63 protein-coding genes (2 of these 63 running past the window's edge) are annotated in these 54333 nt (G+C 74.7%); 32 read left to right on the forward strand and 31 right to left on the reverse strand.

Features of this window, described 5'->3' with window-relative positions; translation table 11 throughout:
* Positions 1–336, forward strand: partial view of a VOC family protein gene (locus tag AB0H37_RS24035; RefSeq protein ID WP_360615275.1) — the 3' portion only. The gene continues 90 nt to the left of window position 1, outside the view; 336 of the gene's 426 nt are visible here — the last part of the coding sequence; its start codon lies off the left edge, out of view; the stop codon is at positions 334–336.
* Between the two features lie 44 nt (positions 337–380).
* Here the strand turns inward: AB0H37_RS24035 and AB0H37_RS24040 are convergent, their stop codons facing one another.
* The gene (locus AB0H37_RS24040; RefSeq protein WP_360615277.1) at positions 381–2687 is read right to left on the reverse strand and encodes an excinuclease ABC subunit UvrA; all 2307 of its coding nucleotides are present in this window, start codon (positions 2685–2687) and stop codon (positions 381–383) included.
* A 79-nt stretch (positions 2688–2766) separates the two neighbouring features.
* On the opposite strand from AB0H37_RS24040, the gene AB0H37_RS24045 reads away from it, so the two are divergent.
* On the forward strand, positions 2767–3576 hold the full coding sequence (locus AB0H37_RS24045; RefSeq protein WP_179834999.1) for a TetR/AcrR family transcriptional regulator: 810 nt from the start codon (positions 2767–2769) through the stop codon (positions 3574–3576).
* A 3-nt stretch (positions 3577–3579) separates the two neighbouring features.
* Here the strand turns inward: AB0H37_RS24045 and AB0H37_RS24050 are convergent, their stop codons facing one another.
* Positions 3580–4077 carry a nuclear transport factor 2 family protein gene (locus AB0H37_RS24050; RefSeq protein WP_360615279.1) on the reverse strand — a complete coding sequence of 166 codons (498 nt, stop codon included), beginning with the start codon at positions 4075–4077 and terminating at the stop codon, positions 3580–3582.
* Between the two features lie 121 nt (positions 4078–4198).
* Between AB0H37_RS24050 and AB0H37_RS24055 the strand changes: the two genes are divergently transcribed.
* Positions 4199–5020, forward strand: coding sequence for a LysR substrate-binding domain-containing protein (locus AB0H37_RS24055; RefSeq protein ID WP_179835000.1), 822 nt, complete (start codon positions 4199–4201; stop codon positions 5018–5020).
* An 82-nt stretch (positions 5021–5102) separates the two neighbouring features.
* Positions 5103–5756 carry a hemerythrin domain-containing protein gene (locus AB0H37_RS24060; RefSeq protein ID WP_360615282.1) on the forward strand — a complete coding sequence of 218 codons (654 nt, stop codon included), beginning with the start codon at positions 5103–5105 and terminating at the stop codon, positions 5754–5756.
* 29 nt (positions 5757–5785) lie between these two features.
* On the opposite strand, the gene AB0H37_RS24065 is transcribed toward AB0H37_RS24060, so the two are convergent.
* Genes AB0H37_RS24065 through AB0H37_RS24095 form a run of 7 tightly spaced genes read right to left on the reverse strand, consistent with a single transcriptional unit; the run spans position 5786 to position 10343 of the window.
* Entirely contained in the window at positions 5786–7648 is a 1863-nt protein-coding gene (locus AB0H37_RS24065; protein ID WP_360615283.1) for a complex I subunit 5 family protein, read from the reverse strand.
* Positions 7645–7998, reverse strand: coding sequence for a cation:proton antiporter subunit C (locus AB0H37_RS24070; protein WP_179835001.1), 354 nt, complete (start codon positions 7996–7998; stop codon positions 7645–7647). The genes AB0H37_RS24065 and AB0H37_RS24070 overlap by 4 nt, the downstream gene beginning before the upstream one ends.
* The gene (locus AB0H37_RS24075; protein WP_360615285.1) at positions 7995–8717 is read right to left on the reverse strand and encodes an MnhB domain-containing protein; all 723 of its coding nucleotides are present in this window, start codon (positions 8715–8717) and stop codon (positions 7995–7997) included. The genes AB0H37_RS24070 and AB0H37_RS24075 overlap by 4 nt, the downstream gene beginning before the upstream one ends.
* A complete protein-coding gene (locus AB0H37_RS24080) occupies positions 8714–9163 on the reverse strand; it encodes a DUF4040 domain-containing protein (RefSeq protein ID WP_360615287.1) in 450 nt (149 codons plus the stop codon). Before AB0H37_RS24080 ends, AB0H37_RS24075 begins: the two co-directional genes overlap by 4 nt.
* A gap of 7 nt (positions 9164–9170) precedes the next feature.
* The gene (locus tag AB0H37_RS24085) at positions 9171–9464 is read right to left on the reverse strand and encodes a monovalent cation/H(+) antiporter subunit G (RefSeq protein WP_179835003.1); all 294 of its coding nucleotides are present in this window, start codon (positions 9462–9464) and stop codon (positions 9171–9173) included.
* A 13-nt stretch (positions 9465–9477) separates the two neighbouring features.
* A complete protein-coding gene (locus tag AB0H37_RS24090; protein ID WP_360615289.1) occupies positions 9478–9744 on the reverse strand; it encodes a monovalent cation/H+ antiporter complex subunit F in 267 nt (88 codons plus the stop codon).
* Positions 9741–10343: a hypothetical protein gene (locus AB0H37_RS24095; RefSeq protein ID WP_360615291.1), complete on the reverse strand. Its 603-nt coding sequence runs from the start codon at positions 10341–10343 to the stop codon at positions 9741–9743. Before AB0H37_RS24095 ends, AB0H37_RS24090 begins: the two co-directional genes overlap by 4 nt.
* 211 nt (positions 10344–10554) lie before the next feature.
* Here AB0H37_RS24095 and AB0H37_RS24100 point away from each other — a divergent pair, with 211 nt between their 5' ends.
* The 9 genes from AB0H37_RS24100 (at position 10555) to AB0H37_RS24140 (ending at position 14880) form a co-directional block, all read left to right on the forward strand.
* The gene (locus tag AB0H37_RS24100) at positions 10555–10926 is read left to right on the forward strand and encodes a hypothetical protein (protein WP_179835005.1); all 372 of its coding nucleotides are present in this window, start codon (positions 10555–10557) and stop codon (positions 10924–10926) included.
* 201 nt (positions 10927–11127) lie between these two features.
* Positions 11128–11565 (forward strand): gas vesicle protein GvpJ, encoded by a 438-nt coding sequence (gvpJ, locus tag AB0H37_RS24105; protein WP_179835006.1) that lies wholly within the window; start codon positions 11128–11130, stop codon positions 11563–11565.
* Entirely contained in the window at positions 11562–12350 is a 789-nt protein-coding gene (locus AB0H37_RS24110; RefSeq protein WP_179835007.1) for a GvpL/GvpF family gas vesicle protein, read from the forward strand. Before gvpJ ends, AB0H37_RS24110 begins: the two co-directional genes overlap by 4 nt.
* 6 nt (positions 12351–12356) lie before the next feature.
* A complete protein-coding gene (locus tag AB0H37_RS24115) occupies positions 12357–12608 on the forward strand; it encodes a gas vesicle protein GvpG (protein WP_179835008.1) in 252 nt (83 codons plus the stop codon).
* Between the two features lie 10 nt (positions 12609–12618).
* Complete coding sequence (gene gvpO / locus AB0H37_RS24120; protein ID WP_179835009.1) at positions 12619–12876, forward strand: gas vesicle protein GvpO; 258 nt, start codon at positions 12619–12621, stop codon at positions 12874–12876.
* Positions 12877–12927: 51 nt separating this feature from the next.
* Positions 12928–13278, forward strand: coding sequence for a gas vesicle protein (locus AB0H37_RS24125; RefSeq protein WP_179838716.1), 351 nt, complete (start codon positions 12928–12930; stop codon positions 13276–13278).
* Positions 13275–14159, forward strand: a complete 885-nt coding sequence (locus tag AB0H37_RS24130) for a GvpL/GvpF family gas vesicle protein (protein WP_360615292.1) — start codon at positions 13275–13277, stop codon at positions 14157–14159. Before AB0H37_RS24125 ends, AB0H37_RS24130 begins: the two co-directional genes overlap by 4 nt.
* Positions 14156–14362: a gas vesicle protein gene (locus AB0H37_RS24135; RefSeq protein WP_229810634.1), complete on the forward strand. Its 207-nt coding sequence runs from the start codon at positions 14156–14158 to the stop codon at positions 14360–14362. Before AB0H37_RS24130 ends, AB0H37_RS24135 begins: the two co-directional genes overlap by 4 nt.
* The gene (locus AB0H37_RS24140) at positions 14359–14880 is read left to right on the forward strand and encodes a gas vesicle protein K (RefSeq protein WP_360615294.1); all 522 of its coding nucleotides are present in this window, start codon (positions 14359–14361) and stop codon (positions 14878–14880) included. Before AB0H37_RS24135 ends, AB0H37_RS24140 begins: the two co-directional genes overlap by 4 nt.
* A 38-nt stretch (positions 14881–14918) precedes the next feature.
* Here AB0H37_RS24140 and AB0H37_RS24145 read toward each other — a convergent pair whose 3' ends face one another.
* Positions 14919–15752 carry a methyltransferase domain-containing protein gene (locus AB0H37_RS24145; RefSeq protein ID WP_360615296.1) on the reverse strand — a complete coding sequence of 278 codons (834 nt, stop codon included), beginning with the start codon at positions 15750–15752 and terminating at the stop codon, positions 14919–14921.
* A 28-nt stretch (positions 15753–15780) separates the two neighbouring features.
* Here AB0H37_RS24145 and AB0H37_RS24150 point away from each other — a divergent pair, with 28 nt between their 5' ends.
* A complete protein-coding gene (locus tag AB0H37_RS24150) occupies positions 15781–17358 on the forward strand; it encodes a PLP-dependent aminotransferase family protein (protein WP_360615298.1) in 1578 nt (525 codons plus the stop codon).
* On the opposite strand, the gene cydC is transcribed toward AB0H37_RS24150, so the two are convergent.
* The 8 genes from cydC to AB0H37_RS24190 all read right to left on the reverse strand — a co-directional run bounded on the left by cydC (position 17304) and on the right by AB0H37_RS24190 (position 25763).
* Positions 17304–19040, reverse strand: coding sequence for a thiol reductant ABC exporter subunit CydC (cydC, locus tag AB0H37_RS24155; protein ID WP_360615300.1), 1737 nt, complete (start codon positions 19038–19040; stop codon positions 17304–17306). The two genes, AB0H37_RS24150 and cydC, sit on opposite strands and share 55 nt — an antisense overlap.
* Positions 19037–20662 carry a thiol reductant ABC exporter subunit CydD gene (gene cydD, locus AB0H37_RS24160; RefSeq protein ID WP_360615302.1) on the reverse strand — a complete coding sequence of 542 codons (1626 nt, stop codon included), beginning with the start codon at positions 20660–20662 and terminating at the stop codon, positions 19037–19039. The genes cydC and cydD overlap by 4 nt, the downstream gene beginning before the upstream one ends.
* Before the next feature lie 9 nt (positions 20663–20671).
* Positions 20672–21415, reverse strand: a complete 744-nt coding sequence (locus AB0H37_RS24165) for a cytochrome d ubiquinol oxidase subunit II (RefSeq protein WP_360615304.1) — start codon at positions 21413–21415, stop codon at positions 20672–20674.
* A gap of 13 nt (positions 21416–21428) precedes the next feature.
* Positions 21429–22685 (reverse strand): cytochrome ubiquinol oxidase subunit I, encoded by a 1257-nt coding sequence (locus tag AB0H37_RS24170; protein ID WP_360615412.1) that lies wholly within the window; start codon positions 22683–22685, stop codon positions 21429–21431.
* A gap of 116 nt (positions 22686–22801) precedes the next feature.
* Positions 22802–23938, reverse strand: a complete 1137-nt coding sequence (locus AB0H37_RS24175; protein WP_360615414.1) for an MFS transporter — start codon at positions 23936–23938, stop codon at positions 22802–22804.
* 156 nt (positions 23939–24094) lie between these two features.
* Positions 24095–24667, reverse strand: coding sequence for a TIGR03086 family metal-binding protein (locus AB0H37_RS24180; RefSeq protein ID WP_360615306.1), 573 nt, complete (start codon positions 24665–24667; stop codon positions 24095–24097).
* Positions 24668–24750: 83 nt separating this feature from the next.
* A complete protein-coding gene (locus tag AB0H37_RS24185) occupies positions 24751–25275 on the reverse strand; it encodes a GNAT family N-acetyltransferase (protein WP_360615308.1) in 525 nt (174 codons plus the stop codon).
* A gap of 50 nt (positions 25276–25325) precedes the next feature.
* Entirely contained in the window at positions 25326–25763 is a 438-nt protein-coding gene (locus AB0H37_RS24190; RefSeq protein WP_329090549.1) for a nuclear transport factor 2 family protein, read from the reverse strand.
* Between the two features lie 311 nt (positions 25764–26074).
* Here AB0H37_RS24190 and AB0H37_RS24195 point away from each other — a divergent pair, with 311 nt between their 5' ends.
* Both AB0H37_RS24195 and AB0H37_RS24200 read left to right on the forward strand, forming a co-directional pair.
* Complete coding sequence (locus AB0H37_RS24195) at positions 26075–26596, forward strand: pyridoxamine 5'-phosphate oxidase family protein (protein ID WP_360615310.1); 522 nt, start codon at positions 26075–26077, stop codon at positions 26594–26596.
* Between the two features lie 5 nt (positions 26597–26601).
* Positions 26602–27684 (forward strand): serine hydrolase domain-containing protein, encoded by a 1083-nt coding sequence (locus AB0H37_RS24200; protein ID WP_360615312.1) that lies wholly within the window; start codon positions 26602–26604, stop codon positions 27682–27684.
* On the opposite strand, the gene AB0H37_RS24205 is transcribed toward AB0H37_RS24200, so the two are convergent.
* Both AB0H37_RS24205 and AB0H37_RS24210 read right to left on the reverse strand, forming a co-directional pair.
* The gene (locus tag AB0H37_RS24205) at positions 27674–28378 is read right to left on the reverse strand and encodes a DUF72 domain-containing protein (RefSeq protein ID WP_360615314.1); all 705 of its coding nucleotides are present in this window, start codon (positions 28376–28378) and stop codon (positions 27674–27676) included. The two genes, AB0H37_RS24200 and AB0H37_RS24205, sit on opposite strands and share 11 nt — an antisense overlap.
* Before the next feature lie 36 nt (positions 28379–28414).
* Positions 28415–28873 carry a hypothetical protein gene (locus AB0H37_RS24210; RefSeq protein WP_360615315.1) on the reverse strand — a complete coding sequence of 153 codons (459 nt, stop codon included), beginning with the start codon at positions 28871–28873 and terminating at the stop codon, positions 28415–28417.
* 81 nt (positions 28874–28954) lie between these two features.
* Between AB0H37_RS24210 and AB0H37_RS24215 the strand changes: the two genes are divergently transcribed.
* Positions 28955–29995, forward strand: coding sequence for a tyrosine-type recombinase/integrase (locus AB0H37_RS24215; RefSeq protein WP_360615317.1), 1041 nt, complete (start codon positions 28955–28957; stop codon positions 29993–29995).
* A gap of 69 nt (positions 29996–30064) precedes the next feature.
* Here the strand turns inward: AB0H37_RS24215 and AB0H37_RS24220 are convergent, their stop codons facing one another.
* The 3 genes from AB0H37_RS24220 to AB0H37_RS24230 form a co-directional block, all read right to left on the reverse strand.
* The gene (locus AB0H37_RS24220) at positions 30065–32455 is read right to left on the reverse strand and encodes an excinuclease ABC subunit UvrA (protein WP_360615319.1); all 2391 of its coding nucleotides are present in this window, start codon (positions 32453–32455) and stop codon (positions 30065–30067) included.
* A gap of 80 nt (positions 32456–32535) precedes the next feature.
* Positions 32536–33006, reverse strand: coding sequence for a helix-turn-helix transcriptional regulator (locus AB0H37_RS24225; protein WP_360615321.1), 471 nt, complete (start codon positions 33004–33006; stop codon positions 32536–32538).
* A 94-nt stretch (positions 33007–33100) separates the two neighbouring features.
* Positions 33101–33739, reverse strand: coding sequence for an HAD-IB family phosphatase (locus tag AB0H37_RS24230; RefSeq protein ID WP_179835031.1), 639 nt, complete (start codon positions 33737–33739; stop codon positions 33101–33103).
* A gap of 232 nt (positions 33740–33971) precedes the next feature.
* Between AB0H37_RS24230 and AB0H37_RS24235 the strand changes: the two genes are divergently transcribed.
* The 4 genes from AB0H37_RS24235 (at position 33972) to AB0H37_RS24250 (ending at position 37481) form a co-directional block, all read left to right on the forward strand.
* On the forward strand, positions 33972–34652 hold the full coding sequence (locus tag AB0H37_RS24235) for a DedA family protein (RefSeq protein WP_360615323.1): 681 nt from the start codon (positions 33972–33974) through the stop codon (positions 34650–34652).
* A gap of 111 nt (positions 34653–34763) precedes the next feature.
* Positions 34764–35525 carry a phosphatase PAP2 family protein gene (locus AB0H37_RS24240; RefSeq protein ID WP_329090531.1) on the forward strand — a complete coding sequence of 254 codons (762 nt, stop codon included), beginning with the start codon at positions 34764–34766 and terminating at the stop codon, positions 35523–35525.
* 210 nt (positions 35526–35735) lie between these two features.
* Complete coding sequence (locus tag AB0H37_RS24245) at positions 35736–36653, forward strand: ATP-binding cassette domain-containing protein (protein ID WP_360615325.1); 918 nt, start codon at positions 35736–35738, stop codon at positions 36651–36653.
* 3 nt (positions 36654–36656) lie between these two features.
* Complete coding sequence (locus AB0H37_RS24250) at positions 36657–37481, forward strand: ABC transporter permease (RefSeq protein WP_360615327.1); 825 nt, start codon at positions 36657–36659, stop codon at positions 37479–37481.
* Between the two features lie 22 nt (positions 37482–37503).
* On the opposite strand, the gene AB0H37_RS24255 is transcribed toward AB0H37_RS24250, so the two are convergent.
* Positions 37504–38163, reverse strand: coding sequence for a response regulator transcription factor (locus AB0H37_RS24255; RefSeq protein WP_360615329.1), 660 nt, complete (start codon positions 38161–38163; stop codon positions 37504–37506).
* Entirely contained in the window at positions 38160–39920 is a 1761-nt protein-coding gene (locus AB0H37_RS24260; RefSeq protein WP_360615331.1) for a histidine kinase, read from the reverse strand. Before AB0H37_RS24260 ends, AB0H37_RS24255 begins: the two co-directional genes overlap by 4 nt.
* A 129-nt stretch (positions 39921–40049) precedes the next feature.
* On the opposite strand from AB0H37_RS24260, the gene AB0H37_RS24265 reads away from it, so the two are divergent.
* From AB0H37_RS24265 to AB0H37_RS24290, 6 genes are all read left to right on the forward strand, one after another.
* The gene (locus AB0H37_RS24265; protein ID WP_360615333.1) at positions 40050–41534 is read left to right on the forward strand and encodes a histidine kinase; all 1485 of its coding nucleotides are present in this window, start codon (positions 40050–40052) and stop codon (positions 41532–41534) included.
* Positions 41531–42196, forward strand: a complete 666-nt coding sequence (locus AB0H37_RS24270) for a response regulator transcription factor (protein WP_360615335.1) — start codon at positions 41531–41533, stop codon at positions 42194–42196. Before AB0H37_RS24265 ends, AB0H37_RS24270 begins: the two co-directional genes overlap by 4 nt.
* Positions 42197–42264: 68 nt before the next feature.
* A complete protein-coding gene (locus AB0H37_RS24275) occupies positions 42265–42960 on the forward strand; it encodes an RNA polymerase sigma factor (RefSeq protein WP_360615337.1) in 696 nt (231 codons plus the stop codon).
* On the forward strand, positions 42957–43736 hold the full coding sequence (locus AB0H37_RS24280; RefSeq protein WP_179835038.1) for a methylated-DNA--[protein]-cysteine S-methyltransferase: 780 nt from the start codon (positions 42957–42959) through the stop codon (positions 43734–43736). Before AB0H37_RS24275 ends, AB0H37_RS24280 begins: the two co-directional genes overlap by 4 nt.
* A gap of 159 nt (positions 43737–43895) precedes the next feature.
* A complete protein-coding gene (locus AB0H37_RS24285) occupies positions 43896–44972 on the forward strand; it encodes an NAD-dependent epimerase/dehydratase family protein (RefSeq protein WP_329090523.1) in 1077 nt (358 codons plus the stop codon).
* 97 nt (positions 44973–45069) lie between these two features.
* Positions 45070–45321, forward strand: a complete 252-nt coding sequence (locus AB0H37_RS24290; RefSeq protein ID WP_179835040.1) for a hypothetical protein — start codon at positions 45070–45072, stop codon at positions 45319–45321.
* A gap of 67 nt (positions 45322–45388) precedes the next feature.
* On the opposite strand, the gene AB0H37_RS24295 is transcribed toward AB0H37_RS24290, so the two are convergent.
* From AB0H37_RS24295 to AB0H37_RS24310, 4 genes are read right to left on the reverse strand one after another with little or no spacing between them, the layout of a single operon-like run.
* On the reverse strand, positions 45389–45613 hold the full coding sequence (locus AB0H37_RS24295) for a CDGSH iron-sulfur domain-containing protein (RefSeq protein ID WP_360615340.1): 225 nt from the start codon (positions 45611–45613) through the stop codon (positions 45389–45391).
* Positions 45588–46289: a HemK2/MTQ2 family protein methyltransferase gene (locus tag AB0H37_RS24300; protein ID WP_329090517.1), complete on the reverse strand. Its 702-nt coding sequence runs from the start codon at positions 46287–46289 to the stop codon at positions 45588–45590. The genes AB0H37_RS24295 and AB0H37_RS24300 overlap by 26 nt, the downstream gene beginning before the upstream one ends.
* 17 nt (positions 46290–46306) lie before the next feature.
* Complete coding sequence (locus AB0H37_RS24305) at positions 46307–47503, reverse strand: iron-containing redox enzyme family protein (protein ID WP_360615342.1); 1197 nt, start codon at positions 47501–47503, stop codon at positions 46307–46309.
* Positions 47504–47516: 13 nt separating this feature from the next.
* Positions 47517–48836 (reverse strand): glutamate--cysteine ligase, encoded by a 1320-nt coding sequence (locus AB0H37_RS24310; RefSeq protein ID WP_360615344.1) that lies wholly within the window; start codon positions 48834–48836, stop codon positions 47517–47519.
* 181 nt (positions 48837–49017) lie between these two features.
* Between AB0H37_RS24310 and AB0H37_RS24315 the strand changes: the two genes are divergently transcribed.
* Together AB0H37_RS24315 and AB0H37_RS24320 are read left to right on the forward strand one after the other, a co-directional pair.
* Entirely contained in the window at positions 49018–49611 is a 594-nt protein-coding gene (locus AB0H37_RS24315) for an isochorismatase family protein (RefSeq protein ID WP_360615345.1), read from the forward strand.
* A 7-nt stretch (positions 49612–49618) separates the two neighbouring features.
* The gene (locus tag AB0H37_RS24320) at positions 49619–50590 is read left to right on the forward strand and encodes a DJ-1/PfpI family protein (RefSeq protein ID WP_360615347.1); all 972 of its coding nucleotides are present in this window, start codon (positions 49619–49621) and stop codon (positions 50588–50590) included.
* 38 nt (positions 50591–50628) lie between these two features.
* Here AB0H37_RS24320 and AB0H37_RS24325 read toward each other — a convergent pair whose 3' ends face one another.
* On the reverse strand, positions 50629–51393 hold the full coding sequence (locus AB0H37_RS24325) for a sulfite exporter TauE/SafE family protein (RefSeq protein ID WP_360615349.1): 765 nt from the start codon (positions 51391–51393) through the stop codon (positions 50629–50631).
* A 227-nt stretch (positions 51394–51620) separates the two neighbouring features.
* Between AB0H37_RS24325 and AB0H37_RS24330 the strand changes: the two genes are divergently transcribed.
* The 3 genes from AB0H37_RS24330 (at position 51621) to AB0H37_RS24340 (ending at position 54164) form a co-directional block, all read left to right on the forward strand.
* On the forward strand, positions 51621–51971 hold the full coding sequence (locus AB0H37_RS24330; RefSeq protein WP_179835048.1) for a YciI family protein: 351 nt from the start codon (positions 51621–51623) through the stop codon (positions 51969–51971).
* Positions 51968–53278 (forward strand): sigma-70 family RNA polymerase sigma factor, encoded by a 1311-nt coding sequence (locus AB0H37_RS24335; RefSeq protein WP_360615351.1) that lies wholly within the window; start codon positions 51968–51970, stop codon positions 53276–53278. The genes AB0H37_RS24330 and AB0H37_RS24335 overlap by 4 nt, the downstream gene beginning before the upstream one ends.
* 94 nt (positions 53279–53372) lie before the next feature.
* Entirely contained in the window at positions 53373–54164 is a 792-nt protein-coding gene (locus AB0H37_RS24340) for an alpha/beta hydrolase (RefSeq protein WP_360615353.1), read from the forward strand.
* A gap of 22 nt (positions 54165–54186) precedes the next feature.
* Here the strand turns inward: AB0H37_RS24340 and AB0H37_RS24345 are convergent, their stop codons facing one another.
* Positions 54187–54333: the 3' end of a YigZ family protein gene (locus AB0H37_RS24345; RefSeq protein ID WP_179835051.1), read on the reverse strand. Its footprint extends 477 nt past the window's final position; 147 of the gene's 624 nt are visible here — the last part of the coding sequence; its start codon lies off the right edge, out of view — the gene reads right to left on this strand; the stop codon is at positions 54187–54189.

Below are 54333 nucleotides of genomic sequence, written 5' to 3' on the forward strand. Positions count from 1 at the left end.
TACTACCGCGTCGCCGGCCCGGACGGCCGCGCCGCCTACTACGAGTTCCGGGTGGGCGACTACGAGCACGAGCTGGGGTTGGTCGACGCCCGGTTCCGTCCGGGAGGGCCGCCGGCGGGTCCGGGCGGGGCGGTCGTGTACTGGCACGTGGACGACCTGGAGGCGGCGGTGGAGCGGCTGCTGGGGATGGGCGCGCGGCTGCACGAGAAGATCACCGAGCGGGGCGAGGGGACGGGGTTCGTGACCGCGTCGGTGGTGGACCCGTTCGGCAACGTGCTGGGCGTGATGTCCAACCCGCACTACCTGGAGGTGCTGGCCGAGGGCGCGCAGCGCTGAGGTCGCCCCGGCGGCCCGCCGGGGTGCCGGCGGGCCGGGGCGGGTCAGGCCTGCCGGACGTAGTCGCGCAGGTGGCGGGCGGTGAGGGTGTCGGCGCCGGCGACCAGGTCGGCGGGCGTGCCGGTGAACACGACGCGGCCGCCGTCGCTGCCGGCGCCGGGACCGAGGTCGATGATCCAGTCGGCGTGGGCCATGACGGCCTGGTGGTGCTCGATGACGATGACGGTGTTGCCGCCGTCGACGAGCCGGTCCAGCAGGGCCAGGAGCTGGTCGACGTCGGCCAGGTGCAGGCCGGTGGTGGGCTCGTCCAGGACGTAGGTGGCGGCCTTCTCGGCCAGGATGGCGAGCTTGAGGCGCTGGCGCTCCCCGCCGGACAGGGTGGTGAGGGGCTGGCCCAGCCCGAGGTAGCCCAGGCCGACGTCGGAGAGGCGGTCCAGGACGGCGCGGGCCTGCCCGGCGGTGAAGAACTCGCGGGCCTCGGCGACGCGCATGGCCAGGACCTGGCTGATGTCCTTGCCGCGCAGGGTGTAGGTGAGGACCTCTGCGGTGTAGCGGCGGCCCTGGCACTGTTCGCACACCGAGGCGACGCCGGCCATCATCGCCAGGTCGGTGTAGACCAGCCCGATGCCCTTGCAGGCCGGGCAGGCGCCCTCGGAGTTGGCGCTGAACAGGGCGGGTTTGACGCCGTTGGCCTTGGCGAAGGCGGCGCGGATGTGGTCCAGCAGCCCGGTGTAGGTGGCGGGGTTGCTGCGGCGGGACCCGCGGATGGGGGACTGGTCGACCACGACGACGCCGTCGCGGCCGGGCAGCGCCCCGTGGATCAGGGAGCTCTTGCCCGATCCGGCGACGCCGGTGACGACGGTGAGGACGCCGAGGGGGATCTCGGTGTCGACGTCCTTGAGGTTGTGCAGGTTCGCGCCCTTGATGGCCAGGTGCCCCGACGGCTCGCGGACCTTCTCGCGCAGCCGGGCGCGGTGGTCCAGGTGGCGCCCGGTGAGGCTGCCGGACGCGCGGAGCCCGGAGAGGTCGCCGGTGTAGCAGACCCGGCCGCCCTCGGCGCCGGCGCCGGGCCCGAGGTCGACGACGTGGTCGGCGATCGCGATGGTCTCGGGCTTGTGCTCGACGACCAGGACGGTGTTGCCCTTGTCGCGCAGGCGCAGCAGCAGGTCGTTCATGCGGGCGATGTCGTGGGGGTGCAGGCCGGCGGTGGGCTCGTCGAAGACGTAGGTGATGTCGCTGAGGCTGGAGCCGAGGTGGCGGACCATCTTGACGCGCTGGGCCTCGCCGCCCGACAGGGTGGGGGACTCGCGGTCCAGGCTGAGGTAGCCCAGGCCGATCTCGACCAGGGAGTCCAGGGTGCCCTGCAGGGTGGCCAGCACCGGTCCGACGGACGGATCGGTGATCTCGCGTAGGAAGGCGGCCAGGTCGCTGATCTGCATGGCGGCGCAGTCGGCGATGTTGAGCCCGGCGATGCGGCTGGCGAGGGCGGCGGGGTTGAGGCGGGCGCCGCCGCAGGCCCCGCAGGCGCTGAACGCGACGGCGCGTTCGACGAACGCGCGGATGTGGGGTTGCAGCGACTCGGTGTCCTTGTCCAGGTAGAGCCGCTTGACCCTGAGCAGCAGGCCCTCGTAGGTGATGTTGACGCCGCTGCTCTTGACCTTGGTGGGCGGCTTGTGGAGCAGGTCGTCCCACTGGGCGGGGGTGTAGTCGCGCAGCTTGGCGTCCGGGTCGAACAGCCCCGAGTCGGCGATCACCTTCCAGTACCAGGACCCGACGGCGAACCCCGGGACGGTGAGGGCGCCCTCGTTGAGCGAGAGGTCCCGGTCGACCAGCTGGTCCAGGTCGACGCGGGAGGCGCGGCCGAGTCCCTCGCAGTCGGGGCACATGCCCTCGGCGTTGTTGAAGCTGAACGCCGAGGAGGTGCCGGCGCGCGGTTCGCCGATCCGGCTGAAGATGATGCGCAGCATGGTGTGGGCGTCGGTCGCCGTCCCGACGGTGGAGCGGGAGTTGGCGCCCATCCGCTCCTGGTCGACCACGATCGCGGCGCTGAGGTGGCGCAGAGCGTCGACGTCGGGGCGGCCGACACTCGGCATGAAGCCCTGCACGAACGCGGTGTAGGTCTCGTTGATCAGGCGCCGCGACTCAGCGGCGATGGTGCCGAACACCAGGGACGACTTGCCCGACCCCGACACCCCGGTGAACACGGTCAGGCGGCGCTTGGGGACGTCCAGGCTGATGTCGGCCAGGTTGTTCTCCCGCGCGCCGCGGACCTCGATCACGTCGTGGGCGTCGGCGGCCCGGAGCGCGCCGGCGTGCGGCTCGGGCTGCGCGATCGTCGGCTGGAGGGGCATGGGCTTCCTCACTCGCTTGATATCTTAGGGCGTAAAGAGTTCCTCGGTTTCGATAGTTTATGGCATAAGGAGATGCACGTTGGTCGTCTTCGCCGGGCAGGGCGACCCCCGCCGCTCGATGGACCTGCTGTGGCGCGGCGCGGACGCGCCCCGCACGGGGCCGGGGCCGCGGCCGGGGCTGAGCGTGGAGGTGATCGTGGACACCGCGATCGCCGTCGCGGACGCCGAGGGGATGGCGGCGCTGTCGATGCGCGCGGTCGGGGAGCGGCTCGGGCGCACGGCGATGGCCCTGTACACCTACGTGCCGGGCAAGGCCGAGCTGGTGGACCTGATGTACGACCGCGCGCTGGCCGAGCTGCCCGGCGGCTACGACGCCGCGGACGGCTGGCGGGCGGCGCTGACCCGGTGGGCGCAGGACTCCTGGGATTTCTACCTGCGGCATCCGTGGATGCTGCAGGTGTCGCAGGCGCGCCCGGTGCTCGGCCCGAACGAGTACCGGGCGCTGGAGGCGCTGCTGGGCGTGCTGGCCCCCACCGGGCTTCCGGCGCGGCGGGTGCGGCGCGCCGTGTCGGCGCTGTCGAGCGTGGTGCGCGGCGCGGCGCAGACCCTCGCCGAGTCGCGGCAGGCGGTGCGGGCCACGGGCCTGTCGGAGGAGCAGTGGTGGTACGGCCGGGCCGGGGCCCTGGAGGCGCTGGCGCCCGGGTTCACCGAGCGCTTCCCGCTGGTGGCCCGGCTGAACGCCGAGGACGCCCTCGGCGGCGCCGAGGACGTCCCCTATCTGGAGCAGGCGGCGCGGGAGGCGTTCGAGGGCGGCCTGGCGCTGGTCCTGGACGGCATCGCCGCCTCCCTCGCCGCCCAGGGCGACCCCGGGGCGGCCGCTGACGGGTGAGGGTCAGCCGAAGATCGCGGCGGGGTCGCCGGTGAGCCAGACGTTGTCGATGACGACGCGGCGCATCACCCAGCCGGGCCCGTCCCCGGCGCGGACGAGGTCGACGTCGTAGAGGTTCTTCAGCAGGGCGTGCACGGACCGGTCGGCGGTGAGCAGGTGCTGGGCCTCGACCAGCGCGGTCAGGCGGGCGGTGCCGCCGTCGACCTCGACGCGGGGGTTGGCGACCTGGTGGGTGGTGGTCACCCGTCCCTCGAATCCGCGCAGGATCGTGTCGACGATCGTGTCGCGCCCGGTCATGAGCGGCGGCTCGCCGCCCCACGTCGCGGCGGCCGGGCGGAAGTCCAGCACGGAGTCCTCGGCGAACGCGGAGGCCAGCAGAGCGCGGTCCGCCAGGTCCTGGCCGAGCCCGAACCGGTACAGCGCGTCGACGATCTCGGCGCGGTCGCGCAGCTCGGTGGCGCCGGCGTCGGCGGCCAGGGCGTGCGGGCGGGTGACGTACACGGCTGTTCTCCTGCGGGGGTCGGGTGTCGGTGGCGCGTCCAGCCTCGCGGCGGGCGCCGTGGCGATCAACGCCGCATCGTGCAACGATCGTGAATCCACGCTTAACGATCGGGGGTGCGGGGTGCTGGAGCGGCATGAGATCGAGGCGTTGCTGGTGCTGGCCGAGGAGCTGCACTTCGGGCGGACGGCCGAGCGGCTGGGCGTGTCGACGGCGCGGGTCAGCCAGACGATCCGCGGGCTGGAGCGCCGGGTGGGGACGCGGCTGTTCGACCGGACGTCGCGGCGGGTGGAGCCGACCCCGGCGGGAGCGCGGCTGGCCGGTGAGCTCGGTCCGGCGTGGGAGCGGATCGGCGCCGCGGTGCGGCGGGCCGTCGAGGAGGGGCGCGGGGTCACCGGCACGCTGACGGCCGCGTTCACCGACGCGGCGGCGGGGCAGCTGCTGGCCGGCGCGGCCGAGCTGCTGCGCGCGCGGGAGCCGGGCTGCCGGGTGGTGCTGCGGGAGGCGCGGCCCGGGCAGGTCGCGGCGTGGCTGCGCGACGGCGGGGCCGAGGTGTGCCTGGCGGCGTTCCCGCTGGAGGAGCCGGGCGTGGCGGCCGGTCCGGTGCTGGTGCGGGAGGCGCGCATGCTGGCCGTCCCGTCCGGGCATCCGTTCGCGCGGCGCGCCGCGGTGTCGCGGGCGGATCTGGCCCGGGTGGACGTGCTGCCCGAGCCGCCCGGGGCGTCGGCGGCCGAGCTGCTCACACGCGTCGGCGCGGGTGAGGGGGTGCTGTGCGTGGGCGCGCACACCCGCCGCTACCACGCACGTCCCGACGTCGCCTACGTGCCGCTCGACGACGCGCCGCCCCTGGAGTGGGGCCTGGCGTGGCGGGCGGGCGCCGAGACGGCCCGGGTCCGCGCGTTCGCCCGCGCGGCCGTGGACCTGCTCGCCGCAGGCGATGGCTGACCGGGCGGCGCACGGCGTGTGAAGTGCGTCTCTCGGACGCGCCGGACGTCACATCGGGGCCGCCGAAAGCCTCCTGTTAGGTATGGAGACTTTCGCGGTCCAGCCGCGCGACATGACCTGCCGCACCCTCCTGTACGCCCCCCACCACGCGTTCCGCCGGGACCTGGACCGGCTCACGGCGGCCGCGGCGGCGGGCAAGGGCCGGGCGTCGCACGTGCGCGCGGGCTGGGAGAACCTCAAGGAGCAGATCCGGCTGCACCAGGAGCTGGAGGACGGGTGGCTGTGGCCGCGGGTGGAGCGCGCGGTGGCGGGGCGCCGCGCCGAGCGGGCCGTGCTGGAGGAGGTGCGCGCCGACCACGCCCGGCTGGCCCCGCTGATCGCCCGCGTCGACGAGGCGATGGGAGGCGCGGCAGGGCAGGACGCGGCGGGGGCGGGCGACCTGTCGGCCGCGGTGCGGGAGCTGCGCGAGGCGTTGGAGCGGTACCTGCTGCACGAGGAGAGGAGTGCGCTGCCGCTGGCGGAGTCGGTGCTGGCGGGCGCGGAGTGGCGGGCGCTGGCCGCCGAGGCGCAGGGCCGCTGCGAGGCCGGGACGCCGCTGTTCGTCCCGTGGGTGGTGGACGGGATCGGGCCGGTGGAGCGCAGCCGGTTCCTCACGGCGTTGCCCAAGCCGCTGCGGGAGCTGAACCGGGTGATGTGGGAGCCCCGTTACCGCAAGCGCCGCCTCTGGAGCATCTGACCCGCGCCGGCCGGGGGCGGGCCGGGGGTTCAGAAGCGTGCGGTGAGCAGGGCCAGGACGGCGACGCCGGCGGTGAGCCAGGCGGCGTAGTCGCCGACGTGGCCCGAGTGCAGTTCGTGCAGGCGGCGGGTGGCGGCGCCGACCGCGCGTGTCAGTGGGGCGCGGCCCCGTGCGGGGCGTGCGGCGGCCGTGCCGGCCGGGTGGGTCGGGGCGGCGCGGCGGACGCCGGCGGCGGCGACGCCCAGCGCCAGTAGCAGGGTGACGGTCGATCCGGCGAGGCCCGCGAGCGTCCAGGGCTCGGCGGGCGGCGCGTGCGGGTGGGTGAGGCGGCCGTCCAGGACGAGGGCGGCGTAGGCGTCGCGGTCGGCGAACATCGCGGCGGCGTCGGCGACGGGCCCGCCGGGCAGCAGCCCGATCGCCAGGCCCGCGGCCAGCAGCGCGACCGCGGGCGCGACCATGACCCAGGGGATGGACGCGAGGGTGACGGGGGTCTCGGGCCCCTCCCGGTCGTCCTGCCCCGCGGGTCCGTGCTCTTCCGCCGCGCCGTCCCGGGCGCCGGTTTCGCCGGGGTCGCGGCGCAGGGGCATGCCGCGCCACACCACCAGCCACACGCGCAGGACGGCGCCGGCGGTGACGGCGGACGCGGCGATGGACAGGGGCGTGAACCACCACCAGCCCTGCTCCAGGACGGCGTGCTCGGTGACCGAGTGCCCGGCGAACAGCCCCGACGGCGGGAGCCCGGCCAGGCACAGCGCGCCGGTGAGGACGACGGCGCCGGTGACGGGCATGACGCGTCCGCGTCCGCGCAGGTCGCGGGCGTCGACGCTCTGGAACCGGTTCAGCAGCGCCCCGGCGGCCAGGAACAGCGCGCCCTTCACGCCGGCGTGCCCGGCCAGGGAGTAGGCGGTGCCCGACAGCGCCGCGGGGGTGCCGGCGGCGACGCCGACCAGCAGCAGCCCGGCGTGGCTGATGGTGGAGTAGGCCAGCAGCCGCTTGACGTGGTGCTGCAGGACGCACATGACCGCGCCGAGCAGCGCCGCGGCGGCGCCGAGGACGGCGACGGCGCGCAGCGGCACCAGCCCGGGGAACACGGCCCAGTAGGTCCGCGCGACCCCGTACACCCCGAGTTCGACCATGACGCCGGAGAACAGGACGCACACGGGGGTGGGGGCGACGGCGTGGGCGTCGGCGAGCCAGAAGTGGAAGGGGACGGCGGCGGCCTTGACCAGGTAGCCGGTGCAGATGAGCACGAACGCGGCGGTGATCAGGGCGTCCGGGCGCGGGTGGGGGCCGCCGCCGCCGGTGAGGTGGCGGCCGATGGCGGCGAGTCCGAGCTGCCCGGTGCGGCCGTAGATCAGGGCGATGCCGGCGAGGGTGAGGTAGGCGCCCAGGGACTGGACGATGCCGAAGTTGAGGGCGCCGTGGACGGTGGCGGGCTCCTCGGAGCGGTAGCCGGTGAGCGCGAACGCCACGACGCTCATCAGCTCGAAGAACACGAAGGCGTCGAACAGGTCGCCGGTGTAGACGAACGCGCACATGGAGGCCAGGAACAGCAGGATGAGCGCGTGGAAGATCGCCTGGATCTCGGTGAAGTAGCGCCAGGAGAACGCCAGCGCGGCCAGGGTGAGGGCGGCGGCGACGCAGGCGAGCGCGGCGGCGAGGGGGTCGGCGGCCAGGGGGATGCCGACGCCGGTGCCCGGGCCCCAGCCGCCGAGCCAGGTGACCTGCGGGCGGTGGGGGGCGCGGGCGAGGGTGAGGGCGGTCAGGGCGGTGACGGCGGCGGCGGTGGCCAGGGCGGTGATGTCGACGGCCGGGCGCGGCAGCCACCGTCCGGTGGCGGCGAGCAGGGCGGCGACCAGGACGGGCAGCGCGACGGTGGCCTGCAGGATCACGGTTCGAGGGGGCGCAGGTCGCCGGGGTCCAGGGTGCCGCGCCGTTTGGCGACCTGGACGGCCAGGGCGAGCAGCAGCGCGGTGACGGTGGCGCCGACGACGATGTCGGTGAGGGTCATGGCCTGCACGACGGGGTCGGTGACGGGCCCGCCGGCGGGGGGCGGCGGTCGGTCGGAGAACACCGGGGCGGTGGCGCCGGAGCGGTAGCCGATGGCCAGGAGGAGCACGTAGGTGCCGGACTGGGTGACCGACAGGCACACCACGGCGTGCACGAGGTCGCGGGTGGTGACGACGCCGTAGAGGCCGACGAGCATGATCCAGCCGGCGGTGAGGTAGGGGACGGTGCTCACGTGGGCTCCCGCGGGCCGCCGGTTCCGCGGTGCTCGCGGACCAGGAGGGCCTGTTCGAAGAACTTGCCGAGCAGCAGGACCAGGGCGCAGCCGACCTCGATCCCGACGGCGGTGTTGAGGGCGGGGACGCGTGCGGCGGGGGAGGCCCCGGCGGCGGCGAGGGCGAGCAGGACGAACGCGGCGGCGGCGACGGCCTCGGTGGACTCGAACACCGGGATGGGCCGCAGGCGCTGCAGGGCGGGGTAGTCGCCCGCCAGGTAGAGCAGGTGGATGGCGGTGCCGAGGACGAGGCCGCCCTGGAAGCCGCCGCCGGGGGACTCGGCGCCGTGCGCGACGATGTAGACGCCGATGAGCAGGGTGAGGGGCAGCAGCAGGTGGCCGACGATGCGCAGCGCGTCGGACACCTCGGCGGGCCCGTGCCGGTGGGTGGCGCCGTCGCGCTCGTCCTCGCTGCGCACGACGCGCAGCAGCGCCACGGCGGCGAGCGCGGCCGACAGCAGGATGAGCTCCTCGCCGAGGGTGTCGAAGGCGCGCTGGTCGAAGTTGACGGAGGAGACGACGTTGGGGGTGCCCCGCCGCACGGCCTGGTGGACGGCGCGGTCGGCGTAGGGGTGCAGGGAGCCGCCGAAGGCGGGCAGGCCGAGCGTCCCGGCGGTGAAAAGGGCGGCGGTTCCGGCGGCGCCGGCTGCGAACAGCGAGACGCGGGTGCGGGGCCTCACCGGGACGCCTGCCCGCCGCCGCGTCCGCCCGCGCCCCGTCCTCCGCTCCTTCCAGCGCCCTGTCCGCGTTCGGTGCCGTCCCGGGCGGGTGGTTCGTCGCCGGTGTCGCGGTAGCGGCGGGTGGCGTGCAGGGCCAGCACGACCAGCAGCGGCAGCAGGACGGTCCCGACGCCGATCTGGGACATCGCGACGTCGGGCGCCTGGAGGATGAGGAACAGCAGGCCGAGGACCATCCCGTAGCCCGACAGCACGATCGCCTGGCGGACGGTGTCGCGGGTCAGGACGACGGCGGTGGCCATGAGCGCGGCCAGGGCGAGGGCGGCGGAGATGAGGGCGTCGGCGAGCGGCCCGGACAGCACGTCCGCCGCCACGTGCGCCGGCGCGGTCGTGATCGCGGTCGTGATCGCGGTCGTGATCGCGGAGCTGAGGGCGGTCGCGATGGTCACGGCGGGTTCACTCCGATCGGCCGGCGGCGCGTTCGACGGCCTGCCCGGCGGTGGCGAGCGTGGCGGGGCCGGTCGCGGCGAGCAGGACGGCGATGACGGCGAGCTTGGCGACGTCGTGCCAGGACGACCAGGGCCGCAGCGCCAGCCCGGTGATCAGCAGCGGCGCGGCCAGGACGGTGACGGGCGCGACGGTGTGCAGGCGGGCGGCGGCGCCGCGGGTGAGGGGCAGCCGCATCCCGGCGGCGACGGCGAGGGCGGTTCCGGCCCAGGTCAGCACGTCGGCGAGCAGGTCCAGGGACATCGGTGGCCCCCTTTCACAGGGTCCGGCTCAGGAACCGGGCGAACACCAGGGACCCGGCGAACGACAGCAGCGCCAGCACCAGGGCGACGTCGAGGTAGGCGGGCCGGCCGTAGGCGGCGGCCAGCAGCACCAGCGCGAGGGTGACCAGCGGCCCGGTGACGATCAACCCTGCCAGCCGTCCGGCGGGCCGTCCGCGCAGTGTGGCCAGCAGCGCCGGCAGCAGCGCGCCGGCCATGACGGCCAGGGCGGGCAGCGCGGTGCCCGCGACGTCGGTCTTCACCGCGGTCCTCCCTCGCGCGGCCCCTGCGCGGGCGGGTCGTCGATGAGCCCGGCGCGCCGCAGGCTCCGCTCGAACGGCGAGGGGCCGGTCAGGCGGTGCACGCGCAGCAGCCCGCGTTCGGGGTCGACGCCGCCGACGTAGGTGCCGGGGGAGGTCGACATCAGCAGGGTCGCGGCGCCGCGCCCGGCGGGGCCGGGCGGGGCGGCCGGCGTCGTCCAGTGCCCGCCGGTCGCACCGCCCACGGTGATGCGGGCGGTGTCGGCGACGATCTGGGCCGGCAGCCGCGCCAGCGGTGGGAGGAGCCGGACGGGCGCGACAGGCCGCCGGGACGCGTCGCGGCCGGCGGCGGGCTCGCGGCCGCTCCCGGGCGGGCGGGCGGTGCCGGTGGTGAGCAGGACCCGGCGCGCGGCGACCGCGGCGGCGGCCCCCACGGCGGCCGTGAGCGCTCCGACGGTGATCTCGGTGGGGGAGATGGCGGGTACTAGCGCCAGGTACACCGCCAGCAGCGCCGTCCACCAGGCCAGCGGCTCGGCGGCCTGCCGGGCCGGGCCGGGGCGCGGCGGCGGTGCCGGTGCGCACGGCGGCTCATCGGGTGGCATGGGTTTCGGCATACCCGGAGCGAGGGTTCCAACCGTCGGCCCCGGCCGCCCGCCGCGCCCCGCCAGATCCCTGTGCACGGGCGGTTCGCATGTTTGCGGTGGCCGGGTGGGGTAGGCCGCGTTACGGCCGACGAACGCGATTCTTCGCCGGTGGACCGCAGCGGCGGCACACCGGTTCGGCAGGAAGATCCCCCCGACGGAAGGACGGACGATGAAGACCCCCTCGGTCCCGGGCAACGGGTCCGGACAAGCGAGCAAGAACGTCAGCAGGACGGCGGGCAAGGCGGCGGGCAAGGCCGAGGCCGCCGGCACGGCCGCCAAGGACACCACGAAGGGCACCGCCAAGAGCACGACGGCCACTGCCAAGAGCACGACCAACACCGCCAAGGACACCGCGCAGGGCGCGGCGAAGACCGCGGGGACGGGAGTCGCGCGGGCCGGCGGCCAGGTGGCGGCGCTGCCCGGCCGCGCGGCGGGGCTGGCCAAGCTCCTCACGCTCGGCCGGTTCCTGCGGGCGGCGCCGGTGGCGGGGGCGGCCGTCGCCGGGATCGTCGTCGGGCGTCTCACCGCCCGGAAGCGCTGACCTCCGGCCTCCCGGAATTCCCGACGAGGGCGACGCCCCCGCAGAACCCGTTCTGCGGGGGCGTCGCACGTGCTGGCACGGACATTTCGTCCTGACCGGCACATAACCGGAAACAGATCCCCTGTTTAGGGAGGCCGAGGCGGGTACACCGGGGGTCATGCTCAACCCCCCAACGGGTCAACCCCCAGAAGGAGCGATCACATGACTGGGCCGATCGCCCAGCAGACTTCGGGCAGCAATGTCGTGCAGCGCGGCGGTTCCGGCAGCGGCCTCGCCGACGTGGTCGACCTGATCCTGGAGAAGGGTCTGGTCATCGACCTGTACGCGCGGGTCTCGCTGGTGGGAATCGAAATCCTCACGATCGACGTGCGGATCGTCGTCGCCAGTGTCGACACCTACCTGCGGTTCGCCGAGGCGGTGAACCGTCTGGACATCGCTCACGACGGCACCTCGCAGGGTCTGCCGGAGTTCGTTGGCGGCATGCAGGAGTCCGGCGCCAAGAAGAAGACGCGCGGCGCCCTGGAAGGGGCGCAGGACCGGCTGAAGGAGACCTTCGGCGGCGGCTCCGACGAGGACGAGGACGACAAGCAGCCCGCGCGGCGCCGTTCGTCGCGCAAGAAGGAGGACGAGGAAGAATGAGCACGCCTCAGACCCCCGGCGGCTCTGAGGCCGGGAACCGGATCCCGCAGTACGTGTACGGGGTGACCCGGTCGGGCGTGGCGCTGCCACCGGACCTGGCCGGGCTGGACGACGGGACGGTGTCGCTGGTCGAGGACGGCGGTGTGGCCGCCGCGGTCGTCAGCGACCTGCCGGCCGACCGGGCCCTGGGCGAGCGCGCCGACCTGGTGGCGCACCAGCGGGTGCTGAACGCGCTGGTCGACGCCGGGACCGTGGTCCTGCCGTTCCGGTTCGGGGCGGCGCTGGCCGACCGCGACGCGGTGGAGAAGGAACTGCTGGCCGGCAACTCCGACCGCTTCGGGCAGGTCCTGGACCAGCTGGAGGGCCGCGTCGAGCTGCGCGTCAAGGGCACCTACGTCGAGGACGCGGTGCTGCGGGAGATCATGCAGAACGACCCGGAGGTCGCCGAGCTGGCGCAGCGGCTGCGGGAGGTCCCGGCCGACGCCGCCGACGCGGTCTACTACGACCGGGTCCGGCTCGGCGAGCTGATCGCGCAGTCGATGCAGCGGCTCCGGGAGAGCGACGAGCAGGTCCTGCTGGACGGGGCGGCCTCGGCGGCCGAGGCGTTCACGCGCAAGACCCCGGCCAGGGAGGAGGACGTCCTGGACGCCTCGTTCCTGGTCCGCGCCGACCGCCGCGCCGCGTTCGAGGAGGCCGTGGAGAAGCTGGGCCAGGAGCACGGCGACCGGATCCGCATCCGGCTGATCGGGCCCCTGCCGCCCTACGACTTCGTTCCGGAGGCATGAGCGGCGATGGGATTCTTCACCGGGCTGGTCACGGCGCCCCTGGCACCCGTCAAGGGCGTGATGTGGCTGGCCGAGACCCTGACCGAGCAGGCCGAGGCGCAGCTGTACGACCCGGGGCGGATCGCCGCGGAGATGCAGCAGGTGGCCGACGAGGCCGCCGCCGGCGAGATCACCGAGGAGGAGGCCGCCGAGCGCGAGGAGGAGCTGATCCACCGCTTGAACGAGGGCCGCGCCCGCGGCTACCAGCCGGGCGGCTAGGAGGCCGGTCATGTTGTCCGCGTCCAAGGCCGCCGCGATGGCGGTGGAGCACGTCACCGCGATGACCGGCCGCCGGGCCGAGAGCGTCGTGGGAATGGAGCGCACGGAGGAGGGCTGGCGCGTCAAGGTGGAGGTCGTGGAGACCCACCGCATCCCGGACTCCGCGGACATCCTCGCGGTCTACGACACCGAGGTGGACGAGGACGGGGAGCTGGTGAGCTACCGGCGCGCCGGCCGCTATGCCCGCGGACGAGTCGAGAGGAACTGAGCGGCTGTGAGTGAGATCTCCTGGACGGGCCAGCGCTCCCCGGCGCGGTCGATGGCCGGGGAACGGCAGGGCGCCAACCTGGCCGACCTGCTGGAACGCATCCTCGACAAGGGGATCGTGATCGTCGGGGACGTCCGGGTGAACCTGCTGGACATCGAACTGCTGACGATCAAGCTTCGGCTGCTGGTGGCGTCGGTGGACCGGGCCAAGGAAATGGGCATCGACTGGTGGGAGCACGACCCGTCCCTGTCCTCCAAGGCCCGGCAGAAGGAGGTGGACGGCCAGGGCGACCGCGAGCTGCTGGAGGAGAACCGGCGGCTGCGCGAACGCCTGGCCGCCCTGGAGGCGGGCGCCGACGGAGCCGCCGAACCGACCGGAGACGGGAAGGAGTCCCCATCATGACCGCCCCCGGGTTCGCCGGCGAGACCGCCGGCGCCCACGGCACCGCCGACCCGGCCGGTACCGGCGTCTACCTGTACGGGGTGGCGCGGGGCCTGGACCCGGCCGCGCTGGGCGACACCGCCGGGGTGGCCGGCGCGCCGGTGCGCGGCGTCGTCGCGGCCGGGCTGACCGCCCTGGTCAGCACCGTCCGGCTCGCCGAGTACGGCGAGGCGGCTCTGCGCGCCAACCTGGAGGACCTGGAGTGGCTGGAGGCCACCGCCCGCGCCCACCACGACGTGGTGGACCGGGCCGCGCACGCCGCCCCCACCGCGCCCGTGCGGATCGCGACCATCTACCGCGACGACGCGCGCGTCGCCGAGGTGCTCTCGGACGAGGGCGGCCGCTTCACCGAGGTCCTCGACCTGATCACCGGCCGTTCGGAGTGGGGCGTGAAGGCCTACGCCGACCCCGAACTGCTGCGCGGCGACGCCGAGCAGGACGGCCCCAGCGCCGGTGAGGGACCCGCGCCGGGCGCCGAGCCCCCGGCCGAAGATCCCGCGGGCGGCTCGTCCGGCGGGGTCGGGACCGCGTACCTGCGGCGCCGGCAGCAGGAGCGCCGACGCCGCGCCGACGCCGGGCGCCGGGTCGGCGAGCAGGCCGACGCGGTGCACGCCGAGCTCGCCGACCACGCCGTGGCGTCCCGGCACCACCCGCCGCAGGACCCGCGGCTGTCGGGCCGGCCGGGCACGCAGATCCTCAACGTCGCCTACCTGCTGGACGAGGAGCAGGTGGAGGGGTTCCTGGCGGTCACGCGGGCGGCCGCCGAGAAGCTGGCGGGCATCGAGGTGGAGGTGACGGGGCCCTGGCCGCCCTACTCCTTCATCGAGCCGGGGGCGATGTGACGGCCCTGCTGGACCAGGGCCGCGACGCCCCGATGGAGCGGATCGCGCTGGTCGACCTGCTGGACCGGCTCCTGGCGGGCGGTGTCGTCATCACCGGCGACCTGGTCATCTCGATCGCGGGCGTGGACCTGGTGGAGGTGTCCCTGCGGGCGCTGATCACCTCCGTCCGCGACGAGCTGCTGCCCGAGGAGGAACGACCATGAGCCGACCCGGCCACGAGCCCCCTCACCGCACCCCCCGGGAGACCGGCCGTGAACCCTCCCCGCGCGGCGAGCGCGGGCGGGGGAGCAGCGAGCCGGTGAGCGGGGAGGTGTCGGTGCGCGACCCCGCGGTGGGAGACCCCTTCACCGACGACATCCTGGCGGGACGCACCGAGTCATCCGCGGACGCCCCGGTGCGCGCCGCGCCCGTACGGGAGGCGGACCTGCGGGAGCGGTCCTCGCGCACGATGCAGCGGCTGCGCTCCGACCCCGAGACGGTCGAGCGGGACCTGGTGAAGCTGGTGCTGACCCTGGTCGAGCTGATCCGGCAGCTGATGGAGCGGCAGGCGCTGCGCCGCGCCGAGGGCGGCGACCTCAGCGACCAGCAGATCGAGGACCTGGGGCTGGCGCTGATGCGCCTGGACGAGGCGATGACCCGGCTCAAGGACCACTTCGACCTAGAGGACCACGACCTCAACCTCGACCTCGGCCCGCTCGGCCCCCTCCTGCCGGACAACTGACCAGCCCGGCCCGGCCCGGCGGGCCACGGTCACCGCTTTCACCGCGGGTTCACGGCGGTCGCCTTGAAGAAGGCGTAGTGGAACGTGCCCTCGGGGCCCGCGGCGCGGTGCAGGTCGGCGACCCCGCGGTCGAAGTCGGCCGGGGTGGCCAGCCCGGCCGCGACGGCCTCGTCCCGGACCGACTCGATCATCGCGGCGAAGGTGTCGCGGGTGAAGGCCCGCCCCAGGTCGGGACACGCCCCGTCGGCGTAGACGGTCCGCGGGACGACACCGACCCGCGCGTACCCGGCCTCCTCCAGCAGCGGACCCAACCGCCGCCCGAGCAGGGCGTCGCCGCCCGCCGCGGCCTGCAACGCGACCTGGTGGGCGATCGCAGCGCGCGCGTGGGCGCTGTCGGGATGAAAGAACGCCGACCCGTGGTCGCCCTCGATGACGGTCAGGGTCCCCCCGGGACGCAGCACCCGCCGCAGCCCCGCCAGCGCGGCGCACGGATCGGGCAGATGCTCCAGCACGAAGCACACGAACACGTGGTCGAAAGCCGCGTCGGGGAACGGCAGATCCCGCAGGTCGGCGCACCGCCACCGCACCCGCGCCGCGGGGAAGGACGCCTCCACGCGGGCGCGGGCCTGGTCCAAGGACGCGCGCGAAAGGTCCACCGCGGTCAGGCGCACGCCGGGGGAGCGCGACACCAGATGCACCGTCTGCGCCCCCACACCGCAGCCCGCCTCCAGCACCCGGCTGCCCGCCGGGTAGGCGGTCCCGTCGTGCAGCAACGCGGCCAGGACATCGGCCTGGTCGCCCAGCCGCCGCGCCTCCCGCCCCGAGTACCCGTGCACATAGCCGCCGGGGCCACTCGCCATCGTGGTTTCCATGGGTCCACCGTGGTCCCACAATGGCCTGGTGAACAGATCCAATGACGGCGAACACGACAGGTCCATAACGCGAGGGTCGGACTTCCTGCAACTCGACCCCGCCGACGCCCCGCCCGGCGGGCTCGCCGACTGGCTCGCCGGACGGCTCCGCGACGCCATCGCCGACGGCCGCCTGCCCGTGGGAGCCCGCCTGCCCGCCACCCGCGTCCTGGCCGCCGACCTGCGCGTCTCCCGCGGCGCGGTCACCGAGGCCTACCAGCGCCTGGCCGACGAAGGCCACCTCGCCGGACGCGGCCGCGCCGGCACCGTCGTCGTCGCCGCGCCCCTCACCCCGGCCCCACCCACCACCGGCCCGCCCCGCAGAGCTCCCACCTCACCACCGGACCCCGCACCATCCCCGGAGAAACCGTTCCCGGCGGAACCGGGCGCGGACGTGTTCGACGTCCTGCGCGACCTTCCCGCCCGCATCGACCTGTCACCCGGCCTGCCCGACCTCGCCGCCTTCCCCCGCGCGGCCTGGCAGCGCGCCGAACGCACCGTCCTGCGCGACCTGCCCGCCACCGGCCTCGGCTACGGCGACCCGCGCGGCACCCCCGCACTGCGCACCGCGGTCGCCACCTGGCTCGCCCGCTACCGCGGCATCCACGCCGACCCCGACGGCATCGTCATCGTCGCAGGCACCGCCCAGGCCCTCGGCCTCATCGCCCGCGTCCTGGCCCACGACGGCATCGACCGGATCGCCGTGGAGGACCCCGGCTCCCTCGGCGTCCGCCAGCACCTGGCGCACTGGGGGATGGGCACCCCGCCCGTCCCCGTCGACGCCGCCGGCATCCGCGTCGACCGCCTGCGCGCCACCGGCGCCCCCGCCGTCCTGCTCACACCCGCCCACCAGTTCCCCACCGGCGTCGTGCTCGGCGGCGACCGCCGCCGCGACCTCACACACTGGGCCGCCACAGGCGGCCTGGTCATCGAGGACGACTACGACGCCGAGCACCGCTACGACCGGCCCCCGGTCCCCGCACTGCGCTCCATGCTCACCGACCGAGCCTTCTACACCGGCAGCGTCTCCAAACTCCTGGCCCCGGCACTGCGCATCGGCTGGATCCTGCCGCCGCCCCCGCACCTGGACGCCGTCATCGCCGAGAAACGCTTCGCCGACCTCGGCAACGCCGCCCTCCCGCAACACGTCCTCGCCGAACTCATGAACTCCGGCGACATGGAGCGCACCCTGCGGCTGCTGCGCCGCCGCCACCGCCGGCGCCGCGACACGATGATCGAGGCCATCGCCGCGCACCTGCCCACCGCGACCGTCCACGGCGCCGCCGCCGGCCTGCACCTGACCATCACCTTCCCCCGCCACCCCCCAGACGGCCTCAACGACGCCGACCTCGCCGCGGCCGCACTGGAACACGGCGTCAAAACCCACCCGCTGTCATGGCACGCGCAACGCCCCCACCCGCCCGGACTGGTCCTCGGATACGCCGCCGTCCCCACCTCGGCCATCACCGACGCCATCACCGCCCTCGCCCGCGCCCTCCACCACCTCCACGGTCAGCACGCCACCGCCCGGGCGGCCAGAAGCTCGGCCTCCCACAGGTCGCGGTAGGCGCCCGCCACCGCCAGCAACTCCTCATGCCGGCCCCGCTGCACCACCCGCCCCCGATCCAGCACCACCACCTCGTCGGCCGCCCCCAGCGCCGCCAGCCGATGCGTGACCAGCAGCAGCGTCCCGCCACCCGGCGCCTCCAGCAGCTCCCGCGTCACCGCGTCCGCCGCCACCGGATCCAACCCCTCCGTCGGCTCGTCCAGCACCAGCACCGGCGGATCGGCCAGCAGCGCCCGCGCCAGCAGCAGCCGCTGCCGCTGCCCGCCCGACAGGCCGCGACCACCCGCCCCCACCACGGTGTCCCACCCGTCCGGCAACGCCCGCACCACCTCGCCGAACCGCGCCCGCTCCGCCGCCGCCCACAACTGCGCCTCACCCGCGTCCGGACGCGCCAGCAGCAGATTCGCCCGCACCGACGCGGCGAACACATGCGCGTCCTGCGCCAGCCCCCGTACCGCCGCCCGCACATCCCCGGGCGCATACCCGCCGACGTCCCGGCCCCCGAGCAGCACCGCACCCGCCGCCACCGGCACATCCCCGGACAGCACCGCCAAAAGGGTGCTCTTGCCCGCGCCGCTCGCCCCCACCACCGCGACCCGTCGGCCCCGCTCCACCCGCAGATCCACCCCGTCCAGCGCCACCCCCTCCACAGCCGCCCCCTCCCCGTAGGCGACACGCACCCCCAGCAACTCCACCTCCAGCGGCCCCCGCGGCACCACCACCGGACGCGCCGGCCCCAGCGCCGGGGGAGCGGCCAGCACCGCCCCGACCCGCCGCACCGCCGGCGCCACCTCCCGCAACCGCTGCGCCGCACCCGCCAGCGGCAGCACCGACTCCACCGCCACCAGCGCCGTCAACGCCAGCACCGCCGCACCCACCTCGTCCACACCCGCACGCAACCCCACCCACGCCACCACAGCGACCGTCACGCCCTGCACCACGAACCCAGCCGCCGCCACCACCGCCGCGACCCGCACCGCCGACCGCTCCGCCCCCTCCAACCGCCGCACCGCATCCCGCGCCCGCTCCGCATACCGGCCCGACGCACCGAACATCGCCAGATCCCGCGCCCCCTCCAGCACATCCAGCGACCGCACCGCCAGCACCTCACGCCCCTCCGCCATCCGCGCCGCCGCCCGCCCACCGGCCACCGCCGCCACCGCCGGCAGCACCACCCCCGCCACCAGCAGACCCACCGCCAGCACCCCCGCCGCCGACACCTCCACCAGCGAGCACACCACCACCCCCGCCGCCCCGCACACCACCGACGCCGCCACCGGCAGCACACACCGCAGCAACAGATCCTGGACGGCGTCCACATCCGACACCATCCGCGTCAGCGCGTCACCGTCACGCACCCGCCGCGCCCCAGGACGCGCCGCCGCCAACGCGTCGAACACCCGACCCCGCAACTCCGCCAGCGCCCGCAACACCGCGTCATGCCCCGCCAGCCGCTCCACATACCGCAGCGACCCCTTCGCCAGCGCGAACCCCCGCACCGCCACGATCGCCACCGACAACGCCCCCAGCTCCGGCCCCTGCGACGCCCGCGCGATCAACCACGCCGCCGCCGCGATCAACCCCAGCCCGCACAGCTCCGCAGCCGCACCCGCCGCACCCGCCGCCACCAACCGCACCGCGTGCGGACGCACCGCACCCCACACCCCCGACGCGCCCCTCACGCCGCCTCCTCGCCGACCCGCCCACCAGCCCCCGCGCACACCCGGCCGCCCTCCAACCGCACCACCCGATCCGCCGCCCGCAGCAACGCCGGACGATGCGCCACCAGCACCGCCGTCCGCCCCGCCAGCAACCGCACCGCCGCATCCACCAACACCCGCTCACTGTGCAGATCCAGCCGCGCCGTCGGCTCGTCCAGCAGCATCACCGGACCCCCCGACAGGAACGCCCGCGCGATCGCCAGCCGCTGCCGCTGCCCCGCCGACAACCCCGTACCGCCCTCACCCAGCACCGTCGACAACCCCTCCGGCAACTCCCCGACGAAATCCGCCGCGGCCGCCCGCGCCGCCTCCACCACCCGCCCCGCCCCGGCACCCGGATCACCCAGCCGGATGTTGTCGGCCACCGACGCCGCGAACAGATGCGGACGCTGCGGCACCCACCCCACACGCGCCCGCCACGCCTCCACATCCAGCTCCGCCAGATCCACCCCATCGACCAGCACCCGCCCCGAATCGGGGGACACCAGCCCCGCCAGAACCAAAAGCAACGTCGACTTGCCCGCCCCCGACGGCCCCGTCACCGCAACCCGCTCACCCGGCCCCACCCGCAGCGACACCCGATCCAACGCCGCCTCCGCCGCACCCCCGTACCGGACCGTCACCTCCTCCAGCACGATCTCCGGCGCCCCCGCCCCCACCACGACCCGGCCACCGCACCCGGAAACAGCCGGCGCGTCCAGCACCGCGAACACCTCCCGCGCCGCCGCCACCCCCTCCGCACTCGCATGGAAACGCTGCCCCAACGCCCGCAACGGCAGAAACACCTCCGGCGTCAACACCAACACCAGCAAACCCGTCGCCAGCGCCATCTCCCCGCCCAGCAACCGCAACCCCACCGGAACCGCCACCAGCGCCACAGACAACGCGCACACCAGCTCCAGCACCAGCGACGACAAGAACGCCACCCGCAGCGCCCGCACACTCGCCCGCCGATGCTCACCCGCCAGCTCCCGCACCACCACCGACTGATGACCGGTCCGCCCGAACGCCCGCAACGTCCCCAGCCCCGCCACCACGTCCCGGAAATGACCCCCCAACCGGTGCAGCAACCCCCACTGCCGACCCGTCAACGCCGCCGTCCGCATCCCCACCAGCGCACCGAACACCGGCACCAACGGAACCGTCACCGCCACCACCAGCGCCGACACCCAATCCGCCGCCACCAGCCGCACCAACACCACCACCGGCACCGCACACGCCGCCACCACCTGCGGCACATAACCGGTGAAGAACGGATCGACCGCGTCCAACCCCCGGGTCAGCAACGTCACCCGCGCCCCCGCATCACCCGCCGCCCTCTCCAGCAGCGCACCCCGCAGCCCCCGCTTCACCCGCGCCGCCGCCCGGCCCGCCACCAGCGCCCCCACCCACGCCAGCACCGCACGCCCGGCCACCACCACCGCCACCCACGGCAACGGCCCCGCATCCAGGCCCGCCACCGCCCGCACCAACAGCTCCGCCTGCACCACCAGCAGAACACCCTGACCCGCCGCCAGCACCCCCAGCAGGACCATCACCCCGCCAGGAACCCGCCGCAGCAGACGCCCCTCGACACCCTTCACCCGGCCCGCCTACAAGTACGAGGGCGACTCCACACGCCCCCGGAACGTCCACCACACCAGCGCCTGCGACGCCAACAGCAACGGCAGCACCACCACCGTCACCACCACCGTCATCGTCAGCCCCGCACCCACGGCCACGACCTCCGACCACTCCACCTGCACCCCGGCCACCACCGGCGCACCCGCCATCACCAGCGCCGACAACCCGTACCGGGACGGAACCCGCCCCGCACGCTCCGCCAACCCCACCGGCAACCGCCACCGAACGAACCCCGCCCCATGCCAAGCAAACAGCACCGCCAACGGCAACCCCGCAACGCTCCCCACACCCAGCCCGCCACCGGCCAGCACCGAACCCAGCACCGAACCCCACGCCAACGCCAGCGCCCAACTCCCCGCCACGATCGCCGCGTCCCACACACCACGCCACACCGCCGCGTCCACCCGCCCCCGCAGCCACAACCCCATGTCCCGCACGACCCACCCGAACAGCAGCACCGCGAACAGCGGATACAACTCCTCCAGCAACCCGTGCTCCAGCCCCGGGAACGCACCCGCCACCAGACCCGCCGCCGCCACCAACCACACCTCGTTGCCCAGGAAGAACGGCGCGAACGACGCGATCACCAACCGCCGCTCCCGCTGGTCCCGCCCCAGCCACGGCAGCAGCATCCCCACCCCGACATCGGCGCCCGCCAGCACCAGATACCCGGCCGAGAACACCGCCAGCAACACCACCGCGAGAGAATCCATCACCAGACTCCTGTCAGAACGTCGGGCTCATCACCGGCGCGGCCGGCTCCACCGGGGGAGAGGCACCCAACCCCGCCCCCTCCGGACCCCGCCGCGCGAACCGCGCCAGCAGCCACGCGTTCACCCCGAACAGCACCGCGAACAGCACCGAGAACGCCACGAACGACACCGTGATCGTCCCCGCCCCCACACCCGGCGACAGCGCGTCCCGCGTCTTCAGCACCCCGTACACCATCCACGGCTGCCGCCCCACCTCACGGAACACCCACCCCGCCACCATCGCCACATACGGCAACGGCACCGCAGCGATCATCAGCACGTGGAACACCCGCCCCCGCACCAGCCACCGCCCGAACGGAAACTTCACCAACGCCACCGCCGCCACCAGCAGCATCAGCATCCACATCGCCATCATCAGCGCCTCACCGACCCCCGCCAGCACCGGCGCCCGGTAATCATCCGGCCCGAACCGCGCCGAGAAATCCGCCACCGCGGCCGCCGCCTTGCGCCCACCCGTCTTCGTCGGCTGCGCGTACTGGAACTGCATCCCGCCGAACACCACCACCGGCATCACCGACACCATCACCGTCAGCAACCCGATCCGCATCGACCGCCGGAAGAACTCCACCTCCGCCGTCCTCCGCAGCAGATGAAAACCACTCACCCCCGCCATGAAGAACCCCGCCGTCAGCAACCCCCCGAACAGAACATGGAAGAACGCCAGCAACGCCGTCGGATTCGCCAGCAACGCCCCCACATCGTCCAGCCGCGCCACACCGTCCACCATCACGAACCCCACCGGACGCTGCAGCCACCCGTTCGCCACCAGCACGAAATACGCCGACAGATACGCCGTCAGCGTCACCACCCAGATCAGCGCCAGATGCACCCACCGGTTCAGCCGATCCCACCCGAAGATCCACAACCCCAGGAACGTCGACTCCACGAAGAACGCCACGATCGTCTCCAGCGCCAGCGGCGCACCGAACACGTTCCCCGTCACCCGCGACAGCCCCGACCAGTTCAACCCGAACTGGAACTCCATCACCAACCCGGTGACGATCCCCACCGCATAGTTGATGACATACAACTGCCCCCAGAACCGCACCATCCGCGCATGCACCGCACTGCCCGACACCGCCGCCCGCGTCTGCGTCAACGCCACCAGCGTCGCCAACCCCAGCGTCAGCGCCACGAACAGGAAATGCGTGCCGGCCGTCAACGCGAACTGCACCCGCGCCAGATCCAGCGGATCCGCACCCATCAGCACACGCTCCAAGAATCGATCCGCAACGACCCCACGATCCTCGGCCCGCACCCACCGCCCACGAATCCGGCGAGAGCGTTCAACCGCCATGCGCCTTTCGCGTACCGCCCACCCGCCGCCTACGCCTCCGGATGTACACGGCCACGCCACGCCCCCAACCCCAGCACGACGGCCACCACCACGTACGGCACCGCCGCCACCCCCACCAACACCCCCGCACCCGCCCACCGCGACCCCAGCGCATACCCCGCGAACACCAGCACCGCCACCGCCTCCGCCCCGAACCCCGCCACCGACGTCACCGTCGCCCGCGCCCCATCACCCACCCGCCCCTGCAACCGCGCGTCCGCCGCCGCCATCGCCCACCGGAACACCCCGAACGCCACCGCCACCAGCACCAGCCCACCCGGCCGACCACCCAGCGACCCCACCGCCAGGCACACCGCACCCGCCCCCAGCACCGGCGCCAGCCACCGCACACCCCGACCCGCCGACCAACCACCCACCGCATCACCCACCGTCACCACCAGCACCAGCAACGGCACCGCCGACGCCGCCACACCCGTCGACCGCACGAGCAACGGCACATACTCATCCAGCGCGGTCACACCCTCCAGCACCATCACCAGGACCAGCGCCCGCCGCACCGCCGGCTCACCCCGCACCTGCGCCCACCCCTGACGCACCACCGACCCGAACGACGGCTCCTCCGCGCCCTCACCGCCGCCCCCGGACTCCGGCAGGAACCACCCCGCCACCGCACACCCCACGCAAGCCGCCACACTCGCCGCACCCAGCCCCCGGTACCCCCACGCCGCCACCACCGGCGACGCCAAGGCCGACGCCGCCACCACCGCCAGCAGCGACACCGCCTCAGAACGCCCGACCAGCCGCGCATAGGCGCCCGGCGCCCCCACCCGCTCCAACTCCTCGTACACCAGCGCCTGCATCGTCCCCGAACGCAGCGCCGACCCCGCGCCCCACAGCACGAACCCGGCCGCGAACGCCGGATACGAAGGGAAGAAGGCCCACAGCCCGAAACCCGCACCCGCCAGCAGGGGAGCGGCCACCAGCAGCAACCGCCGCGAGAACACATCCGCCCACAAACCGGACGGCAGCTCCAGCGCGAACGTCGTGACCGACCAGATCACGAACAACGACGAGACGGCGGCGGGGGAGAGCCCGGTCTCAGCGAACAGCACCGCGTACACCGGGTACAGAAGAACGAAATCCTCGAGGAACGCGTAGCCGTACAGCCTCCGCGCGAGCCCCGCCTCAGGTGAAGATCAATGTCGTCGGCGCATGCCTGCACCCTAACCGGCACAGACCCGCCCGCGCACCAGGAAATCGACGGGGGAGAGGCCCCCGACGACCCCCCAGATCGCTACTCTCCGTAACCATCTCCGGCTGCCTCACACACCCGCGGGGGAGCGGCCGAAGAGCGCCAGCAGGCGCGCCAGGTCGTCGGCGCCAGCGGGCACGGCGACCTCCGGGCCCAGCATGCCCGCCTCACGACCACCGGGCGCCATCCGCCGCGCGGTCGCCAGCGCGGGACCGACCAGATCGGCGGCGAAGACGACCGACTGCCCGGTGGCCTGCGCCAGATCCCACGCGTGGACGAGCAGCTCCAGCGGATAACCCTCCAGCCACTCGCTCAGCGTCATCTCCAGGCCGAGAGCCAGCCGCACCGGACGAGCCAACGCCTCGGGGGTCAACTCGGCCGTCATCCGCGCCCGCACCAGCCGCCAGGACGCCACCGGGTCCGCGCCGGCGACCTCGCGCCAGTCCGGATCGTCCTCAGGCAGCCGACGTCCGGCGGCCCGCATCTCGACCACCAGCAGCCCGGCCGTCACATGCCCGGCCACGTCGACCGCCGCCCAGCCCTCGCACGGCGAAGGGGAGAGCCACCGGTCCGCAGGCGTCGCGGCGAGCACCGCCTCGAAGGCGTCCAACGCGCGAACGAACCGGCCCGGCACCATCCCCATCACCTCTACTTAACATAATGCTCATTATCGACCAACGATCAGACCTGGAGAAAGTGGGGCGCTCCGCGCACTCCGCGGCCGGTTCACGCGGTGCGCGCCGCGTGTTCGGCGGCGAGGTCGATCCAGAAGCGGTCCTCGCCGCGGGCGCGGCCGTCGTGGACGCCGCCGTTCGCGAGGATGACCCTCCGGGACGGCTCGTTGCCGGCGGCGCACGTCAGCAGAACGCGTTCCAGGCCGAGCCGGCGGCATTCGCCCAGCCCCACCGCGAGCATCCGCGTGGCGTGGCCCCGCCGACGCCACGGGAGCACGACGTGATACCCGATGTGCCCGCCGACCTCCGCGAGCTCCGGCGTCAGGCGATGCCGCACGATGAGAGTCCCGATGTAGTGCTCGCCCGAGACGTACCAGTACGTCGTGGACGGGACGCCCCAACGCTCCTGGACACCGCGCCGGCGCGCCACGAACGCCTCGAAGTCACGGTGGGCCTCGTCCAGCCAGTCCGTCGGGTCGCCGGTCGCCAGGTGGTCGGCCCTCTCTCCGGTCAGGAACGACTCGCGCACCGCCGTCGTGGGCGGTACCAGACGCGGCGGCCGGGCGAGATCATCCACCGGGCAAGTCTGACCCAACGTCGCCGTCGACGGAACCGGATTGATCCCGGTCAGGGCGTGAACGCCTGGGCGACGGCGAGGCTGTCCTCGTAGACGTGGTGCCGGACGACCAGGCCGTTCTCGACCGTGAGGTGCAGGGCGAACCGGGCGCGATAGGCGCGCCCGGTGGACCGCGCCGTCTGCCGGATCTCGCCCAGCACCACCGCGTCATCCCCGTCCACCAGGATGCGCTCCACCTGCGTGTCCACCTTCTCGGGCACGTGGTGCTCGGCGATCTGCCGATAGTGCGCGGCGGCATCGGCGCGGCCGGACCGGTGCCGGATCCAGGGCGTGGCGGCGCGGCCGTGCTCGGCCTCGGGCCAGTCGAGCTTCCAGTCGCTGTGCTCGGCGTACAGGGCGGCGATCCGTTCGGGGTCGCCCTCGCCGATCCGGCGCAGCAACTCCTCCACCACGGCGCGCGTGCTCGTCGGCGTAGCAGTTCCGGACATGGTCGACCTCCGTCGATGTGCAGGTTGGCTCGGCGGGCAACCTTGCCAGCGCCTTCCCTGCCGCGGCGATGACCTCCCAGGTAATGGATCAAAGCGGGACTCCGCCCTCCTCCGCGCAAGATTCCACCCTTTCTCGTCTAAACCAGACAGAAGCTGGATTCTGTCTGGTTTGAGAAACGCGATCGAACCACTGCTGCGGAGTACGTCGAGCCATGCCGAGCACGTCGTCGCGCGCGGACCGATGAGTTTGTCGGCGGGTTCAGGTCATCATCAGGACGGCTGAGGATGCCTCGTCGAATTGAGGGTGTGACATGGTCGACCGTGAACCGGCTACCGAGCTGGGCCCGTTCTCGTCTCCAGGCGCGCAGGCGACGCCGTGGGCGTCGGCGTTCGCGGTCCTCGGTGAGGCGGAGGTGTTCTGGCTCTCCACGGTGCGGCCTGACGGGCGACCGCACGTGACGCCGTTGCTGGCGGCCTGGAGTCTGGGCGGCTTGTGCTTCACCACGGGCGGTCAGGAGCGCAAGGCGCGAAATCTCGAGCACAATGCCCGATGTGTGCTGACGACGGGCACCAATGCCTTGACCGGTGTGGACGTCGTTATCGAGGGTCTCGCATCTGTAGTGGATGATCGCTCGGAACGCCGGCAGGCCGCCGCGGACTTCGAGCGGAAGTACGGCCCGCATCTGACCAGCCCAGAGGGCACCTGGTACGGGTTGGGCGACGCCGTCATCGCCGGCGACGTGAGGCTCTATCGAGTCGCGCCGGCCGTCGGATTCGCCTTCGGCAAGTTGCCGGCGTCCAGCCAGACCCGCTACACGTGGCCGAGCCGGTGACGACGATGCCCTCACTGCAGGGGAAGGTCCAGAGCGTCCTCGACGAACTCGTTGAGAGCGGGGCCGAAACCGGGTTGCAGGTGGCCTGCTACCACCGCGGTGCCCTTGTCGTCGATGCCGTCGCCGGAGTGGCCGACGGCCAGACCGGGCGCAGGGCGACCACGGAGACCCCGTTCTTCAGCTTTTCTTCCGGCAAGGTCATGACGTCGCTGATCGCTCACCTGCTCGTCGGGACCGGTGCCGTCGGATACGACACCCCGGTGGCCGACCTTTGGCCGGAGTTCGGTGCCCGCGGCAAGGCGACTGCGACTCTTCGACACGTGCTCACGCACTCGGCCGGAGTGCCGGCGATGCCTCCGGACATCGGTCCCGCCGACCTGACGGACTGGTCGCGGGTGTGCGGCGCGATCGCCGGCGCCGAACCGCGATGGCGGCCCGGGGCCGAGACGGGGTATCACTCGTTCACCTACGGCTTCCTCGTCGGCGAGGTCGCGCGTCGGGCCACGGGCAAGCCGATGCGGCAGCTCTTGGACGAGTGGGTCGCCATGCCCTTGGGGGTCGCCGGTGACCTGTACTTCGGTGTTCCCCGCGCCGAGCTGGCCCGGCTGGCGCGGCTCGAAGACGCCGCTCCTCCCCCGGTCGCGCCACCTGACGATGGTGCCGTTCTCGCGCCCTGGGAGTTGCAGCCGACCGCGGCCATGGGCAACAGCCGCGAGATCCTGCAGGCGGACGTCCCGTCCGTCGGGACGTTCACGGCGCGGGGAATCGCTGCGGTGAACGCCGCTGTCCTGGATGGTCGGCTCATCGATTCACGCCAGTTGGAGGAGTTGACGGCGGTGGCCTTCGAGGGCACTGACCAGGTCTTCGGTAACCATGTACGGCTGGGGCTGGGCTATCCGCTCGGCCGCGTCGGCGCTCGGCCGGAGGAGGCGCCTACCGCGTTCGGCTGGGTCGGTGGGGGCGGCAGCTACGTCTATGCCGAAACCGCCTCCGGCGTCTCCTTCGCGATGACCAAGACCCGTCTCACTCCCCACTTCGACACCGCGCAGCGGCTCGCGGGCCTGATCGCGGCCGAGATCAGGTCGTGAGGTCGGTGAAGCGGAGGGCGTTGCGGACGGCGGCGCCGCCGGGGTCGTTGTTGAAGTAGACGTAGGCGTCCTGTGCCCCATCGAGTTCGTCGGCCCAGCGTCGGAGGGTCTCGTCGTCGTACTCCGGCCAGGGTTCGGCGGGTCCCTCGTGGAAGCGCAGGTAGATCCAGTCGGCCGTTCGCCAGAGGGGTGTCTGCGCCTCGCCGAGTCGGTCGGTCCAGCACAGGGCCGCTTCGTGGTGTTCCAGGACGCGGCGGGTGTCGTCGGTCCACCAGGACGGGTGGCGGGGTTCGACGGCGACGCGGGTGCCGTCCGGGAACCGGTGCAGGCACTCGGTGAGGCGGTCGGTGTCGGCCTGCAGGGTGGGCGGGAGTTGGAGCAGGAGGGGGCCGAGCCTGTCCCCCAGGCCGTGGGCGGCGTTCATGAGGCGCGCGACCGGCTCTGCCGGGTCCTTGAGGCGTTTCATGTGGGTGAGGTAGCGGCTGGCCTTGATCGCCATGACGAAGCCGGGCGGGGTGTTGTCGCGCCACAGCTCGAACGTCTCGTGGGCGGGGAGGCGGTAGAAGGCGTTGTTGTTCTCGACGGTGGTGAAGGTGTCGGCGTAGTGCCGGAGCCAGTTCCGTTGGGCGAGGCCGGGCGGGTACAGGACGTCGCGCCAGTCGGCGTACTGCCATCCCGATGTGCCGATGAGCACGGGCCCCTCCCCTGTCCGGTGGACGCGTGCGGGTGGTCATACCCGTTTGCGGTGGGGTTCCAGGGCGCGGATGTAGTCGACGAGGCGGACGCCGATCTCGAAGGGGATGTCGGGGCCGGTGAGGTCGGCGTCGGGCCAGGTTTCGGAGATGCGGCGCCAGGTGGTGCGGCCGAGGAAGGCGCCGGTGCGGGGTTCGTCGCCGAGGTCGGCGCGCCAGGTGGGTTCGGTGGTGAGCAGGTGGGTGAGGGTGGCCTGGTTGTCGGGTTCGGCGGGGTGTTCGGCGTGGAAGCCGATCTCGATGGCGTGGTGGTGGGCGCCGGGGGTGAGTGCGGCGGGGATGATCTGGGCTTCGTAGTGCTCGCGTTGGGGTGCGGGGTCGCCGAACCAGGCTTTGACGCCGTTGTGGCGGACGTGGATGTGGGGGTGGCCGAGGCGGGGTGGGGTGGATCCGCGGATGATCTCGCCGATCTGGTCGAACAGTGCCCGCTCCCCCATGTTGTCGATCTTACGGGGGTTCTGTCGGTGGTGGGGGGTAGCGTCCGGCGGGTGCGTCCTGCCGATGTTCAGCGTGTGTCCGTGGCCGAGTGTGTGGATCGCTATGCGGAGATGGTGCGTGCGAAGGCGTCGACGGGTGCGCTGGCGCCTGCGTCGGCGGAGGTGTATGTGCGGGACGTGGTGACGTTCGGGGCGCTGGCGGGTGAGGACCGGGTGCTGGACGATCTGACGGGCGAGGACGTCGATGAGGTTCTGCTCAGGTTCGCGCGTAAGCCTGATGAGCGGCGGCGCCGGGGGGCGCGGCCTGTGGGGGCGGGGGGTGCGCCGTCGCAGAGTGGGGCGTCGCAGGCGCGGTTCCGGCGTTCGGTGTCGGCGTTCTTCCGGCATGCGGTGGTGGCGGGGTGGGTGCAGTTGAATCCGATGCAGGCGGTGACGGTGCGGCCGAAGCAGCGGGGTGGGTTGCGGGCGGAGCGGCGTGCGTTGACGGTGGAGCAGGCGGAGGGGTTGCTGGGGGCGGCGCGTGGTCTGGCGGATGCGCCGGATGCGGGGGCTGGTGTGGTGCGGCGGCGTCCGGATCAGCGGACGGAGTTGCGGGACGGGTTGATCGTGTTGTTGCTGGCGGCGGTGGGGCCGCGGGTGTCGGAGTTGACGTCGGCGAATGTGGAGGATTTCTTCGTCAACGGGGGGACGCGGTATTGGCGGATCTTCGGTAAGGGCGGGCGGACGCGGGATGTGCCGCTCCCCCGTCCGGTGGTGGAGGTGCTGGACGCGTATCTGGCGGAGGGGCGGGGGTTGCTGGATCGGGGGCGGGAGCCGAAGGCGTTGCTGTTGTCGTGGCGGGGGCGGCGGTTGGCGCGGGGTGATGTGCAGGGGGTGATCGATCGGGTGTTGGAGCGGGTGGATGCGGGGCGGCGGCGGAGTGTGACGCCGCATGGGTTGCGGCATACGACGGCGACGCATCTTTTGGCGGCGGCGACGGACATGGACGCGGTGCGGCGGGTGCTGGGGCATGCGGATCTGTCGACGCTGGGTCGGTATCGCGATGAGCTTCCGGGTGAGTTGGAGGCGGCGATGCGGGTGCATCCGCTGCTGGGTCCGGTGGAGGGCCGGCGGGGTGGTTGATGCGGCGTTGGGGGTGCGTGAGTCGGCCGCGCAGGGGTGGTGTTCCTGCGCGGCCGTGGTGTGCGGGGGTCAGTTTTCGATGTAGGCGGCGAGGTGTTGGCCGGTGAGGGTGGAGCGGGCGGCGGCGAGGTCGGCGGGGGTGCCTTCGAAGACGATGCGGCCTCCGTCGTGGCCGGCGCCGGGGCCGAGGTCGATGATCCAGTCGGCGTGGGCCATGACGGCCTGGTGGTGTTCGATGACGATGACGGATTTGCCGGAGTCGACGAGGCGGTCGAGGAGGCCGAGGAGGTGTTCGACGTCGGCGAGGTGGAGGCCGGCGGTGGGTTCGTCGAGGACGTAGACGCCGCCGTCCTCGGCCATGTGGGTGGCGAGTTTGAGGCGTTGGCGTTCGCCGCCGGACAGGGTGGTGAGGGGTTGGCCGAGGGTGAGGTAGCCGAGGCCGACGTCGGCGAGGCGGCGCAGGATGCGGTGGGCGGCGGGGGTGCGGGCGTCGCCGGTGGCGAAGAACTGTTCGGCTTGGTCGACGGGCATGGTGAGGACGTCGCTGATGTTCTTGCCGCCGAGGGTGTAGTCGAGGACGTCGGCTTGGAAGCGTCGGCCTTCGCATTCCTCGCAGGTGGTGGCGACGCCGGCCATCATGGCGAGGTCGGTGTAGATGACGCCTGCGCCGTTGCAGTTGGGGCATGCGCCTTCGGAGTTGGCGCTGAACAGGCCGGGTTTGACGCCGTTGGCTTTGGCGAAGGCCTTGCGGATGGGGTCGAGGAGTCCGGTGTAGGTGGCGGGGTTGCTGCGTCGTGAGCCGCGGATGGGGCTTTGGTCGATGGAGACGACGCCGGCGCCTTTGGGGATGGAGCTGTGGATGAGGGAGCTCTTGCCGGAGCCGGCGACGCCGGTGACGGCGACGAGGACTCCGAGGGGGATGTCGACGTCGACGTCGTGGAGGTTGTGGGTGTTGGCGCCGCGGATCTGCAGGGTGCCGGTGGGGGTTCGGAGGTCGGTCTTGAGGGGGGTGCGGTCGTCGTAGTGGCGGCCGGTGATGGTGCCGCTGGTGCGCAGGCCGTCGACGGTGCCTTCGAAGCAGATGGTGCCGCCCGCGGTGCCTGCGGCGGGGCCGAGGTCGACGATGTGGTCGGCGATGGCGATGGTCTCGGGTTCGTGTTCGACGACCAGGACGGTGTTGCCCTTGTCGCGCAGGCGCAGGAGGAGGTCGTTCATGCGCTGGACGTCGTGGGGGTGCAGGCCCATGGTGGGTTCGTCGAAGACGTAGGTGACGTCGGTGAGGGATGAGCCGAGGTGGCGGATCATCTTGGTGCGTTGTGCCTCGCCGCCGGACAGGGTGCCGGAGGGGCGGTCGAGGGAGAGGTAGCCGAGGCCGATCTCGACGAAGGAGTCGAGGGTGTCGCCGAGGGCTTTGAGGAGTGGGGCGACGGAGGGTTCGTCGAGGGCGCGGACCCAGGTGGCCAGGTCGCTGATCTGCATGGCGCAGGCGTCGGCGATGCTGATGCCGTTGATCTTCGATGAGCGGGCGGTGTCGCTGAGGCGGGTGCCGTCGCAGTCGGGGCAGGGGGCGGAGGTGACGGCGCGGTCGACGAAGGCGCGGATGTGGGGTTGCATCGAGGCGCGGTCCTTGGTGAGGACCGATTTTTGGATCTTGGGGATGAGGCCTTCGTAGGTGACGTTGACGCCTTCGACCTTGACCTTGGTGGGTTCCTTGTGGAGGAGGTCGTGGAGTTCGGTGGGGGTGTAGTCGCGGATGGGCTTGTCGGGGTCGAAGAAGCCGCAGCCGCGGAAGATGCGGCCGTACCAGCCGTCCATGCTGTGGCCGGGGACGGTGAGGGCGCCCTGGTTGAGGGAGAGGGTGTCGTCGTAGAGGGCGGTCAGGTCGAAGTCGTTGGTGGAGCCGGTGCCTTCGCAGTGGGGGCACATGCCGCCGGTGACGCTGAAGCTGCGGCGTTCTTTGACGGTCTTGCCGGCGCGTTCGAAGGCGACGGCGCCGGCGCCGCTGATGGAGGCGACGTTGAAGGAGAAGGCCTGGGGTGAGCCGATGCGGGGTTCGCCGAGGCGGCTGAACAGGATGCGGAGCATGGCGTTGGCGTCGGTGGCGGTGCCGACGGTGGAGCGGGTGTCGCCGCCCATGCGCTGCTGGTCGACGATGATGGCGGTGGTGAGGCCTTCGAGGACGTCGACGTCGGGGCGGGCGAGGGTGGGCATGAAGCCCTGGATGAAGGCGCTGTAGGTCTCGTTGATCATGCGTTGGGATTCGGCGGCGATGGTGCCGAAGACCAGGGAGCTCTTGCCGGAGCCGGAGACGCCGGTGAACACGGTGAGGCGGCGCTTGGGGAGCGTGACGTCGACGTCCTTGAGGTTGTTCACGCGTGCGCCGTGCACGCGGATCAGGTCGTGGCTGTCGGCGGCGTGGGGCGCGGGCGGGTGTGCGTCCGTGCTCGTGGCCATGCTCATCGTGTCGTGTCTCCCTGTGTGGGGCGTGGCGGTGGCACCTGTCTACCCGATCGGTGGTGCGGGTGTGGTGCTGATGGGTGTCAGGTTAGGGGCGGGGGCGCGGTGGGGGCTTCTCGATTTCTGATCGGTCTGGTGACCTGTTTTTCCAGGCAGGACGGTACGCCGGCGGCGGTGCCGGAGGAGGTGGGTCCGGCGTCGGCTGCTTGGCGGCGGTAGGCGCCGGGGGGCATGCCGACGAGTTCGGTGAATCGGGTGGTGAAGGTGCCCAGGGAGGAGCAGCCGACGGCGAAGCACACGTCGGTGACGCTGAGGTCGCCGCGGCGCAGCAGGGCCATCGCTCGTTCGATGCGGCGTGTCATCAGGTAGGCGTAGGGCGATTCTCCGTAGGCCTGGCGGAACTGGCGGCTGAGGTGGCCGGCCGAGATGTTCGCGCCGCGTGCCAGTGCCTCGACGTCCAGGGGCTGGGCGTACTCGCGGTCGATGCGGTCGCGGACGCGGCGCAGCAGCGCGAGGTCGCGCAGGTGGTGGGGGTCGGCGGGTGTGCTGGTCACGTGGGTGATCGTGCCATGGGGGGCGGGGTGGGGCGTGCGCCGGGGCCGGGTCTGGTCGCCCCGCTCCCCCAGGTCAGCGGGCTTGCGGGGGTGGTCAGGCGGGGCGGAGGGTGCGGGCGAGGGTGTAGGCGGCGTGGAGGTCGGTGCCGCGGTAGTCGAGGGCGGCGATGCCGGCGAGGTGGTGGTCGGCGTTGACGGCGACGGTGTTGGTGAGGTGGCGGAACAGGGGGGCGTCGGACATGGAGTCGCCGTAGGCGGTGCACTGGTCGGTGGTGAGGCGGTGGCGGGCGAGGAGGTCGTCGGTGATGCGGACCTTGTCGTCGGGGGTGAGGATTCCGGTGGGGTCGAGGGTGCCGGTGAAGGGCATCGGGGGGAAGCGGGAGGCGACGACGTCGTCGAAGCCGTGGTCGAGGAGGTGGTGGGCGAAGAAGTCGGGCGACATGGTGATGACGGCGGAGTGTTCGCCGCGGGCGCGGATGTCGGCGCAGACGTCGGTGATGCGGGTGAGCCAGGTGGCGGCGCGGTAGGCGGTGGCGACGAGGGCGGGGGTGAGGTGGCGCCACAGGCGGTGGATCTCGGTGGAGAAGCCGCGGGTGTCGAGGGTGCCGGCGGCGAAGCGGGCTTCGAGGTCGTGCAGTTCGGGGAGGGTGCCGAGGTGGCGGGCGATTTCGAGGTTGGCGGTGGTGCCGGTCAGCAGGGTGCCGTCCATGTCGAAGATGTGCAGGTGTCCCACAGGGTGTGAAGTGTGGTGGAGGCGGCGCCGGGACGCGAATCGTTTTCCGGGCGTGGTCGTTGCCGGGCGTGGTCGGGTGGGAGGTCGCGTGGGGTGGGGGTCGTTCTTTGTGGTGAGGGCGGGGTCGTCCTTGGTTCTTGAGGGGGCGGGCTGCTCCTCTGCCGAAAGTCGGGGGTGAACGGGGTCTTACGCGGGATCCGCCGGGTGGTGGTGCTTCCTTAGCGTCGTGCCCATGGACGGACTCATGGGCGTGGTGGACACGGCGGTGACGTCGCCGTGGTTCTATCTGGTGCTGTTCGCGGTGGCGGCGATCGACGGGTTCTTCCCGGTGGTGCCGAGCGAGAGCATGGTGATCACTGCGGGGGTGTACGCGGCGTCGGGGCAGCCGGAGTTGGCGCCGGTGGTGGTGCTGGCGGCGGCGGGCGCGTTCCTGGGTGACCATGTGTCGTACCTGGTGGGGCGCCGGGCGGGTGGGCGGCTGGTGCGGGGGGCGCGGCCGGGGACGCGGCGGCATGCGGCGTTCGGGTGGGCGCGGCGGACGATGGCGGAGCGGGGCGGGATGATCCTGGTGGTGGCGCGGTACGTGCCGGGCGGGCGGACGGCGGTGACGTTGACGATGGGGGCGGTCGGGTACCGGCTGCGGTCGTTCTCGCTGTTCGCGGCGGTGGCGGCGGTGTCGTGGGCCTTGTACGGGGCGTTGCTGGGGTATGTGGGCGGGGTGGCGTTCGAGGACGATCCGCTGAAGGGCGTGGCGGTCGGGCTCGGGTTGGCCTTGGGGGTGACGGGGGCGGTGGAGGCCGTGCGGTTCGCGCGGCGGCGGCGCGGGGCCGTGGACGCCGGGCCGGAGCGGTCGGAGCCGGGGCTGGGCGGGCGGAGGCCGGCCGCACGAGTGGGGCCAATGCCCGGCGAGTGATCCCCCTAAGGTGAAAGGGTTGTCCTCCTGTGGCCGGTAGGTGAACATCAGCGGGTTTTTCGGTGTCTGACAGATGACGGGCACGGGGCCGCTGCGAGCGTGAGGGAGAGCATGGGAGCGCCGGATTTCAGCGCCGATCTGTACCGGGAGATCACCGAGTTCGCGCAGGGCACGCCCTCGTGGGTGCATGAGGCGGCGGACGTGGGCACCGACGCGGGGCTGCTGCTGTTCGCGGTGCTGTTCGTGGTGGGCTGGTGGCGGGCCCGGGGCCTGGAGGCGCGGGCGATGGGGCTGGCGCTGGCGGCGCCGTTCGCGGTGGTGTCGGCGTATCTGGTGAGCGAGGTGTCCAAGAGCTTCATCCAGGAGGAGCGGCCGTGCCGCGCGGTGGCGGGTGCGGTGCACATCGCGGCGTGCCCGGCGCAGGGCGACTGGTCGTTCCCGAGCAACCACGCGACGATCGCGGCGGCGTCGGCGGCGGCGATCGTGGTGGCGTGGCGGGCGATGGCGCCGCTGGTGCTGCCGCTGGCGGCGCTGATGGCGTTCTCGCGGGTGTTCGTGGGCGTGCACTACCCGCATGATGTGGCGGCGGGGTTCCTGGTGGGCGTGGTGGTGGCGCCGGCGGCGGCGCTGGTGCTGGTGCTGGCGGCGCGGCCGCTGGTGGAGGCGCTGCGGGGCGTGACGGCGGGTGCGGTGCTGCTGGGGGCGGGTCCGTCGGCGGCGCGGGGCCCTGGTCTCGAGGTGCCGCTGGGGTCGCCGCGGCCGCGGGCCGCGATGGCGCCGATGGCGGGTGCGGTCGCCCCGGTGGACGACGCGTCGGTGACGATGCCGGACGTGATGGGCGGCGTGCCGCCGCGTCGGGGTCCGCTCCGCTAGCCGGTCGTCGGGGCGGGGAAGGGTTTCACGGGCCGTCTCGGGTGGTGCTTCGGCGCCGCCCGGGGCGGCCCGTTCGCATGCGCCGTTGCCGGGTCGGGTGGATGCCGGGTTCCTGACGAAAGTCGGGGGTGGAGGGTGGCGTCCGGTCGGTGTGCGGGTCCTCCCCCGCTGTCTAGCGTCGTTCGGGACGGCTGGACTGGGAGGACCTTGATGATCACGTTGCGGGGCCTGACGAAGCGGTTCGGGGAGAGGGCGGCGGTGGACGGGCTGTCGCTGGAGGTGGCGGCGGGGAAGGTGACGGGGTTCCTCGGCCCCAACGGCGCCGGGAAGTCCACCACGATGCGGATGGTGGTGGGCCTGGACCGTCCGAGCGCGGGCGAGGCGCTGGTCGGGGGCCGCCGGTACGGGGAGATGCGGCATCCGCTGCGGGAGGTGGGGGCGCTGCTGGACGCGGGCGCGGTGCATCCGGGGCGGTCGGCGCGGGCGCATCTGCTGGCGATGGCGCGCAGCAACGGCATCGCGCGGGGCCGGGTGGAGGAGGTCCTGGCGATGGTGGGGCTGGAGGCGGTCACGGGCCGGCGGGCGGGGACGTTCTCGCTGGGGATGCGGCAGCGGCTGGGGATCGCGGGCGCGCTGCTGGGCGATCCGGGGGTGCTGATGTTCGACGAGCCGGTCAACGGGCTGGATCCGGACGGGGTCGTGTGGGTGCGGCGGTTGATGCGGTCGCTGGCGGCGCAGGGCCGGACGGTGTTCGTGTCGTCGCACCTGATGAGCGAGATGCAGCTGACGGCGGACCACCTGGCGGTGATCGGGAAGGGCCGGCTGCTGGCGGACGCGCCGATGGCCGAGGTGATCGCGGCGGGGCCCGGGAACGCGGTGCGCGTCCGCAGCCCGCGCGCGCAGGTGCTGGCGGAGCGGCTGGCGGCCGCGGGCGGGCAGGTGCGGCACGCCGGCGGGGAGGAGTTGCGGGTGGCGGGGCTGGCCGTGGAACGCGTCGGGCTGATCGCGTTCGAGGCGGGGGTGCCGGTGCTGGAGCTGGGCGCGGTGCAAGCGTCCCTGGAGGAGGCGTACATGGAGTTGACGGGCGCGAGCGTGGAGTACGGCGCCACGGCGGGGACGGGGGTCTGAGCGATGGCGGTGACGGTAGTGCGGAGGGGCACGGGACGCGGCGCCCGGGCGGCCGGCGGTTCGGGCGGCGGGTGGCGCGGCGCGGTCGCCGCGGAGTGGACGAAGCTGTGGTCGGTGCGGTCCACCTGGTGGGGGCTGGGGTCGGCGGTGGCGCTGATGGTGGTGATGGCGTTCACGTTGGCGTCCTCGACGGTGTCCAACAACACCAACGCGCTGCCCGATGACGACATGGGGGTGGTGTCGGCCAGCGGCGTGGCGGTCGGTGCGCTGGACATGGTCCAGTTCGTGGTGCTGGCCCTGGCGATCCTGGTGATCACCGGGGAGTACGCGACGGGCAGCATCCGGGCGACGCTGCAGTGGGTGCCGCCGCGGGGCCGGATGCTGGGGGCCAAGGCGGTGGTGGTCGCGGCGGTGGCGTTCCCGCTGGGTGTCGCGCTGAACGTGGCGGGGACCGTGGTCGCCGATCCGGTTCTCGGGCGGTGGGGGCGGCTGCGGGCTGGGGAGTTCGCGGCCGACGCGCTGCAGTCCGGGGTGTACCTGGCGCTGGTGAGCGTGCTGGTGCTGTCGGTCGGGGCGATGCTGCGCAGCACGGCGGCGTCGCTGACGACGGCGTTCCTGTTCTTGTTGGTGGTGCCGATGCTGCTGGGCGGCGGGGACGAGTCGGGGGTGGCGCGGCGAATGTCGGATTCGATGCCCAGCAGCGCCGGCCGGTTCTTCATGTCCGGGGACGGCCCCTACCCGCAGGCGGTGGGGCTGGCGATCCTGGTGGCGTGGACGGCGGCGGTGCTGTGCGGCGGCGTGGTGGTGCTGCGCCGCCGCGACGCCTGACGCGCACCGGGGTCGGCCGGGGTCAGTCGGGGTCGTCGACGAGGCCGGCCTGGTAGGCCAGCACGGCGGCCTGCACGCGGTTGCGGACGTCCAGGCGGGTCAGGATCGCGCTGACGTAGGCCTTCACGGTGCCCTCGACGATGTGCAGCCGCCGGGCGATCCCGGCGTTGGACAGGCCGGCGCCGAGCAGCGCCAGGACCTCGCGCTCGCGGGGGGTGAGCGCGGCGATGCGGCGGCGGGCGCGGGTGCGGCCGTCCAGGCGTCCGCCGCCGATCTGGGTGATGACGCGGTGGGCGACCTTCGGGGACAGATAGGCGGCGCCGCCGGCGACGGCGCGGACCCCGGCGATCAGTTCGCGGGGGTCGCCGGACTTGAGCAGGAAGCCGCTGGCGCCGCCGGCCAGGGCGCGGGCGATGTACTCGTCCTCGCCGAAGGTGGTGAGCATGACGACGCCGGTGGCGGGGGCGAGGCGCCGCAGTTCGGCGGCGGCGGCCAGGCCGTCCAGGCGCGGCATGCGGATGTCCAGCAGGGCGACCGCGGGGCGGTGCCGCAGCGTCAGGTCGACGGCCTCGCGTCCGTCGCCGGCCTCGGCGACGACCTCGATGCCGGGGTCGGCGGTCAGGATGGCGCGCACGCCCGCGCGGATCATCGCCTCGTCGTCGGCGAGCAGGGCCCGGATCACTGGTCCTCCTGGTCGTGGGTGCGCTGGGCGCTCAGCAGGTGGGTGTCGTAGGTGTTCTTGGCGATGAGGCGGCCGCCGGCGAAGCACAGCCGGTAGATGCGGCCGACGCCGAGCACGTTGGCGTCGGGCCGGTAGTAGCGGCAGTCGGCGCCGGCGGGTTCGGGGACGGCGGCGCGGACGGTGCCGGTGTCGGGGGTCTGCATGGGCGGCAGGGTCTGCTCGACGCGGTGCTGCGGGTCGCCGACGGCCAGTGCCCCGTAGTCGGCGGGCTGCAGGACGGAGTTGAGGGTGACGAAGACGTAGTAGCCGGCCATGATCGCGCCGAGGATCGCCATGAGGGCGGTGGGGGCGGCGATCGCGGTGATCAGGCCGCGGCGGACCTGGCGGCGCTCGCGGGCCAGGTGCCGGGCCGATTCGGAGGGCCACTCCCCCGCCGCGGGGGTGAGGCCGAGGGCGGTGCGCAGCGCGTCCCGCGCGGTCGGTCTGGCCTGGGCCGGGCCGGTGGCCGGGTCGCGGGCGGGCGGGTCGGCGGGGAGGTCGGCGGTGACGCGGAAGCCGCCGTCCGGGGTGGGCGCGGCGTGCAGGGTCCCGCCCAGCAGGCGGACGCGGTCGGTGAGGCCGGTCAGGCCGCGGCCGCCGGAGGGCAGCAGCGGCGGCCCGTCGGGCGGAGGGTCGTTGATGATCGTGACGGTGGTCCCGCCGGTGCCGGTCCGGGCGAGGGCGACGGTGACGGCGGCGCCCGGGGCGTGCTTGGCGGCGTTGGTGATGGCCTCCTGCACGACGCGGTGCGCGGTCAGCGCGGCCATCGGCGCGAGCCCCGCGTGGGCCTGGCCGCCGCCGGTGAGGCGGACGGGGACGCCGGAGGCGCGGGCGCGGTCGACCAGGTCGGGGATGCTTTCGCGCGCGGGCCGCGCCGGCGGCGGCGCCGGGGCCTGTCCCCCGGCCTCCGCGTCGGCGGGGTCGTCGGCGGGGTCGTCGCGCAGGAGGCCGATGATCTCGCGGAGGTGGTCGGTGGCGTCGGCGGCGCCGGTGCGCAGCTCGGCGGCCGCGGCCCGGTGCCGGTCGTGCAGTCCCGGTGCGACCTCCAGCGCCCCGGCGCGCACGGCGATCAGGGCCAGCTCGTGGCCCAGGGAGTCGTGCATGTCCTGGGCGATGCGGGCGCGCTCGCGGAGCCGTTCGCGTTCGGCGACGATGCGCTGCTGGTGTTCCAGGCGTTCGGCGCGTTCCCAGCCGGCGCGCAGCAGTTCCTGGTACTGGCGCCAGTAGCGGCCCACCAGCCAGGGCAGGACGCCGAGCAGGACGAGCCAGACGGTGGAGGGGAACCAGGCGGTGACCTCCGTGCCGCGGATCGCCGACAGCAGCGCCCCGCCGACGAACACCCCGGTGAAGCCCCACAGCAGCGGCTGCGCGCGGGTGCTGCGCAGGCCCGCCAGGTAGGACAGGACGGGCATGGCGAACACGAAGTTGCCGTGGACGAGGGTCAGTGCGATCACGGTGAGAAGCGCCGGGGCGGGCCAGGCGCGCCCCGCCGCGATCGCGGCGGCCAGCACGCCGAGGCCGGCCGCCTGCAGCCACCACGACGTCCGCACGGGCTGCGGCGGGGAGATCATGCCGGCCACGATCGGGAACGCCAGGACCCCGTACAGCAGGACGTCCTTGACCAGCGCGGCGCGGGACGGCCGGCGAACCAGCGCCCGCGCCCGGGACGTCAGGGGCGGCGCGGGCGTCGTGAGACCGGGGGCCGCGGAGTCGTTCACGGACCCCACGCTACTGGCCGGTGAACTGGGCCGTTACTGACGAAAGTCAGGGGCGCGGCCGGTCGCCCCCGCACCGGAATGATCTTCGATGGGGCGCGGGGCGGGACGGGGCTGAACTACGGTTGGCGCGTGACAGCGACCCCGCCCCGCCCCCGGCCCGGCGCGCCCGGCCGGGACGAGCCCGCCCGGGGCACGGCCGGGGCCGCGCAGCCCGCGCAGCGGCACACCCGCCGGGCCGGGGCGGTGGCCGGGATCGCGGGCCGGATCGGGAGCAGGGTGCCGGGCGGGGCGTGGTGGCCGCGGGGGCGGGCGGCCGACGCGCTGCTGGCGGCGGCGGTCCTGGTGGTGACGGTCACGATGAGCGAGGCGGCGGTCAAGCCCGGGGACCGCTCCCTGTGGCCGGGCGGCCTGGCGCTGATCATCGTGGCGGCGGTCGCGCTGGCGTGGCGGCGCCGCCACCCGGTGGCGGTCCTGGTGGTCGCCGTGGCGGTGCCGCCGCTGTACTACCCGCTGGGGTACCCCGACGGGCCCGTCGCGATCGTGCTGTGGCTGGCGCTGTTCAACGCGGCGGTGGAGTGCCGGCTGGCGGTGTCGCTGGGCGCGGTCATCGTCGTCAACGCCGGTTTCCTGGCGGCGGCGTCGGCGCGCGGCAAGGGCGACGACCCCGACGCGGTCACCGACGCCCGCGGCGTGGCGTCGCTGTCGCTGGGGCTGCTGATCACGGTGGCGATCGGGCAGTACGTGCGCAGCCGCCGCGCACTCGCCGAGGCCGCCGAGCGGCGCGCCGCCGCGGCCGAACGCGACCGCGAGGCCGAGGCGCGGCGCCGCGCGGTCGCCGAGCGGCTGCGCATCGCCCGCGAGCTGCACGACGTCCTCGCCCACCAGATCTCGCTGATCAACGTGCAGGCGGGGGCGGCGCTGCACCGCCGCGACGACCCCGGCCGCGCCTACACGGCACTGGAGGCGATCAAGGCGGCGAGCAAGGAGACCCTGCGGGAGCTGCGCGGGATCCTGGGCGTGCTGCGGCAGGTCGACGCCGAGGGGCCGGACGGGCCCGGGGCGGCGCAGGGGCCGGTGGCGCCGCCCCCGTCGCTGGCGCGGGTCGGTGAGCTGCTGGACCAGACCGCCGCGGCCGGGCTGGCGGTCCGCCGCGCCGGTGACCTGCCCGAGCCCGGCTCGCCGGGGACGGCGGCGCTGAGCGACCTGCCGGCCCCGGTCGGGCTGGCCGGGTACCGGATCGTGCAGGAGGCGCTGACCAACGCGGTCCGGCATTCGGGGGCCGCCGCGGTCGCGGTCGAGGTGCGGGTGTTCCAAGGCGAGGTGATCGTCCGGGTGGACGACGACGGCGACGGCCCCGCCACGCACCCGCCCGGCCCCGAGCACCCCGAGCACCCCGCGCGCGGCGAGAACAGCGGGCACGGTGCCGGCGCGGGGGGCGGCAACGGGCTGCGGGGCATGCGCGAGCGGGCGGTGTCGGTCGGCGGGGAGCTGACCGCCGGGCCGGGCCCGGGGGGCGGGTTCCGGGTGTGGGCGCGGCTGCCGCTGGACGCCGCCGAACCGGGCACTGTGGGCGAGAAGATGAGCGGGCTGGGCGAGATGGAGGAGAACGCGTGATCCGGGTGATGCTGGCCGACGACCAGACACTGGTCCGGGCGGGGTTCCGGTCGATCCTGGAGGGCGAGGACGACATCGAGATCGTCGCCGAGGCAGGGGACGGGGAGCAGGCCGTCGCGCGGGCCCGCGAGGCGCGGCCCGACGTGGTGCTGATGGACATCCGCATGCCCGTCCTGGACGGGCTGGAGGCCACCCGGCGGATCATCGCCGACTCCCGGCTGGCCGACGTCCGCGTGGTGATCTTGACGACGTTCGATCTGGACGACTACGTCTACGGCGCGATCAAGGCCGGGGCCAGCGGGTTCCTGGTCAAGGACACCGAGCCGACCGAGCTGATCCACGGGGTGCGGGTGGTGGCGCGCGGCGACGCGCTGCTGGCGCCCACGGTGACGCGGCGGCTCATCGCCGAGTTCGCCTCCCGGATCACCGCGCCGCCGCCCGCCGCCGAGCTCAACGCGCTCACCGACCGGGAACGCGAGGTGCTGCACCTGGTCGCGGCGGGCCTGTCCAACGAGGAGATCGCCGGGCGCCTGGTGCTGTCGCCCGCCACCGCCAAGACCCACGTCAGCCGTATCCTGGCCAAACTCGGCGCCCGCGACCGGGCGCAGCTGGTGGTGCTGGCCTACGAGACGGGGATGATCCGCCCCGGCTGGCTCGGCTGACCGCCCGGCCCGCCGAAACGGCCGACCGCGGGCCGCAACCGGGCCGGTCACGGCGGTGTTGAACGGATGTGACGGTTACGGACGAAGCTCTCAGCCACGCCCCCGGCGCCGCCGCGGGCGACGACAGGGGCGGCCCGGTGGGCGACACCGCCGGGGCGCGGGTCGCCGCCGCCCTCGCCCGCGACCTCGACGAGGGCTTCGCGGCCCTGTACGAGGCGTACCGGGGTGCGGTGTTCTCCACCGCGCTGCGGCTGTGCGGGCGGTGGGCCGAGGCCGAGGACCTGTCCGCGGAGGCGTTCCTGCGCGCCTACCGCGCGCTGACCGGCTACGAGGCGCAACGCATCGCCGGGCTGCGGCCGCGGGCCTGGCTGCTGACGATCCTGACCAACGTGTGGCGCAACAGCCTGCGCTCGGCCGCCCGGCGCCCGGCGACGGGCCCCATCGAGGACGCCCCCGACCCGCCCGACCCGGGCGAGGGCGTCGAGGACGCCGCCGCCCGCCACGAGACCGGCCGCGAACTGGCCGGCCTGCTGGACCTCCTCCCCCACCAGCAGCGCGCCGCGGTCGTGCTGCGGCACGTCACCGACCTGCCCGTCGCCGAGATCGCGGCCGTCCTGGACCTGCCCGAGGGCACCGTCAAGTCCCACATCTCCCGCGGCCTGGCCCGCCTGCGCGCCCTGCGCACCGCACCGGGCACCGCACCCGGCACCGCCGAACCCGTCCGCTCCGCGCCCGACCCCGAGCAGAAAGGGGGCCATCGATGAACCGCACCGACCCCGCCGGCGGCACACCCGACCCGCTGGCCGGAGAACTGGCGGAGCTGGCCGCCGACGCGCCCCCGGCCCTGCTGGACCGCATCGCCGCCCGCCGCCTCCACGTCCCCGGCCCCCTGGAGGGCCTGCAGGTCGCCTTCACCGACCACGGCGTCGCCTACCTGCGCGCCGGCATGGACGATCGGGAGTTCGCCGCGGCGTTCCGCGCCCGCTTCGCGCGGCCGCTGCTGCCCGCCGACCGTCCCCCGGCCGGGCTGCTGCCCGCCCTGCGCACCGGCCGGCTCGGCCCGCTGCGCCTGGACCTGCGCGGCCTCAGCGACTTCGAGGCCGCCGTGCTGCGCGCCGCCGCGCAGATCCCGCGCGGGCAGACCCGCCCCTACGCGTGGGTGGCCCGGCACGCCGGACGGCCCAAGGCCGTCCGCGCCGTCGGGTCGGCGCTGGGCCGCAACCCCGTCCCGCTGCTGATCCCCTGCCACCGCGTGACCCGCTCGGACGGCGCCCTGGGCGACTACGTGTTCGGCGCCGGCGCCAAGGAACGGCTGCTGCGCGCCGAGGACGTCGACGTCGAGGAGGTGACCGAGCTGGCGCGGCGCGGCGTGCGGCTGGTGGGCTCCGACACCACCGGGATCGTGTGCTACCCGACCTGCGCGGACGCGCGCCGGATCACCCCCGGTCACCGGCACGGGTTCCGGGACCTGGCCGCCGCGCGGGCCGCCGGGTACCGGCCGTGCCTGCACTGCCGCCCCGGCGACGCCCTCCCCGCCTGACACCTGCCCGCCTGCCCCCCGCGTGCCCCCGCCCGGGCTGCCTCTGCCCCGGCGGCGGGTGGCGCGGCGGAGGGCATACATCGGCGCGGGACGGGAATGGGGCCGTCCACCTGCGGGGACGATCCCGCGGGCGAACCGCCGACGAGGGGGGAGACCGCCATGCGCGTCGTCGTCACCGGCGCCACGGGCAACATCGGGACCAGCACCGTCCGCGCGCTCGCCGACGACCCGGCCGTCACCGAGATCACCGGACTGGCCCGCCGCGAGCCCGGCCCCGGAGCCGCCCGCGAGGCCGACCCCGGCGGGACCGGCAAGCTGCGCTGGGCCGAGGCCGACGTCACCGACACCGACCTGGTCCCGCTGATGCGCGGCGCCGACGTCGTCATCCACCTGGCGTGGCTGTTCCAGCCCACCCACCGGCCCGCGGTCACCTGGGACTCCAACGCCGTCGGCAGCGCCCGGGTGTTCGACGCCGCCGCCCGCGCGGGCGTGCCCGCGCTGGTGTACTCCTCCTCCGTCGGGGCCTACTCCCCCGGCCCCAAGGACCGCGCGGTCGACGAGTCCTGGCCCACCCACGGGTGGCCCGAGGCCGCCTACAGCCGCGAGAAGGCCTACGTCGAACGGCTCCTGGACGCCTTCGAGAGCGCCAACCCGGCCTGCCGCGTCGTGCGGCTGCGGCCCGGGTTCATCTTCGAACGGCAGAGCGCCAGCGAGCAGCGCCGCCTGTTCGCCGGGCCGCTGCTGCCCGGACGCCTCGCCCGCCCCGACCTCATCCCGGTCGTTCCGGACCTGCCCGGCCTGCGGCTGCAGGTCCTGCACTCCGCCGACGCCGGGCAGGCGTTCCGGCTCGCCGCCACCGGCCGGGCCCGCGGCGCGTTCAACCTCGCCGCCGACCCCGCCCTGGACGCCGCCGAACTCGCCGACCTGCTCGGCGCCCGGACCGTGCGGCTGCCCGCGCGGGGCGTGCGTGCCGCGCTCGCCGCCGCCTGGAGCCTGCACCTGGTGCCCGCCTCCCCCGCCCTGCTGGACCTGGCCCTGCAGATCCCGCTCATGGACACCGCCCGGGCCCGCGACGAGCTCGGCTGGACGCCCCGGCACACCGCCCGCGAAGCGATCACCGAGTTCCTGGAAGGGCTGCGCACCGGCGCCGGCCGCGACACCCCGCCGCTGGCCCCCGACGCCGGCGGGCGGCTGCGCGGCCACGAGTTCGCCACCGGCGTCGGCCGCAGACCCTGACCACGCCCACCACGCCTGTACGCACCAGGACCGGCGGCACGGTCCGGCTCGACGGCCGGACACCGATCCGCCGACCAACCGATCCGGAGGTCACCCGATGCCGACGATCACAGCCGAGCACCTGCACACCCTGCTGGCCTCCCCCGACCGCGGCGCCGCGCTCGTCGTCGTCGAGGGCCGCGCCGCCGTCGTCCCGGCCGACCCGAGCCGCGGCGAGGGCTCCGAGGACGCGATGGTGATCACCACGCGGGACGCCGTCATCGCCGAGCTCGACACCGGCGCCAACGAGGAGCAGATCGAGGCCCTCGCCCAGCGGCTGGACACGGCCCTGGACAGCCTCGGCGGCTGACCCGCCGCAAGGCGGCGCCCGGGAGCCCGGCCGCGGCGGGATCGGCCGTGTTCGGATCGGCCGGGGGTCAGTCGCGGCGGCGCCGGCGGTGACTGGTGTCGCAGAACGGGTACGTGCGGCTGCGGCGGCACGCGCACAGCGCGACGAGCCACCGGTCCGACACCGCCGTCGACCCGTCCTCCAGCACGACCTCCACCGGGCCCTCCACCAGCACCGGGCCGCCCGGCACGATCCGCACCCGCCGCCGCTCCCGCCCGCCCGGGGCCTCAGGCGGCCCACCGGTCGCGTTCATCGCTCGCCTCCTCCCCGATCCGGTCGGCGCGCACCACGACCAGGTCCTCGTGCCGCTGCCCGTCCATCAGCAGGCCGCGCGCCCGAAGCCCGTCCGCGCGGCGCCGCATCACCGGACCGAACGGCTCGCGGTGCCGCGCCACCACCGACGCCCGCATCCCCGCGCGGCGCAGCCCCACCAGCGTGGCCGCGACCCCGTTCAGCGCCGAATGCACCACCAGCAGCGTCCCCGACGGCGACAGATGCCGGGGGGCCTGCGCGCAGATGCGGTCCAGCAGCACCCGGCCGTCCAGGCCCGCCTCCCACGCCCGCGCCCGGCCCCGCGCCGACGCCGGGTCGACGTCACCGGCCACGTACGGGGGGTTGGCGACGATCACGTCGAACTCCTGTCCGTCGACGGGCATGAACATGTCCCCGCGCAGCACCCGCACCGGCAGCCCCCGCATCCGCGCGTTCACCCGCGCCGCCAGCACCGCCTGCGCCGAGGCGTCCACCGCGACGACCTCGCAGCCGGCCCGCGCCGCGGCCAGCGCCACCGCGCCCGTCCCGGTGCCGAGCTCCAGGACCCGCGCCCCCGGCGGTGCCCCCGCCCGCGCCAGCGACGCCAGCAGCGCCCGCGTCAGCAGCGAGGTGTCGGCCTGCGGCCGGTACACGCCCGGCGGCCTGAACAGCAGCATCGCCCGCCCTCCCCCGATCATCCGGCCACCGGCGCGGCCGCCCGCGCGTCGCTCGTCGCCTCGGCGAGCGGGCGCCGCAGCGCCGAGCGGCCCGCCCGCCAGCACCCCAGCAGGTGGTCGCCCAGCCGGTCCTCCAGCAGGCCCGTCGCGCGCACGCCCAGCACCACGTCCCCGGCCAGGCCCGGCTCGGCCGCCAGCAGCCCGCCGATCACCTCGTGGCGCAGCACCTGCTCGTGGACGGCGTCGGCCTCGATGTGCTCGGTGTGGAACAGCAGGGCGCGCGGGCCGGCGCCCAGCCGCTCCAGCGCCCGCGCCATCCGCCCCGCCGACGGCGCCGTGGTGATCTCCGCCGCGGCGAAATGCCCCACCAGGGCGGCCCGCAGCGAGCGGTGCAACCCGAACAGCGACATCATGTTCACCGTCGCCAGCATCACCGCCGGCGCCGCGTCCACGTACGCGCCGTAGGACGGGTCCAGCCCCAGGTCGTCCAGCAGATCGGCGTACAGGCCCTGGTGCGTCATCTCCGCACGGCCGCCGCCGAACTCGTCGTTCTCCACCGCCACCAGCGCCGCCTTGGCCCGCCCCCGCAGCCGCGGGATCACCCACGCGTGCGGGTCGGCCTCCTTCAGGTGGTACACCGACCGCAGCGCCGCGTACTCGCGCATCTGCCCCCAGGTGCCCTCGTCGCGCAGATGGTGGGAGACGCCGCGCGCGTCCACCGGCTCGACCAGCAGCTCCTCAAGCGCCCCCTGCACGTCCCGGGCCGCCTCCGGGCCGCCCGCGCGCCCCGCGTCGCGGCGCAGCGCCGCCAGGAACACCGCCTCCATCGCCCCGCGCAGCCGCAGCAGCCCCGGATCCCACTCCCAGTCCGGGTCCACGCCCGCGAACCCCTGGTAGTGCAGCTCGTAGCAGGTGTGCAGCGCCAGCTGCAGATCCTCCCCGTAGGGGTCGCAGGACCGCGCCTCGGCGACCAGTCCGGCGATCTCGGGGATCCCCGGCGGGTCGTCGTGGAGGGGGCCCGGGCGCGGACCCGAGGCCAGGACGGCCGCCACGGCCCGCGACAGCGGCCCGCGCGGCGCCGGAAGCACCGGGGCCCGGTCCGCGCGCGCCCGCACGGGACCGAGCGCCGGTCCGGATCCGTGGCCGGACGCGGAGCCCGGCGCGAGGCCGGGCTCGGGACCGCGAGAGGGCGGTCGGTCCTGGTGAACGGTCATATCTCCTCCGTCGTCAAGGGGCGTCCGGCTCCGGTACCCGCTCACCCGCGTCCCATACGCCCGGTTTATCCCCTGGCGTCGCACCGGACGGCCCCCCGGTCCCCTCGGCGGGGACCGGGGGGCCGCCCCACGGCCCTCCCGCCCCGCCCGCATCCCCGCCCGTCGCGCCGTCGGTCCCGTTGTCCGGTCCCGCGGCCGCGGCCAGGCCGCCGGACTCGGTCACCCGGACCAGCATGTCCACCACCGCGCGCGGACCGCCCCGCCGCGCCGCGCGGCGCTGCCGGTCCGCGCCCGTCCCCGCGCGGCGCACGCCCTCCACCAGCGTGAACACGGCGTCCAGGTCACCGGCCTCCTCCAGGGCCGGGGCCGCGCGGGCGACCAGGGCGTCCACCAGCCGCCACGCCGGGACGGCCCGCCCCGACACCGGGTCCACCATCGCGCCGTCCAGACCGTGCCGGGCCGCGTTCCACAGCGCCGCCGCGCACACCTGCCCGTCCGCCCGCGGCGCCTCCCGGCCCGCCGCCAGGTCCGCCAGCGCGGCGCCGACCAGGCCCCGCACCAGCGCGGCCTGCAGCACAGCCTCGTCCGCGGTCGCCGCGGCGTCCCCGGCCCGCACCTCCACCGTCGGCCACCGCGGCGACGGCCGCGCCAGCCAGAACGTCATCGCCCCGTCCACCAGCGCGCCCGACTCCACCAGCGCCGCGACCCGCGCGTCGTAGTGGGCCGCCGACACCGACCACGGCGGCACGCCCGCCCCCGGGAACCGCGCCATCTCCATCATCCGGCGCGCCGCGTAGCGGGTGGGGCGCCCGCGGTCGAACGGCGAGTTGGCCGCCAGCGCCACCAGTACCGGCAGCCACGGCCGCAGATGGTTCACCACCGCCACCGCCGACTCCCGGTCCTGGACGCCGACGTGCACATGGCACCCGCACGCCTGGTAGTCCTCGACCACGTCGCCGTAGGCGGACACGATCGCGGCGAACCGCTCGCCCCGCGCCGCCGGCGGCCGGCTCCCGCCCAGCACCGGCGTCCCCGACGCCACCAGCAGCGCGCCGCCCTCCCGCGCGGCCTCCGCCAGCCGCGCCCGCCCGTACCGCAACTGCGCGCGCAGGCCCGCCAGGTCGTGGCACACCCCGGTCACCGCCTCCACCTGCGAGCCCAGCAACTCGGTGTGGAACGATCCACCCGACGCCCGCCACCGGTGCGGACCGGCCCTTTCCAGGACGTCCTCGGCGTGCGCGACGCACTCCCCCGACACCGCGTCCACCAGCAGGAACTCCTCCTCCACCCCGAGACTGACGCCCGGCGCGTGCCCCCCAACGCCTCCGCCCATGCCGAGTCCCCCTCACTCGTACAGACCCCCTCACCTCGGGGGATTCCCGCCCAGAACGTCCCCTCCCTCCCCCGCCCGAGATCCTTTACGCCGTCTCCTTCCGCCGCAGTGACCGGATCGTTCCGCGTCCCGCCGCGATGGTGCCTGTCCGCCGCCGCCGCGCCCGGCCAGGATCGACCTCATGAACCGAGCGCTCCTCGTCATCGACGTCCAAGAGTCCTTCCGCCGCCGCCCCAACTGGGAGGCGGTCTCGGCGCCCGACATCGCCGCCCGCGCCGCGCGCCTGGCCGCCGCCGCCCGCGCCGCCGGCGACCTGGTCGTGTGGATCCTGCACGCCGAACCGGGCTCGGGGGGCGCCTTCGACCCCGCGCTCGGCCACGTGCGCCTCATGGACGGCCTGGCCCCCGAGGCCGGCGAGCCCGTCATGACCAAGACCTCCCGCAACGCCTTCACCACCACCGGCCTGCAGCAACTGCTCACCGAACGCGGCGTGGGCGAGGTCGCGGTCTGCGGCATCCAGACCGAGCAGTGCTGCGAGACCACCGCCCGCCTGGCCGCCGACCTCGGCTACCGCGTCACCTTCGTCACCGACGCCACCGCCACCTTCCCCATCGAGCACCGCGACGCCCCGCCCGGCCGCGCCCTGGCCGAGATCCTCGCCGACCCCGCCACCCTGCCCACCGACCAGATCATCGCCCGCACCGAGTACGCCCTGGCCGGGCGGTTCGCCGCGATCGCCTCGCTCGACGATCTCGCGCCCGCCCCGGTAGGCTGACCGGATCGTGATCCGCGTCGTCTTCCTGCTCGTCCCCGGCCTGCACCTGCTCGACCTGGCCGGGCCCGCCCAGGTGTTCGGCACCGCCGCCGACGCCGGCCTGCCCTACCGGCTCGCCTACGTCGCCGACCACCCCGAACCCGGGGACCCACAGGAAACCACGCCCCCTCACCACGCCGCGCCTGCACCCGCGCCGGTGGCCGTGCCCACCGCGCAGGGCGTGCCCCTCCAGGCGCCCGCCGCCTGGCCCACCCTCACCGCAGGCGACATCGTCCTGGTCCCCGGATGGCGCTGGGGCGGCCGCGATCCCCACGCCCCGCCCGTCTCCGCCCACACCGCCCGCCGCCTGGCCGGCCACCACGCCGCGGGCGGCACCGTCGCCAGCGTCTGCGCCGGAGCGTTCGCCCTCGCCCACGCCGGGCTCCTGGACGGACGCCGCTGCACCACCCATCACGAGATCCAGGACGCCCTCGCCCGCCGCCACCCCCGCGCCACCGTCGTGCGCGACGTGCTGTACGTCACCGACGGCCGCGTCATCACCTCCGCCGGCATCGCCTCCGGCATCGATCTCGCCCTGCACCTGGTCGCCTCCCGGCACGGACCCGGCGCCGCCGCCCGCATCGCCCGCACCATGGTCGTGTACGCGCGCCGCAACGGCGACGAACCCCAGGCCAGCGCCCTGCTGCGGCACCGCGCCCACGTCAGCGACGCCGTCCACCGCGCCCAGGACCTCATCGACGCCCGCTACGCGCGCCCCCTTCCCCTGCACACCCTGGCCGCCGAGGCCGGCGTCAGCGAACGCACCCTCACCCGCCGCTTCACCGCCGCCACGGGCCTGACCCCGCTGCGCTACCAGCAGGAACTGCGGCTGGAACGCGCCGAGCACCTCATCGGGCAGGGCGCCACCACCGACACCGCCGCCCGCGCCGTCGGATTCACCGACGCCCGCATGCTGCGCCGCCTGCGCGCCCGCCCCTGACCGCCCCAGCGGACCACCCGGACCCAGCGGCCCGCGGCTCAGCCGCGCAGCGCCACGTACGGAGCCAGCGTCAGCAGGCTCACCACCAGCGCCCCCTTCAGCGCCGCCGCCGGCACCGCCCGGGCGATCACCCACCCCGCCAGGACCCCCGCCAGCTCCGGGACGCCCACCAGCGCCGCCAGCGGCCAGTCCACCGCGCCCGCCGCGACGTACCCGACCGTCCCGGCACCGGCGATCACCACCGACTGGGCCTGCGCCGCCCCCAGCGCCGACAGCACCGGCACCCCCAGCGCCACCAGCAGCGGCACGCACAGCATCGGCCCCCCGACCCCGAACATCGCGCCCGCCGCCGCCACCCCCGCACCCACCGCCGCCGTCACCGGCCACCCTGGCCCCTCCACCGCGGGCCCCCGCCCGCCCGGGCGCCGGGCGAGCACCAGAACCGCGGTCACCGCGACCAGGGCTCCCAGCAGCACACCGAACACCCGGCCCGTCACCAGCCCGTTCAGCAGCACCCCCACCGGCGTCCCGGCGACCGCGCCCCCGCACAGCAGCACCGCCGTCCGCCGCGTCGGCGGCTCGCGCAGCTGCCCCGACCGCGTGTACACCACCGTGCCCAGCACGCCCGTCGCGACGTTGGTGACCAGCGCCGTGCCCGCCACCTGCGCCGGAGACAGCGGCGTCAGCGCGAACAGCCCCGCGGTGACCAGCACCCCGCCCGGCCCGACCGCCGTGATCCCGATGCCCGCCGCGACCGCCAGCAGCACCAGCCCCGCCGCAACGCCCGGCTCCAGCCCCGTCACCGGCCCGGCCGCCCGGCGCGCGGCCCCTCGCCCCGCGGCGGCGTTCCGCGGAACGCCCCGAGCCGGTGTGGAGTACCCATCCTCGACATTGTGCGAGCTCCCGCCCGCCGGTCAACACCGTCACCAGGTGAGCCGCGATCAAGGCGGCCCGCGCGCCGCCACGGGTCTGGGATGCTGCTGTGCGGACGGGCACCCGTCCCCCCGGACACCCGGTCAGCGGAGGAACCGTGCGCTACGTGCTGATGATCTGCAGCGACGAGACCGCCGGCACCGATCCCGAGCAGGCCGCCGCCACCGGCTGCGGCGGCTGGTCGCAGGAGATGGCGCGGCGCGGCGTCATCCGCGGCGGCGCCGGGCTCGCGCCCAGCGACCAGGCCACCACCGTCAAGGTCCGCGGCGACGAGGTGCTGCTGACCGACGGCCCGTTCGCCGAGACCAAGGACCAGATCGGCGGGTTCTCCCTCATCGAGTGCGGCGGGCTGCAGGAGGCCATCGAGATCGCCTCCCGCCACCCGTGGGCCGCCCTCGGCCAGATCGAGATCCGCCCGGTCGAGGAACCGGGCCCCGCGACGACGTGAACGCCGCCCCCTCGCCCCAGCCGCCTGCGACCGCTCAGCCGCCCACGACCGCTCGGACGGGCGCCGCCGACGCCGTCGCGCGGGCCTTCCGGGCCGAATGGGGCCAGGTCGTGGCCACCCTGATCCGGGTGACCGGCGACTGGGACCTGGCCGAGGAGTGCGCCCAGGACGCCTTCGCCGCGGCGCTGGAACGCTGGCCGCGCGACGGCGTCCCGGCCCGGCCCGGCGCCTGGCTGACCACCGCCGCCCGCAACCGCGCCGTGGACCGGCTGCGCCGCGACGCCGCCGGTGCCCGCAAGCTCGCCCAGGCCGCCCGCACCGCCGGACCGCCCCCGCGGCCCGAACCGGACGCCTTCGGCGACGACCGGCTGCGGCTGATGTTCACCTGCTGCCACCCCGCGCTGCGCCTCGACGCCCGCGTCGCCCTCACCCTGCGCACCCTCGCCGGCCTCACCACCGGCGAGATCGCCCGCGCGTTCCTGGTCGAGGAGCCCGCGATGTCCAAACGGATCACCCGCGCCAAACGCAAGATCCGCGACGCGGGCATCCCCTACCGCGTCCCGCCGCCCGACCTGCTGCCCGAACGCACCACCGCCGTCCTCGGCGTGCTGTACCTGCTGTTCAACGAGGGCTACGGCGCCACCGGCGGCGGCGCGCTGCAGCGCCGTGCGCTGTGCGGGGAGGCGATCGGCCTCGCCCGGCTGCTGGCCTCGCTGCTGCCCGCCGAGCCCGAGGCGCGCGGCCTGCTGGCGCTGATGCTGCTGCACGACGCCCGCGCCGCCGCCCGCACCGACGCGGGCGGCGCGCTGGTCACCCTGGAGCACCAGGACCGCTCCCGCTGGGACGCCGCCGAGATCGCCGAGGGCGTCGCCCTGCTGGAGGACGCCCTGCGCCCCGCGCCCGGCCGTCCCCCGCCCGGCCCCTACCAGGTGCAGGCCGCCATCGCGGCCTGCCACGCCACCGCGCCCGACGCCGCCGCCACCGACTGGCCCCAGATCGCCGTGCTGTACGAGCTGCTCGCGGGGCTGGTCCCCTCACCGGTGGTGCGGCTGAACCGGGCGGTCGCGGTCGCGATGGCCGACGGCCCCGCCGCCGGCCTGGAACTGGTCGGGGACCTGGAGCGCTCCGGCGCCCTGGACGGCTATCACCTGCTGCCCGCCACCCGCGCCGACCTGCTGCGCCGCATGGGCCGCGACACCGAGGCCGCCGCCGCCTACCGCGCCGCGCTGGACCTGGTCGCCAACGACGCCGAGCGCCGCCACCTCGCCCGCCGCCTCGCCGAGATCACCCCGCACGGGGCCGGCTGAAAAACGTTCGCGCGGAGGTGTCCGTCGCGGCGCGGCGCGTTCGTCGGTGGGACGAACGGCCGCACAAAGCCGGCCACCTGGGAAGGAACCCTTCATGGACACCACGCACTCCAAGGACGGCACCCGCATCGCCATCGACCGGACCGGTGAGGGACCCGCCCTGATCCATGTCGGCGGCGCCCTCAACGACCGCGGCTCCGGCGCCGCGCTCGCCGGGCTGCTGGCCCCGCACCGCACCGTCCTCACCTACGACCGCCGGGGACGCGGCGACAGCGGCGACACCCCGCCCTACGCCGTCGAGCGCGAGATCGAGGACCTGGCCGCCGTCATCGAGGCCGCCGGCGGGTCCGCCGCGGTGTACGGGATGTCGTCCGGCGCGGTCCTGGCGCTGCGCGCCGCCGCGCAGGGCCTGCCCATCACCGGGCTCGCGCTGTTCGAGCCGCCCTTCAACCCCGCCCACGACGACCGCCTCACCCGCGCCCGCGCCTACAACACCGAGCTGACCGGCATGCTGGCCGACGGGCGCCGCGGGGACGCCCTCGCGCTGTTCATGACCGCCGTGGGGATGCCGGAGGAGATGGTCCGCCAGATGCGGGGCGCGCCGATGTGGCCCGCGCTGGAGGCGCTCGCGCCCACCCTCGCCTACGACTCGGCCGTCATGGACGACGCCGCCACGGGCGCCGAGCTGCCGGAGGACCTGCTCGCAGGCGTCACCGTCCCGACCCTGGTGCTGGACGGCGGCGACAGCCCCGCCTGGATGCGCGACATCGCCCGCCGCACCGCCGCGCTCCTGCCCGCCGGGACGCACCGCACCCTGGACGGCCAGACCCACGACGTCGACCCCGCCGCGCTCGCCCCCGCCCTGGCCGGGTTCCTCACCGGCTGAGCCGTCCGGAGCGCGGGCCCGGTCAGAGGACGGGCACCTCGATGTGGCCGGTCGCGCCGCGCCGCGTCCGGGCCCGTCCGGCGGTGACCTCCGCGGCCCACGCCTCGAACGCCTCCAGCTCCGGGACGGGCACCGCGACGTCGGCCTCCACGCCCGTCCCGTAGCGGAC

The organism is Actinomadura sp. NPDC023710 (assembly GCF_040639875.1).
In the GTDB taxonomy this organism is placed as follows: Bacteria; Actinomycetota; Actinomycetes; order Streptosporangiales; family Streptosporangiaceae; genus Spirillospora; species Spirillospora citrea.

Bases quoted from the DNA above. Each gene is read 5' to 3' on its own strand.
- AB0H37_RS24300 (WP_329090517.1), bottom strand. From the start codon at position 46,289: ATGCTGCTGTTCAGGCCGCCGGGCGTGTACCGGCCGCAGGCCGACACC.
- AB0H37_RS24305 (WP_360615342.1), bottom strand. From the start codon at position 47,503: ATGACCGTTCACCAGGACCGACCGCCCTCTCGCGGTCCCGAGCCCGGC.
- AB0H37_RS24165 (WP_360615304.1), bottom strand. From the start codon at position 21,415: ATGGATTCTCTCGCGGTGGTGTTGCTGGCGGTGTTCTCGGCCGGGTAT.
- AB0H37_RS24180 (WP_360615306.1), bottom strand. From the start codon at position 24,667: ATGGGGATGGTGCCGGGCCGGTTCGTTCGCGCGTTGGACGCCTTCGAG.
- AB0H37_RS24040 (WP_360615277.1), bottom strand. From the start codon at position 2,687: ATGCCCCTCCAGCCGACGATCGCGCAGCCCGAGCCGCACGCCGGCGCG.
- AB0H37_RS24130 (WP_360615292.1), top strand. From the start codon at position 13,275: ATGACCGCCCCCGGGTTCGCCGGCGAGACCGCCGGCGCCCACGGCACC.
- AB0H37_RS24340 (WP_360615353.1), top strand. From the start codon at position 53,373: ATGGACACCACGCACTCCAAGGACGGCACCCGCATCGCCATCGACCGG.
- AB0H37_RS24110 (WP_179835007.1), top strand. From the start codon at position 11,562: ATGAGCACGCCTCAGACCCCCGGCGGCTCTGAGGCCGGGAACCGGATC.
- AB0H37_RS24210 (WP_360615315.1), bottom strand. From the start codon at position 28,873: ATGGGGGAGCGGGCACTGTTCGACCAGATCGGCGAGATCATCCGCGGA.
- AB0H37_RS24295 (WP_360615340.1), bottom strand. From the start codon at position 45,613: ATGAACGCGACCGGTGGGCCGCCTGAGGCCCCGGGCGGGCGGGAGCGG.
- AB0H37_RS24145 (WP_360615296.1), bottom strand. From the start codon at position 15,752: ATGGAAACCACGATGGCGAGTGGCCCCGGCGGCTATGTGCACGGGTAC.
- AB0H37_RS24200 (WP_360615312.1), top strand. From the start codon at position 26,602: ATGCCCTCACTGCAGGGGAAGGTCCAGAGCGTCCTCGACGAACTCGTT.
- AB0H37_RS24195 (WP_360615310.1), top strand. From the start codon at position 26,075: ATGGTCGACCGTGAACCGGCTACCGAGCTGGGCCCGTTCTCGTCTCCA.
- AB0H37_RS24235 (WP_360615323.1), top strand. From the start codon at position 33,972: ATGGACGGACTCATGGGCGTGGTGGACACGGCGGTGACGTCGCCGTGG.
- gvpJ (WP_179835006.1), top strand. From the start codon at position 11,128: ATGACTGGGCCGATCGCCCAGCAGACTTCGGGCAGCAATGTCGTGCAG.
- AB0H37_RS24140 (WP_360615294.1), top strand. From the start codon at position 14,359: ATGAGCCGACCCGGCCACGAGCCCCCTCACCGCACCCCCCGGGAGACC.
- AB0H37_RS24095 (WP_360615291.1), bottom strand. From the start codon at position 10,343: ATGCCACCCGATGAGCCGCCGTGCGCACCGGCACCGCCGCCGCGCCCC.
- AB0H37_RS24115 (WP_179835008.1), top strand. From the start codon at position 12,357: ATGGGATTCTTCACCGGGCTGGTCACGGCGCCCCTGGCACCCGTCAAG.
- AB0H37_RS24240 (WP_329090531.1), top strand. From the start codon at position 34,764: ATGGGAGCGCCGGATTTCAGCGCCGATCTGTACCGGGAGATCACCGAG.
- gvpO (WP_179835009.1), top strand. From the start codon at position 12,619: ATGTTGTCCGCGTCCAAGGCCGCCGCGATGGCGGTGGAGCACGTCACC.
- AB0H37_RS24125 (WP_179838716.1), top strand. From the start codon at position 12,928: ATGGCCGGGGAACGGCAGGGCGCCAACCTGGCCGACCTGCTGGAACGC.
- AB0H37_RS24280 (WP_179835038.1), top strand. From the start codon at position 42,957: ATGAACCGCACCGACCCCGCCGGCGGCACACCCGACCCGCTGGCCGGA.
- AB0H37_RS24100 (WP_179835005.1), top strand. From the start codon at position 10,555: ATGAAGACCCCCTCGGTCCCGGGCAACGGGTCCGGACAAGCGAGCAAG.
- AB0H37_RS24220 (WP_360615319.1), bottom strand. From the start codon at position 32,455: ATGAGCATGGCCACGAGCACGGACGCACACCCGCCCGCGCCCCACGCC.
- AB0H37_RS24085 (WP_179835003.1), bottom strand. From the start codon at position 9,464: ATGTCCCTGGACCTGCTCGCCGACGTGCTGACCTGGGCCGGAACCGCC.
- AB0H37_RS24245 (WP_360615325.1), top strand. From the start codon at position 35,736: ATGATCACGTTGCGGGGCCTGACGAAGCGGTTCGGGGAGAGGGCGGCG.
- AB0H37_RS24290 (WP_179835040.1), top strand. From the start codon at position 45,070: ATGCCGACGATCACAGCCGAGCACCTGCACACCCTGCTGGCCTCCCCC.
- AB0H37_RS24250 (WP_360615327.1), top strand. From the start codon at position 36,657: ATGGCGGTGACGGTAGTGCGGAGGGGCACGGGACGCGGCGCCCGGGCG.
- AB0H37_RS24315 (WP_360615345.1), top strand. From the start codon at position 49,018: ATGAACCGAGCGCTCCTCGTCATCGACGTCCAAGAGTCCTTCCGCCGC.
- AB0H37_RS24060 (WP_360615282.1), top strand. From the start codon at position 5,103: ATGGAGACTTTCGCGGTCCAGCCGCGCGACATGACCTGCCGCACCCTC.
- AB0H37_RS24310 (WP_360615344.1), bottom strand. From the start codon at position 48,836: ATGGGCGGAGGCGTTGGGGGGCACGCGCCGGGCGTCAGTCTCGGGGTG.
- AB0H37_RS24190 (WP_329090549.1), bottom strand. From the start codon at position 25,763: ATGTCCGGAACTGCTACGCCGACGAGCACGCGCGCCGTGGTGGAGGAG.
- AB0H37_RS24285 (WP_329090523.1), top strand. From the start codon at position 43,896: ATGCGCGTCGTCGTCACCGGCGCCACGGGCAACATCGGGACCAGCACC.